Source organism: Amycolatopsis umgeniensis (genome assembly GCF_014205155.1).
In the GTDB taxonomy this organism is placed as follows: Bacteria; Actinomycetota; Actinomycetes; order Mycobacteriales; family Pseudonocardiaceae; genus Amycolatopsis; species Amycolatopsis umgeniensis.
Genome location: NZ_JACHMX010000001.1, coordinates 4,489,565 through 4,545,079, shown reverse-complemented (window position 1 = coordinate 4,545,079; position 55,515 = coordinate 4,489,565). Strand labels below are relative to the sequence as shown.

At 68.2% G+C, this 55,515-nt stretch carries 58 protein-coding genes and 1 tRNA gene (2 of these 59 only partly in view); 29 read left to right on the top strand and 30 right to left on the bottom strand.

Annotation, left to right across the window (positions count from 1 at the left end):
- Both HDA45_RS21290 and HDA45_RS21285 read left to right on the top strand, forming a co-directional pair.
- Positions 1–754, top strand: partial view of an AAA family ATPase gene (locus tag HDA45_RS21290; RefSeq protein ID WP_184897982.1) — the 3' portion only. It extends 374 nt beyond the left edge of the window; only the last 754 of its 1,128 coding nucleotides appear in the window; its start codon lies off the left edge, out of view; its stop codon occupies positions 752–754.
- The gene (locus tag HDA45_RS21285) at positions 747–1,409 is read left to right on the top strand and encodes a DUF4276 family protein (RefSeq protein ID WP_184897980.1); all 663 of its coding nucleotides are present in this window, start codon (positions 747–749) and stop codon (positions 1,407–1,409) included. The genes HDA45_RS21290 and HDA45_RS21285 overlap by 8 nt, the downstream gene beginning before the upstream one ends.
- A 72-nt stretch (positions 1,410–1,481) precedes the next feature.
- Here HDA45_RS21285 and HDA45_RS21280 read toward each other — a convergent pair whose 3' ends face one another.
- From HDA45_RS21280 to HDA45_RS21245, 8 genes are read right to left on the bottom strand one after another with little or no spacing between them, the layout of a single operon-like run.
- Positions 1,482–2,861 (bottom strand): amidase, encoded by a 1,380-nt coding sequence (locus HDA45_RS21280; RefSeq protein WP_184897978.1) that lies wholly within the window; start codon positions 2,859–2,861, stop codon positions 1,482–1,484.
- 11 nt (positions 2,862–2,872) lie between these two features.
- Positions 2,873–3,631 carry an SDR family NAD(P)-dependent oxidoreductase gene (locus tag HDA45_RS21275; RefSeq protein ID WP_184897976.1) on the bottom strand — a complete coding sequence of 253 codons (759 nt, stop codon included), beginning with the start codon at positions 3,629–3,631 and terminating at the stop codon, positions 2,873–2,875.
- Positions 3,628–5,046, bottom strand: coding sequence for an aldehyde dehydrogenase family protein (locus tag HDA45_RS21270; RefSeq protein WP_184897974.1), 1,419 nt, complete (start codon positions 5,044–5,046; stop codon positions 3,628–3,630). Before HDA45_RS21270 ends, HDA45_RS21275 begins: the two co-directional genes overlap by 4 nt.
- Positions 5,039–5,809 (bottom strand): ABC transporter ATP-binding protein, encoded by a 771-nt coding sequence (locus HDA45_RS21265; protein WP_184897972.1) that lies wholly within the window; start codon positions 5,807–5,809, stop codon positions 5,039–5,041. The genes HDA45_RS21270 and HDA45_RS21265 overlap by 8 nt, the downstream gene beginning before the upstream one ends.
- Positions 5,806–6,552, bottom strand: a complete 747-nt coding sequence (locus HDA45_RS21260; protein ID WP_184897970.1) for an ABC transporter ATP-binding protein — start codon at positions 6,550–6,552, stop codon at positions 5,806–5,808. Before HDA45_RS21260 ends, HDA45_RS21265 begins: the two co-directional genes overlap by 4 nt.
- Positions 6,549–7,361 carry an ABC transporter permease gene (locus HDA45_RS21255; RefSeq protein ID WP_184897968.1) on the bottom strand — a complete coding sequence of 271 codons (813 nt, stop codon included), beginning with the start codon at positions 7,359–7,361 and terminating at the stop codon, positions 6,549–6,551. The genes HDA45_RS21260 and HDA45_RS21255 overlap by 4 nt, the downstream gene beginning before the upstream one ends.
- A complete protein-coding gene (locus HDA45_RS21250; protein ID WP_184897966.1) occupies positions 7,361–8,305 on the bottom strand; it encodes an ABC transporter permease in 945 nt (314 codons plus the stop codon). The genes HDA45_RS21255 and HDA45_RS21250 overlap by 1 nt, the downstream gene beginning before the upstream one ends.
- Positions 8,302–9,792 carry an ABC transporter substrate-binding protein gene (locus HDA45_RS21245; RefSeq protein WP_184897963.1) on the bottom strand — a complete coding sequence of 497 codons (1,491 nt, stop codon included), beginning with the start codon at positions 9,790–9,792 and terminating at the stop codon, positions 8,302–8,304. Before HDA45_RS21245 ends, HDA45_RS21250 begins: the two co-directional genes overlap by 4 nt.
- Before the next feature lie 60 nt (positions 9,793–9,852).
- Between HDA45_RS21245 and HDA45_RS21240 the strand changes: the two genes are divergently transcribed.
- Entirely contained in the window at positions 9,853–10,596 is a 744-nt protein-coding gene (locus HDA45_RS21240) for a FadR/GntR family transcriptional regulator (RefSeq protein ID WP_184897961.1), read from the top strand.
- A gap of 54 nt (positions 10,597–10,650) precedes the next feature.
- A complete protein-coding gene (locus tag HDA45_RS21235; protein WP_184897959.1) occupies positions 10,651–11,697 on the top strand; it encodes a patatin-like phospholipase family protein in 1,047 nt (348 codons plus the stop codon).
- A 54-nt stretch (positions 11,698–11,751) separates the two neighbouring features.
- On the opposite strand, the gene HDA45_RS21230 is transcribed toward HDA45_RS21235, so the two are convergent.
- The 5 genes from HDA45_RS21230 to HDA45_RS21210 all read right to left on the bottom strand — a co-directional run bounded on the left by HDA45_RS21230 (position 11,752) and on the right by HDA45_RS21210 (position 18,128).
- A complete protein-coding gene (locus HDA45_RS21230) occupies positions 11,752–12,351 on the bottom strand; it encodes a class F sortase (protein ID WP_184897957.1) in 600 nt (199 codons plus the stop codon).
- Between the two features lie 3 nt (positions 12,352–12,354).
- Positions 12,355–13,020, bottom strand: a complete 666-nt coding sequence (locus tag HDA45_RS21225) for a hypothetical protein (protein WP_246480749.1) — start codon at positions 13,018–13,020, stop codon at positions 12,355–12,357.
- Positions 13,021–13,474: 454 nt separating this feature from the next.
- A complete protein-coding gene (locus HDA45_RS21220) occupies positions 13,475–13,807 on the bottom strand; it encodes a hypothetical protein (RefSeq protein WP_184897953.1) in 333 nt (110 codons plus the stop codon).
- A gap of 18 nt (positions 13,808–13,825) precedes the next feature.
- Positions 13,826–14,866 (bottom strand): PLP-dependent transferase, encoded by a 1,041-nt coding sequence (locus HDA45_RS21215; protein ID WP_184897951.1) that lies wholly within the window; start codon positions 14,864–14,866, stop codon positions 13,826–13,828.
- A gap of 25 nt (positions 14,867–14,891) precedes the next feature.
- Entirely contained in the window at positions 14,892–18,128 is a 3,237-nt protein-coding gene (locus tag HDA45_RS21210; RefSeq protein ID WP_246480748.1) for a penicillin acylase family protein, read from the bottom strand.
- A gap of 142 nt (positions 18,129–18,270) precedes the next feature.
- On the opposite strand from HDA45_RS21210, the gene HDA45_RS21205 reads away from it, so the two are divergent.
- Positions 18,271–18,645 (top strand): FKBP-type peptidyl-prolyl cis-trans isomerase, encoded by a 375-nt coding sequence (locus tag HDA45_RS21205; RefSeq protein WP_184897949.1) that lies wholly within the window; start codon positions 18,271–18,273, stop codon positions 18,643–18,645.
- Between the two features lie 223 nt (positions 18,646–18,868).
- Here HDA45_RS21205 and HDA45_RS21200 read toward each other — a convergent pair.
- Positions 18,869–18,951, bottom strand: a tRNA-Leu gene (locus tag HDA45_RS21200).
- A 129-nt stretch (positions 18,952–19,080) separates the two neighbouring features.
- Between HDA45_RS21200 and HDA45_RS21195 the strand changes: the two genes are divergently transcribed.
- The 7 genes from HDA45_RS21195 to pknB all read left to right on the top strand — a co-directional run bounded on the left by HDA45_RS21195 (position 19,081) and on the right by pknB (position 28,580).
- The gene (locus tag HDA45_RS21195; protein WP_184897947.1) at positions 19,081–20,349 is read left to right on the top strand and encodes an FhaA domain-containing protein; all 1,269 of its coding nucleotides are present in this window, start codon (positions 19,081–19,083) and stop codon (positions 20,347–20,349) included.
- A gap of 159 nt (positions 20,350–20,508) precedes the next feature.
- Positions 20,509–20,976 (top strand): FHA domain-containing protein FhaB/FipA, encoded by a 468-nt coding sequence (locus tag HDA45_RS21190; RefSeq protein ID WP_007030429.1) that lies wholly within the window; start codon positions 20,509–20,511, stop codon positions 20,974–20,976.
- A complete protein-coding gene (locus HDA45_RS21185) occupies positions 20,973–22,367 on the top strand; it encodes a PP2C family protein-serine/threonine phosphatase (protein WP_184897945.1) in 1,395 nt (464 codons plus the stop codon). The genes HDA45_RS21190 and HDA45_RS21185 overlap by 4 nt, the downstream gene beginning before the upstream one ends.
- Positions 22,367–23,845: an FtsW/RodA/SpoVE family cell cycle protein gene (locus HDA45_RS21180; protein WP_184897943.1), complete on the top strand. Its 1,479-nt coding sequence runs from the start codon at positions 22,367–22,369 to the stop codon at positions 23,843–23,845. The genes HDA45_RS21185 and HDA45_RS21180 overlap by 1 nt, the downstream gene beginning before the upstream one ends.
- Entirely contained in the window at positions 23,842–25,305 is a 1,464-nt protein-coding gene (locus tag HDA45_RS21175; RefSeq protein ID WP_184897941.1) for a penicillin-binding transpeptidase domain-containing protein, read from the top strand. Before HDA45_RS21180 ends, HDA45_RS21175 begins: the two co-directional genes overlap by 4 nt.
- A gap of 3 nt (positions 25,306–25,308) precedes the next feature.
- Positions 25,309–26,619, top strand: coding sequence for a protein kinase domain-containing protein (locus HDA45_RS21170; protein ID WP_184897939.1), 1,311 nt, complete (start codon positions 25,309–25,311; stop codon positions 26,617–26,619).
- Entirely contained in the window at positions 26,616–28,580 is a 1,965-nt protein-coding gene (pknB, locus tag HDA45_RS21165) for a Stk1 family PASTA domain-containing Ser/Thr kinase (RefSeq protein ID WP_184897937.1), read from the top strand. Before HDA45_RS21170 ends, pknB begins: the two co-directional genes overlap by 4 nt.
- 65 nt (positions 28,581–28,645) lie before the next feature.
- On the opposite strand, the gene HDA45_RS21160 is transcribed toward pknB, so the two are convergent.
- Positions 28,646–29,068, bottom strand: coding sequence for a hypothetical protein (locus tag HDA45_RS21160; RefSeq protein WP_184897934.1), 423 nt, complete (start codon positions 29,066–29,068; stop codon positions 28,646–28,648).
- Positions 29,069–29,167: 99 nt separating this feature from the next.
- On the opposite strand from HDA45_RS21160, the gene HDA45_RS21155 reads away from it, so the two are divergent.
- The gene (locus HDA45_RS21155) at positions 29,168–29,407 is read left to right on the top strand and encodes a hypothetical protein (RefSeq protein WP_184897932.1); all 240 of its coding nucleotides are present in this window, start codon (positions 29,168–29,170) and stop codon (positions 29,405–29,407) included.
- 7 nt (positions 29,408–29,414) lie between these two features.
- Here the strand turns inward: HDA45_RS21155 and HDA45_RS21150 are convergent, their stop codons facing one another.
- The 3 genes from HDA45_RS21150 to HDA45_RS21140 are packed head-to-tail and all read right to left on the bottom strand — an operon-like array spanning position 29,415 to position 31,494.
- Positions 29,415–30,059, bottom strand: a complete 645-nt coding sequence (locus HDA45_RS21150; RefSeq protein ID WP_184897930.1) for a hypothetical protein — start codon at positions 30,057–30,059, stop codon at positions 29,415–29,417.
- The gene (locus tag HDA45_RS21145; protein WP_184897928.1) at positions 30,047–30,853 is read right to left on the bottom strand and encodes an ATP-binding cassette domain-containing protein; all 807 of its coding nucleotides are present in this window, start codon (positions 30,851–30,853) and stop codon (positions 30,047–30,049) included. Before HDA45_RS21145 ends, HDA45_RS21150 begins: the two co-directional genes overlap by 13 nt.
- Entirely contained in the window at positions 30,850–31,494 is a 645-nt protein-coding gene (locus HDA45_RS21140) for an aminodeoxychorismate/anthranilate synthase component II (RefSeq protein ID WP_184897926.1), read from the bottom strand. Before HDA45_RS21140 ends, HDA45_RS21145 begins: the two co-directional genes overlap by 4 nt.
- Before the next feature lie 111 nt (positions 31,495–31,605).
- Between HDA45_RS21140 and HDA45_RS21135 the strand changes: the two genes are divergently transcribed.
- A complete protein-coding gene (locus tag HDA45_RS21135; RefSeq protein WP_184905871.1) occupies positions 31,606–32,925 on the top strand; it encodes an FAD-dependent oxidoreductase in 1,320 nt (439 codons plus the stop codon).
- Positions 32,926–33,253: 328 nt separating this feature from the next.
- On the opposite strand, the gene HDA45_RS21130 is transcribed toward HDA45_RS21135, so the two are convergent.
- Positions 33,254–33,907 (bottom strand): response regulator, encoded by a 654-nt coding sequence (locus HDA45_RS21130; RefSeq protein WP_184897924.1) that lies wholly within the window; start codon positions 33,905–33,907, stop codon positions 33,254–33,256.
- Positions 33,847–35,697 (bottom strand): sensor histidine kinase, encoded by a 1,851-nt coding sequence (locus HDA45_RS21125; RefSeq protein ID WP_184897922.1) that lies wholly within the window; start codon positions 35,695–35,697, stop codon positions 33,847–33,849. Before HDA45_RS21125 ends, HDA45_RS21130 begins: the two co-directional genes overlap by 61 nt.
- A 132-nt stretch (positions 35,698–35,829) precedes the next feature.
- Here HDA45_RS21125 and HDA45_RS21120 point away from each other — a divergent pair, with 132 nt between their 5' ends.
- The 3 genes from HDA45_RS21120 (at position 35,830) to HDA45_RS21110 (ending at position 37,793) form a co-directional block, all read left to right on the top strand.
- Positions 35,830–36,540 (top strand): ABC transporter ATP-binding protein, encoded by a 711-nt coding sequence (locus HDA45_RS21120; RefSeq protein WP_184897920.1) that lies wholly within the window; start codon positions 35,830–35,832, stop codon positions 36,538–36,540.
- 15 nt (positions 36,541–36,555) lie between these two features.
- Positions 36,556–37,290, top strand: coding sequence for an ABC transporter permease (locus tag HDA45_RS21115; protein WP_184897918.1), 735 nt, complete (start codon positions 36,556–36,558; stop codon positions 37,288–37,290).
- Positions 37,291–37,400: 110 nt separating this feature from the next.
- A complete protein-coding gene (locus HDA45_RS21110) occupies positions 37,401–37,793 on the top strand; it encodes an SCO5389 family protein (protein ID WP_184897916.1) in 393 nt (130 codons plus the stop codon).
- Here HDA45_RS21110 and HDA45_RS21105 read toward each other — a convergent pair.
- Genes HDA45_RS21105 through HDA45_RS21095 form a run of 3 tightly spaced genes read right to left on the bottom strand, consistent with a single transcriptional unit; the run spans position 37,790 to position 39,848 of the window.
- Positions 37,790–38,767 carry an LLM class flavin-dependent oxidoreductase gene (locus HDA45_RS21105; RefSeq protein WP_184897914.1) on the bottom strand — a complete coding sequence of 326 codons (978 nt, stop codon included), beginning with the start codon at positions 38,765–38,767 and terminating at the stop codon, positions 37,790–37,792. The genes HDA45_RS21110 and HDA45_RS21105 overlap by 4 nt on opposite strands.
- Positions 38,768–38,769: 2 nt before the next feature.
- On the bottom strand, positions 38,770–38,925 hold the full coding sequence (locus HDA45_RS21100) for a hypothetical protein (protein ID WP_184897912.1): 156 nt from the start codon (positions 38,923–38,925) through the stop codon (positions 38,770–38,772).
- Complete coding sequence (locus tag HDA45_RS21095) at positions 38,925–39,848, bottom strand: class E sortase (RefSeq protein WP_184905869.1); 924 nt, start codon at positions 39,846–39,848, stop codon at positions 38,925–38,927. Before HDA45_RS21095 ends, HDA45_RS21100 begins: the two co-directional genes overlap by 1 nt.
- Before the next feature lie 359 nt (positions 39,849–40,207).
- On the opposite strand from HDA45_RS21095, the gene crgA reads away from it, so the two are divergent.
- Together crgA and HDA45_RS21085 are read left to right on the top strand one after the other, a co-directional pair.
- A complete protein-coding gene (crgA, locus tag HDA45_RS21090; RefSeq protein WP_037308756.1) occupies positions 40,208–40,474 on the top strand; it encodes a cell division protein CrgA in 267 nt (88 codons plus the stop codon).
- Between the two features lie 118 nt (positions 40,475–40,592).
- On the top strand, positions 40,593–40,970 hold the full coding sequence (locus HDA45_RS21085; RefSeq protein WP_184897910.1) for a PH domain-containing protein: 378 nt from the start codon (positions 40,593–40,595) through the stop codon (positions 40,968–40,970).
- On the opposite strand, the gene HDA45_RS21080 is transcribed toward HDA45_RS21085, so the two are convergent.
- The 3 genes from HDA45_RS21080 to HDA45_RS21070 all read right to left on the bottom strand — a co-directional run bounded on the left by HDA45_RS21080 (position 40,955) and on the right by HDA45_RS21070 (position 43,119).
- Positions 40,955–41,443, bottom strand: coding sequence for a hypothetical protein (locus HDA45_RS21080; RefSeq protein ID WP_184897908.1), 489 nt, complete (start codon positions 41,441–41,443; stop codon positions 40,955–40,957). The genes HDA45_RS21085 and HDA45_RS21080 overlap by 16 nt on opposite strands.
- Before the next feature lie 100 nt (positions 41,444–41,543).
- Entirely contained in the window at positions 41,544–42,506 is a 963-nt protein-coding gene (locus HDA45_RS21075; RefSeq protein WP_184897906.1) for a rhomboid family intramembrane serine protease, read from the bottom strand.
- Between the two features lie 52 nt (positions 42,507–42,558).
- A complete protein-coding gene (locus HDA45_RS21070) occupies positions 42,559–43,119 on the bottom strand; it encodes a peptidylprolyl isomerase (RefSeq protein ID WP_184897904.1) in 561 nt (186 codons plus the stop codon).
- Between the two features lie 89 nt (positions 43,120–43,208).
- On the opposite strand from HDA45_RS21070, the gene HDA45_RS21065 reads away from it, so the two are divergent.
- Positions 43,209–43,922, top strand: coding sequence for a hypothetical protein (locus tag HDA45_RS21065; protein WP_184897902.1), 714 nt, complete (start codon positions 43,209–43,211; stop codon positions 43,920–43,922).
- 301 nt (positions 43,923–44,223) lie between these two features.
- On the opposite strand, the gene HDA45_RS21060 is transcribed toward HDA45_RS21065, so the two are convergent.
- Complete coding sequence (locus HDA45_RS21060; RefSeq protein ID WP_101611601.1) at positions 44,224–44,676, bottom strand: DUF6918 family protein; 453 nt, start codon at positions 44,674–44,676, stop codon at positions 44,224–44,226.
- A 167-nt stretch (positions 44,677–44,843) separates the two neighbouring features.
- A complete protein-coding gene (locus HDA45_RS21055; protein WP_184897900.1) occupies positions 44,844–45,368 on the bottom strand; it encodes a DUF2020 domain-containing protein in 525 nt (174 codons plus the stop codon).
- Positions 45,369–45,465: 97 nt separating this feature from the next.
- Here HDA45_RS21055 and HDA45_RS21050 point away from each other — a divergent pair, with 97 nt between their 5' ends.
- From HDA45_RS21050 to HDA45_RS21040, 3 genes are all read left to right on the top strand, one after another.
- The gene (locus tag HDA45_RS21050) at positions 45,466–46,158 is read left to right on the top strand and encodes a hypothetical protein (RefSeq protein ID WP_184897898.1); all 693 of its coding nucleotides are present in this window, start codon (positions 45,466–45,468) and stop codon (positions 46,156–46,158) included.
- Positions 46,159–46,161: 3 nt separating this feature from the next.
- Positions 46,162–46,803, top strand: coding sequence for a pyridoxal 5'-phosphate synthase (locus tag HDA45_RS21045; protein WP_184897896.1), 642 nt, complete (start codon positions 46,162–46,164; stop codon positions 46,801–46,803).
- Positions 46,804–46,896: 93 nt separating this feature from the next.
- Entirely contained in the window at positions 46,897–48,174 is a 1,278-nt protein-coding gene (locus tag HDA45_RS21040) for a M14 family metallopeptidase (protein WP_184897894.1), read from the top strand.
- Here the strand turns inward: HDA45_RS21040 and HDA45_RS21035 are convergent, their stop codons facing one another.
- Positions 48,175–49,359: a DNA glycosylase AlkZ-like family protein gene (locus HDA45_RS21035; protein ID WP_184897892.1), complete on the bottom strand. Its 1,185-nt coding sequence runs from the start codon at positions 49,357–49,359 to the stop codon at positions 48,175–48,177.
- 54 nt (positions 49,360–49,413) lie between these two features.
- Between HDA45_RS21035 and HDA45_RS21030 the strand changes: the two genes are divergently transcribed.
- The 6 genes from HDA45_RS21030 (at position 49,414) to HDA45_RS21005 (ending at position 54,458) form a co-directional block, all read left to right on the top strand.
- Positions 49,414–50,418, top strand: coding sequence for a helix-turn-helix domain-containing protein (locus HDA45_RS21030; protein ID WP_184897890.1), 1,005 nt, complete (start codon positions 49,414–49,416; stop codon positions 50,416–50,418).
- Positions 50,419–50,427: 9 nt separating this feature from the next.
- A complete protein-coding gene (locus HDA45_RS21025) occupies positions 50,428–51,279 on the top strand; it encodes an ADP-ribosylglycohydrolase family protein (RefSeq protein ID WP_184897888.1) in 852 nt (283 codons plus the stop codon).
- A gap of 60 nt (positions 51,280–51,339) precedes the next feature.
- Positions 51,340–52,401, top strand: a complete 1,062-nt coding sequence (locus tag HDA45_RS21020; RefSeq protein WP_184897886.1) for a histidine kinase — start codon at positions 51,340–51,342, stop codon at positions 52,399–52,401.
- Positions 52,392–53,051, top strand: coding sequence for a response regulator (locus tag HDA45_RS21015; protein ID WP_184897884.1), 660 nt, complete (start codon positions 52,392–52,394; stop codon positions 53,049–53,051). The genes HDA45_RS21020 and HDA45_RS21015 overlap by 10 nt, the downstream gene beginning before the upstream one ends.
- A 64-nt stretch (positions 53,052–53,115) precedes the next feature.
- Positions 53,116–54,054, top strand: a complete 939-nt coding sequence (locus tag HDA45_RS21010; RefSeq protein WP_184897882.1) for an alpha/beta hydrolase — start codon at positions 53,116–53,118, stop codon at positions 54,052–54,054.
- Positions 54,055–54,068: 14 nt separating this feature from the next.
- Positions 54,069–54,458: a helix-turn-helix domain-containing protein gene (locus HDA45_RS21005; protein WP_184897880.1), complete on the top strand. Its 390-nt coding sequence runs from the start codon at positions 54,069–54,071 to the stop codon at positions 54,456–54,458.
- Here the strand turns inward: HDA45_RS21005 and HDA45_RS21000 are convergent.
- A protein-coding gene (locus HDA45_RS21000) for a DHA2 family efflux MFS transporter permease subunit (protein ID WP_184897878.1) crosses the window boundary here: on the bottom strand, positions 54,382–55,515 show its 3' portion. The gene runs 318 nt beyond the window's last position; the window shows 1,134 of its 1,452 coding nt (coding positions 319–1,452); its start codon lies off the right edge, out of view; the stop codon is at positions 54,382–54,384. The genes HDA45_RS21005 and HDA45_RS21000 overlap by 77 nt on opposite strands.

Here is a 55,515-nt window from a genome sequence, read left to right as displayed (position 1 = left end):
CCGCGGGCATCGGGAGAGCCGCCTCAACGACGTGGTCGAGGATCGCGGTACGAAGTCGGTGGCTTCGCACATCACCGAATTGCTCCAAGGCTGCCGCGTCTATCACTTCCACGACACCAGCTTCGACGCGCCGGTGAAGCGGTTGACTCCGACCGCGGACGATCTCGCGCTGCGGCCGGACGCGGGGAACATCGCCGCGGTTCTGCTGCGACTGCGGGACAGCGAAAACCGGGCGGACAAGGTCGCGTACCGCCGGATCGTCGGCGCGATCCGGCTGGTCGCGCCGTTCTTCCGTGACTTCGTCCTCCAGCCGGACAGTACCGACCGCATCCTCCTCCGCTGGCAGCGGCAGAATTCCGAAACCGTCTTCTCGGCGAATCAGATGTCCGACGGCACACTGCGTTTCGTCTGCTTGGCCACGTTGTTGCTTCAGCCGGAGCTTCCCGCCCTCGTCGTCCTCGACGAGCCGGAACTCGGCCTGCACCCGGTGGCCATCGTTCAGCTGGCGGACATGCTGCGCTTGGCTTCGACCCGCAGTCAGGTCCTGATCGCGACTCAGTCGGTGACGCTGATGAACCAGTTCTCCGCAGAGGACCTGATCGTCGTCGAACAGCGAGACGGGAACTCGGTCTTCACCCGGCCGAACCAGGCAGCCCTGGAGAACTGGCTCGACGAATACTCGCTCGGCGAACTCTGGGAGAAGAACATCATCGGCGGTCAGCCGGGATCGCTGGGCAGCGTTCTCGATGCCTGATCAAAAGCGTCTGCACCTGTTGGTGGAAGGACAGACCGAGGCGACCGTCGTCCGCGACGTGCTCTCCGGCCACTTTCAGCGTCAAGGTTGGTTCCTCACCTACTCGACTGTCCGCACTCATACGTCGTCCAAGACCTATCGAGGTGGCGTCACGTCGTGGCCGAAGCTACGACGGGAGATCAAGGAACTGCTCGCCAGTGCACACCTCACCACGCTGACGACGCTGTTCGACTACTACGGCTTTCCCGTCGACGCGCCTGGGATGGACACCCGCCCGCCGGGAACCTCCACCGCCAAGGTCGAACACGTCGAAGAAGCGTTGAAAGCCGATATAGGCGACCATCGGTTCGTCCCCCATCTCGTGCAACACGAACTGGAGTCGTGGGTGTTCGCCGCCGGAGACCAGCTCGCGGACCTTCGTGACGATTCCGCCGTGGCCGAGCGGATCAAGCAGGACTGTGCTGAAGCAGGTGGGCCGGAACTCGTCAACGACGACCCGAAGAACGCGCCCTCGAAGCGCCTCGCGAGGTACTGCCCTGGTTACGTGAAGACGCTCGAAGGCCCGCTGGCGATCGCTGACCTGGGTGTTGAAGGTTTGAAGGCTCAGTGTCCGCACTTCGCCTCCTGGCTGGCCAAGGTCGGCTCCAGGGCCTGACGCATTTAGTCCTCTGGACGCGGTAGTTGCGCGTGCAAGTACCGCATCCAGAGGACTAAATGCGTGAGGGTGTCAGGGCCAGGGGCGCGGGGTGGGGCGAAGGGTTTCGTAGGCGGCAGCGGCGCGAAGGACGTCGAGGTCGGCGAAGCGGCGGCCACTGATCTGGAGGCCGATGGGCTGATCGTCGCTCGTGTGGCCGCAGTTGATCGAGACCGAGGGCTGGCCGGACATGTTGTACGGCACGGTGAACGCGATGTGCTCGAACGGGCGGCGCGGGTCGTTGGTCGGGGAAGGCCACTCCGCGGGTGGGGCCGGGACAGGGCAGGTCGGCGACAGGACGACGTCGAAACGTTCGGTCTCGCGCAGCGTCGCGACGGCGATGGCGTCGATCTGCGCGAAGCCGCGGTAGGCCTCGACACCGCTGACGTCGGCACCGCCGGCGGCCCAGTCCGCGATGTACGGCAGGACCTTCGCGCGGCGTTCGCCGGGCAGTGCCGACATGTCCGACCAGGCGCGGACGCGCCAGAAGGTGTCGAGCCCGTCGAGCATTTCACGGCGCAGGAACGGCGAAACCGGCTCCACGACCGCACCCGCGGCCTCGAACAGCCGCGCGGCTTCGGTTACGGCGCTGATCGTCTCCGGTGAGACCGGGAGGCCGACGCCCGGGTCGAGGTGCAGCCCGATCCGCAGTCCTTTGACCTCGGCCGAAAGCGCCATCCAGTCGAGTGAAGACGGCGGCAGCGAGAGGTGATCGCGACCGTCCACACCGGACAGAACGCTCATCAGCAGCGCGGTGTCGGCCACCGTGCGCGTCATCGGCCCGGCGACGCGGCCGAGGAACGGCGGATCCACCGGCACCCGGCCGAAACTCGGCTTCAGCCCGACCAGACCGCACCATCCGGCGGGCAGCCGGATAGAGCCGCCGATGTCGGTGCCGACGTGCAGCGGGCCGTAGCCGGCGGCGGCCGCCGAACCGGCGCCGGCGCTCGAACCGCCGGGCGTGCGCGTGGTGTCCCACGGATTCCGTGACGCGGTGTGGAAACTCGACAGCCCGGACGTCAGCATCCCGTAATCCGGCATGGTCGTCTTGCCCAGCAGAACCCCGCCTGACTCACGCACGCGAGCGGCCACCGGTGCGTCATCGGACGCGGGTGTCAGCGAGGTGGCGGCCGTGCCGAGCGGGACCGGCGTGCCGCGGGTCGCGATGTTCTCCTTGAGCGTCAAGGGAACGCCGTCGATTGGGCCGAGCGGTTCGCCGGCGTGCCAGCGGCTTTCGGACGCCTTCGCGTCTTCGCGCGCGCCGCTCGGGTCGTACGCGTAGAGCGCATGCAACTCGGGTTCACGCGCCTCGACACGGGCGAGGACAGCTTCGGTGACCTCGACCGGCGACAGTGTCTTCGCGCGATACTCGGCGACCAGTTCGACGGCGGTCAGATCGGGCAACTCCGGCACGGCGGGCCTCCTCACGTCGCGGGCGGTTCGAAGCGGCCGTCGACCGCGGTCCAGCCGCCGTCCACCGCCAGCACGGAGCCGGTCACGAACGACGACGCGTCCGAGGCCAGGTAGACGACGGCGCCCGCGAGTTCGTCCGGACGCGCCCAGCGGCCGAGCGCGCCCTTGGTCGCGTAGGCGTCGTACCAGTCCGGATTCGCTTTGATCTGCGCGGTGAGCGGGGTCTCGACGACGCCGGGCGCGATCGCGTTCACCCGCACCCCCGCCGGGCCGAATTCCGCCGCGGCCGTGCGGAAAAGCTGCACGAGACCGGCTTTCGTCGCCGCGTACGGGCCCTGCCCCGGCTCGACGGTGGTGCCGCGGATCGAGGAGAACCCGATGATGCTGCCCCGCCCGCGTTCGACCATTCCCGCGCCGAAAGCGCGGACGACCTCGAACGTCGCGCCGAGGTTCAGCGCGATCACCCTGTCGAATTCTTCGCGCGAGTAGTCGAGCAGCCGTTTGCGCACGTTGGTCGCGGCGGTCAGCACGACGATGTCGATCTCGCCGAGTTCGGCGGCCGCCTTCGCAGCGGCATCGGATGCGAGCAGGTCGATCTCGTACGGCTCCCCCACGCCGGTTTCCTCGGCCGCGGCGACATCGCGGTCCGCCACGATCACTTCGGCACCGTGTGCGGCCAGCGCCTTCGCGGCTTCGCGACCGATCCCGCTGCCGCCGCCCAGCACCACGGCCCGCCGTCCGTCGAGCCGGAACAGGTTGTCGTAACTCAAGGTCGCAGCACCGCCATCCTCGTCACGGTCAGTTCTTCGACCGCGAACCGCGGCCCTTCCCGCCCGATCCCGGAGTCCTTCACGCCGCCGTACGGCATGGTGTCGGACCGGAAGCCGGGCACCTCGTTGACCACCACGCCACCGACGTCGAGCTCGTCGAGCGCGCGGAACGCGGTCTTCAAGGACGTGCTGAACACGGAAGCGTGCAGGCCGTACCGCGACGCGTTGACCGCGTCGAACGCATCGTCCACTCCTGCCACACGTCGAATACAGACGACCGGGCCGAAGATCTCCTCGTCCCAGCATTCGAGGCCGTCGGGCACGTCGAGCAGCACCGCCGGCCGCACCACGGTGCCGTCGACACCGCCGCCGGCCAGCCGCGCGCCGGCCGCGGTCGCTTTGTCGACCCATTCCTGAACGCGCTTGGTCGACCCTGGGTCGATCAGCGCCGAGACCCGCGTCTTCTCGTCACGGGGATCGCCGGTGACGACCTCGCCGAGCCGGGCCAGCACGCGTTCGGTGAATTCCTCGGCCACCGCGTCGACGACCAGCACTCGCTGCACCGAGATGCACGCCTGCCCGGACGCGTAGAACCCGCCGCGCAGCACGGCGTCCGCGGCGGCGTCGAGGTCGGCGTCCTCCGCGACCACCAGCGCGGCGTTGGAACCCAGCTCCAGCAACGTCTTCGTGGGCGCGGCGTCGCGCGCGATCCGATGCCCGACCAGCGCGGACCCGGTGAACGACACCGCGCCGACGCGCCGGTCCGTGACCAGCGCCGAGCCGACGGCCGCGTCCCCGGTGACCAGCTGGACCATCGCGGGCACGTCGGTCAGCGAGCGGACGAGATGCACGAGCCACAACGTCGCGAGCGGCGTCTGCGGCGCGGGTTTCACCACCACCGGACAGCCCGCCGCGATGGCGGGCGCGATCTTGTGCGACGCCAGCAGCAGCGGATAGTTGAACCCGGCGATCCCGACCACGACACCGATCGGCTTGCGTTTCCAGAACCCGACCAGCCCGTCACCGGACGGCAGCAGGTCGAGTGGCACGGTCTCGCCGTGCAGCCGCGAGACCTCCTCGGCGGCGGCTTGCCAGGTGACGATCGTGCGGGCGACCTCGACCCGGCAGTCGACCAGCGGCTTGCCCGTTTCCAGGACGAGAAGCTGCTCGAACTCGGAGCGCCGCGCTCCCAAAGCTGCGGCGACGTCGTTCAGAAGCGTGCGCCGGGTTCGCGACGGCAGGGCCGCGACCTGCTTGAACACCGCGACGGCCTCGTCGATCGCGCGCGTGGCCAGCTCCGGCGTCCCGACCGGCGCACGGCCGATCTCGCTCCCGTCGTACGGGAACACCACCGGCTCGGCCGCGGTCGGCACCCAGCCGTCGCCGATCGGCAGGCCCTCCGGATACTCAGCCATCCTCGCCTCCCCGCAACTTCGCCAGCTCGGCGCGCAGATTCGGCGCGGCCGCCAGCAGCTCCCTGGTGTATTCGTGCTCCGGCGCGTCGTAGACCTGGCCGACGTCGCCCAGCTCGACGATCTCCCCGCGCCGCATCACCGCGACCCGGTCGCAGACGTGCCGCACCACGCCGAGATCGTGCGAGACGAAGATCAGCGTCAGCGAATAGAGCTCGACCAGCGACGCGAGCAGGTCGAGGATCTGCTTCCGCACCGAGACGTCGAGCGCGCTCACCGGCTCGTCCGCGATGAGGACGCTCGGATTCGGCGCGAGCGCCCGCGCGATCGAGATGCGCTGCCGCTGCCCTCCGGAGAACTGGTGCGGGTACCGGCCGGCGGCGTCTTCGGGCAGGCCGACCGCTTGCAGCAATTCCGAAACCCGCGCGGGATTCCGGCGGCCCAGCGGCTCGGAAATGATGTCGCGCACCCGCATGCGCGGATCCAGCGAGCCCATCGGATCCTGGAAGACGATCTGCAGTTCCGACCGCAGGAACCCGAGTTTCCGTTCGGGCAGCGTGTCGACGCGTTTGCCCTGGAACGAGACGCTGCCCGCCGTCGGCTTGTCCAACGCGGCCAGCAATCTGACCAAAGTGGACTTCCCCGAACCCGACTCGCCGACGATCCCGAAGCGCTGACCAGCCTCGACGTCGAAAGAGACACCACGCAGAGCGTGGACATCGCGGCGTGTGTAGCGACGTTCCAGGTCCCGCACGGAGATCATCATCGGCTCGCCTCCAGATCCGAAGCGGCCAAAAGCTTCTTCGTGTACTCGTGCTTCGGCGCGGTGAGGACTTCGCGTGTGGTGCCTGCCTCGACGATCTCGCCGTCCAGCATCACCAGCACCCGCTCGCACACCGACGCCACGACGGCGAGGTCGTGCGTGATGAACAGCAGCGCGCTCTCCCGTTCCCGGACGCCGTCGAGGATCATCTCGAGGATCTGCGCCTGCACGGTGACGTCCAGCGCGGTCGTGGGCTCGTCGCAGATCAGCAGCTTCGGATCATTGGCGAGCGCGATCGCGAGGACGACGCGTTGCCGCTGCCCGCCCGACAGCTGGTGTGGATACGCGCGGAAAGTGCCTGACAACCCCACGGAATCCAGCAATTCCTCGGCCGCCGCACGGCTCTTCCCGCCGTTGCGGTGGATCCGCATCGGCTCGGCCACCTGCGCGCCGACGCGCATCGCCGGGTTCAGCGCGGTCATGGGTTCCTGGAACACCATCGACAGGTCGTTGCCGCGCAGCCGCGACAGCTCTCGTTCCGGCGCGCCGAGCAACTCGCGGCCGTCGAGCTTCACCGAGCCGGACCCGGCGAGCTCTTCGGGCAGCAGTCCCATGATCGACAACGCCGTCAGCGACTTCCCGGAACCGGACTCGCCGATCAGCCCGACGCGCTCACCGCGGGCGATGCCGAACGAGACGCCGCGGACCAGGTCGCCGATCCCGAGGCCCTGGACTTCGAGGGTCATGGCCGCGCCGCCAATCGCGGGTCGAGACGATCGCGTAAGCCGTCACCGAGCAGGTTGAACCCGAGGACGGCGATGGCGATCGCGACGCCGGGCACGAGCGCGAGCCGCGGGTGCAGGGTCAGGAACACCTGGGATTCCTGCAGCATCCGGCCCCACGACGGTGTCGGCGGCCGCGTGCCGAACCCGAGGAACGACAACGCCGCTTCCGCGAGCACGGCGATCGCGAACGACACCGACGCCTGCACGATCAGCAGCCCGGAGATGTTCGGCAGCACATGCCGCGCCGCGATGTTCGGCCGCGAGCGACCGGCCGACCGCGCGGCCAGCACGAACTCGCTGCTCATCACCTGCAGCGTCCCGGAACGCGCGATCCGCGCGAACGACGGGATGGTCGCGATACCGATCGCCACCATGGCCGTGAACGTGTCCGCCCCGAACACCGCGCCGAACATGATCGCCAGCAGCAACGCGGGGAACGCGAGCACGAGATCGTTGACGCGCATGACGAACTCGCCGAGCCACCGCGACGACATCCCGGCGAGAATGCCCAGCGGCGTCCCGATCAGCGCGGCGATCCCGACCGCGACCACGCCGACGTACAGCGTGGTCCGGGCGCCGACCATGAGCTGGCTGAGTACGTCGCGGCCGAAACTGTCCGTGCCCAGCAGGTTCGAGCCGCTGAAGTCGTGCAGGCGGTTCGGCGCGTCGACGCGGACCGGGTCGAACGGCGTCCACACGAACGAGAGCACCGCGGCGACGACGATCACCGCGACCAGGACGCCGCCGATGACGAGAGTGCGATCGCGCATCAGGTACCCCGCAATCTCGGGTCGAGCACCGTGTAGAGGACGTCGACCACGAAGTTCACCAGCAGCACGCCGACCACCAAGACCAGCACGATCCCCTGCACGGACAACAGATCCCGCGACGCCACCGAGTCGAGCAGCATGCTGCCGAGACCGGGGAGGACGAACACGCGCTCGACGACGACCGCGCCGATCAGCAGCGTCGCCAGTTGCAGGCCGAGCACCGTCACCACCGGCACGGCGGCGTTGCGCAGCCCGTGACGGAACAACGCCTGGAACGGCCGGAGACCCTTGGAGCGAGCGGTGCGCAGGTAATCCTGTCCCAGCGTGTCGAGCACGGCGGACCGCACATATCGCGTGAGCACCGCGCCCTGCACGAGTCCCAGTGACAGGGCCGGCAGGACGAGACCGCGGAGGAATTCGCCGGGATCCCGCACCGGCGGTGTCCAGCCACCGGAGGGCAGCCAGCGCAACTGCACCGCGAAAATCTGCACGAGGATGATGCCCGCGAGGAAGGCGGGGATCGCGACACCGATCTGCGAGAGACCGGAAACCGCGGAGCCGTCGGCCTTCCGGTGCCGCACCGCGGCGAACGTCCCCGCCGGGACGGCGATCAGCAGCGCCACCAGCATCCCGGCCCCGACCAGCCACAACGTGACGCCGAGCCGGTCGGTCAGCGCGGGCCCGATCTCCTCGCGGGTGACGTAGGAGCGGCCGAAGTCGCCTTGCAGGACACCGCCGATCCAGTCGAAGTACTGCGTCGCCAAAGGCCGGTCGATGCCGAACTCGGCGCGGGTCTTCGCGACCAGTTCCGGGGTCGCGTTGACGCCGAGCGCGACCTGCGCCGGATCACCCGGCAGGACGGCCATGAACAGGAACACCACGATGGACGCGACCAGCACACTGGCCACCAGGATCGCCACGCGGCGCACGATCTTGAGCGTCATCGCGGCGCCAATCCCGTGAGGTCGAAGGACTCGCTGACCTGGTTGCGCACGAACCCGGTCACCTCGTCCTTCGCCACGATCACGTTGGGGAACAGGAAGAGCCAATCGGCGGCGGCGTCTTCGGACAACCGCCGCGCGACCTGCCGCATCGCGTCGACCTGCTCCTGCGGCGTTCCGGCGTCGGCCTTCGCCAGCTCCTGCTGGACGGGCTTGCCGTCGTAACCCCAGTAGTACTTCGGCCTGCCGAAGGTAACGATGTCGCGCGCCTCGACGTGCTGGATGATCGAGAGGTCGTAGTCGTGGTCGGTGAAGACCTGCTTGAGCCACACCGCGGGGAAGTCCAGCGGCTCGATCGTCACCGTGACCCCGACGTCCGCCAGCTGCGAAGCCACCACCTGCGCGGCCGAGACGGCGTACGGCAGGTTGGGAATCCTCAAGCGCAGCGGGGATTTCACCTGGCCTGCTTCGGCGAGCAGTGCTTTCGCCTTCGCGGGGTCGAACGGGTACGCGTTCGACAGGTCTTCGTACCAGGGATCCGTCGGCGGGACCATACTGCCGATGAGCGTGCCGCGACCGGCCCAAGCCGTGTCCAGCAAGGCCTTCCGGTCGATGGCGTAGGACAGCGCGCGCCGCACGCGCACGTCGTCCATCGGCGGACGGGCGTTGTTGAACGCGAGTGTGACCTCGCTGTTCGTCGTACCCTCGACCACGGTGAACCGGTCGTCGCTCTGGAACTGCGGGATCGAATCCGGCACGGTGATCGCGGAGATGACGTCGATGCCGTTGCTGAGCAAGGCGTTGTTGAGCGCCGTCGGATCCTTGATGTACTTGAGGACCACCGTGGAGTACGCCGGTTTCTTGCCCCAGTAGGCGGGATTGTGCTCGAGCACGATGGAATCGCCGCGCCTGCGCGAGGACACCGTGTACGGCCCTGTGCCGATCGGCTTGTTCGCGAGATCCGCGACGCCGCCAGTGCTGAACATCGCGCCGAGCCTGCTGGTGAGGCTGAACAGCCAGCCGTTGCTGGGTTTCGTGAGCAAGACCCGCGCGTGGTCCGGCGCGACGACGTCGACTCGTTCGACAACGTCCATTGTGGACTTGATCGACACGGTCCAATCGGTTTTCACGCGCATCAGGGAGAACTTGACGTCCTCGGCGGTGAACGGCGCGCCGTTGCTGAACTTCGCGTCCTCGCGGAGCTTGAAGTCGTAGGTCTTGCGGTCTTCCGAGACGGTCCACGATTCGGCCAGCAGCGGCACGATCTTCCCGTCCGCGTCGAGTTTCACCAGGCCCTCGTAGACGTTGTAGAGCAAGGCCTGCGGGATGGCGGCGCCGTCGGTGCGGGTGAAATCGAAGTTCGCGGGTTCGGCGGTGAAACCGACCGCGAGGGTGCCGGGGCCTTGAGCGACCGTGGCACTCGAACCGGCGGAGCAGCCGGACGTCACCAGCAGCACCACGAGCGCCGCCGCATGGATCCGGGCTTTCATCCTGCCCCCTGACCGGTAGACTGGTCTGACCAGTAAACCAGACGGGACGGCAGGGTCAAGATGGAATTCGAGCCGGTCGCCCCTGTCCGCGCGTACCAGCGCGTCGTCGAACAGATCGAGGAAGCCGTGTTCAGCGGCCGGATCAAACCCGGCGACCGGCTGCCGAGCGAACGTGAGCTGATGGTCCAGTTCGACGTCGGCCGCTCGACAGTGCGCGAGGCGCTGCGTGTCCTGCAGGCGGCGGAAATGATCCGCTCGCGGCCGGGCGATCCCCGCGGACCCGAGGTTCTCGCCGCCTCCCCCGCCGCACTGCACCGGTCCATGCACCGGCTCGCGCGGGCCGACCACCTCGGACTGTCCGAACTCCTGCAGTTCCGCATGATCCTCGACGGTTCCGCACATCTGCTCGCCGCGCAGCTCAGGACCGAGGACCATCTCACCGAGTTGGACGCGGCGCTGGAGGCGATGCGCGCGGGCGTCGCCAAGGGATTCGCCGAATTCAGCCACGCGGACGTCGCGTTCCACGAAGCCATCGCCCGCGCGACGGGGAATCCGCTGCTGGTGATCAGCGGCGAGGTCGTCCGCGGGGTGGTGCTCGAACTCATCGAGGACAAACTGGAGCACGCCGACGACCGGACCGCGTTGATGCTCAAGTGGCTGGCGCATCACGAAGAAGTGCTGGGAGCGATCCGGGACTCGGACGGCGAGCGCGCGTCTCGGCTGGCGAAGCAGGCGCTCTACGACAACTACGCCGAGTACGTCCCCGAGGAGCAGCGTCGTCTCTTAGAGCCACTGCTGTCGTAACACTCTGTCGCGCCGGGCCGACTCACTCCTACACTCGCTCAAGTGGGGGATGCCATGGAGCCTTCAACAGCCCGTAAGGGTGTCGGTCTCGCCTTGTCCGGTGGCGGTTACCGCGCGATGTTGTTCCACACCGGAGCCCTGTGGCGGCTCAACGAACTCGGCTGGCTGTCGAAGATCTCGACGTTCTCCAGCGTTTCGGGCGGCTCGATCGCGGCGGGGGTGCTCGCGCACGCGTGGTCGGATCTGAAATTCGAGAACGGCGCCGCGGACAACTTCCACGACGAGGTCGTCGCGCCGGTCCGGAACCTGGCGCGCACCCGGCTCGACATCCCGGTCACCTTGCGCGCCATGGCCATTCCGTGGCGCAGCGCCGGTCAGGAGCTGGCGCGGGTGTACGCGAAACACCTGTTCGGCGACTGCTGCCTGAGGGATCTGGACCCGGCGGGTCCGCAGTTCGTCTTCACCGCGACGAACCTCCAGGACGGCGCGCTGTGGTGGTTCTTCCGGCAGGACGGACCGCACGGGAACATCCCGCTCGCGACGGCGGTGGCCGCGTCCTCGGCGTTCCCGCCGATGCTCTCGCCGGTGGTCATCCACGATCCGCTTTCGACCCAAGCGGGCAAGAAGATCGTGCTGAGCGACGCCGGCGTCTACGACAACCTCGGCCTGGACCCCGTCGAAGGGCAGTGCGCGACGGTGCTGGTCAGCGACGCGGGCAAGCGGATGAAGGTCAAGCAGAAGGTCCCGCGTGACTGGGGACGGCAGCTGCTGCGCGTCCTCGACGTGATCGACAACCAGGTCCGCGAGCTGCGGCGCGGCGCGCTGCTGAAGTCCTATGTGGAGAAGGATTTCGCGGGCTCCTATTGGGGGACCTATGTCGATCTGGAGAACTTCGAGCTGGACGACGCGCTGCAAGCGCCGGTCCGCCTCACGCACAAACTGGCGGAAACCCCGACGCGGCTGACGAAACTGCCGGAAATGCTGCAGGAGCGGCTGATCAACTGGGGTTACGCGGCTTGCGACGCCGGGATGCGGAAGTGGGTCGAGCCCGACGCGGCCGCACCCGCCGGATTCCCGTTCCCCGCCGCGGGTGTGGGCTGACGCAAAGGGGCCCTTCACCGCATCGGATGCGGTGAAGGGCCCCTTCGGCTCACGTCAGACCAAGTTGGCGTAGACGATGATGTTGTCCTTGTAGCTGTGCTCTTCCTTGTCGAAGACACCGCCACAGGTGATCAGCCGCAGCTGCGGCTTGTCCGTGTTGCCGTAGACCGCGTCCTCGGGGAACTGGTCCTTGGGCACCTGGTCCTTCTTCTCGACCACGAACTTCAGGCTCTTGCCGTCGCTGCGGTCGACGAGGATCTCGTCGCCCGGGTTGACGTCCTTGAGCTTGAAGAAGATGCCCGGCTGCTTGTTGCCGTCGACGTGCCCGAGCAGGATCGCCGGGCCGACGTCACCGGGCACCGGCGAAAGCTGGTACCAGGCGGCCTGCATCGGCTTCTTCGCCGACGGAACGGCCATCTTGCCGTCCTTGTTGACCGCGACCGCGATCAGATTCGACTCCGCGCCGATCTTGGGGATCTTCACGTTCGTCGGTCGGGTGCCGTCGAACGGCTTCGTGACCGGGACGGTCGATTCCGCCGGCGCCTGCTGTGCGGCGGGCGCGGGTTCGTCGGAACCGCAACCGGTCAGTGCGAGGGAAAGGATCAGGGTGGCCGCGACCGCGCGGCCACCCCGCTTCAGGAACTTCGTCGACATCGATCAGGCCGCGGTGGCGCCGAAACCGGTCTCGATGCCGCCCTTGGGGGCGTACTTGACCTGCTTCTCCGGCTTGCCCGGGGTGCCCGCGCCGCCGCCGATGGGCGACTCGAACTCGATGTCACCCTTGCCCGCCTTGCCCGCGCAGGTCCAGGTGAAGGTGCTGGCGTTGCCCTTGAAGGACTTCTTGACCTTCACGATGTAGACCCAGTAGCGGCCGTCGTCTTCGGCCTGGTTGCTGTACAGGGTGTCGAAGTCCGGAGCCGAAACAGCGGCGGGCTCGCCCGAAGCGCAGGCGATGACCAGCGCGCCGACACCGTTGTCGCCGATGTAGCCCGCGCCGACGTTGTCGACGTAGGGCTCCTCCGGCGGCGTGGTCGGCCGCTCCGAGGTGGAGGTCGGCGACGGCTTGCCGGAAGTCGGCTTGCCGCTGCTGGACGGCGTCGGCTGCGACGACGGCGAACCCGAGGTGCTCGTCTCCGGCGGAGCCGTCGTCACCTTGCCGCCCGTCCACGAAGGCTCGGCCGGAGCGGAGGACGACGTCTCGGTCGGCGCCGCGGGAGGCGTGGTCGTCGTTTCGTCCTGCGCCATCGCGGCCGGCGTCACGGCCAGCGAGATGACGGCGCCGGCCAGCACCGCGCCCGCGAGGCGGCCCAACGTCTTCTTCAAAGTGATCTCCCAGTGGAAAAGCATCGCAACGCACAGTGACCCCCACCATGCGGCCACCCGGGGGAAAATCCCACTTTCGAGTGACAGCGCGATACTGCCGGAAAATCGACCGTCGACAGTAGCGAAAGGACAGTGACAAAAACCACTGTGAAAACCGGTAACGACGATGCGTTCCGCTTCGATACAAGGGCTCGGAAGTCGCCCCGCAGAGGGAAAAACCTCGCGGCGACGAAGGAATGTTAACACCCGAACGGCCGGTACGGTTGCGATGCGGAAGTATTTTTTCCTCTTCCGCGGAACGCCTCGAAAACACCGGTTTTCCTGGCCGGATCGACCTCTTTGAGTGACTCTCCGGGCCTTTGTTACCCGCCGGTTCACACGTTCGGAGTACCCGCCCGTGAAGGACTGACCATTTGGACGCGAAAGCCGGTGCTCGCCAACCCCAAGGTCACGATTAGAACACCAGGAACAGGGCCACGGCCAGGGAGAGCGCGCCGAGGAACCCCGCGCCGAGCAACCAGGGCTTCGGCGAGGCCCTCTTCCGTACCGCCCGCCCACCGCCCACGACAGCGATCAGCAGCCCGACACCGAACCCGATCCCGGGGATGAAGGTGGCGAGAGTCCGGTTCTCGGCGTCACAGGCCCAGATCTCGTCACTCGGACAGGGCGTCGCCGCGAGTGCCGCCAGCACACCCGCCGCGACGATCGCGAGGAAGCCGAGCACCAGGAGCCAGAACAGGCCCCACATCAGTTGACCCAGCCGCCGGGGCTGTTTCGTCTCCTCCACGCGCTCCAGATTAGGGCGCTAGCCGAGTGCCGACGCCAGATCCGTCCAGAGATCTTCGGGATCCTCGAGTCCGACACTGAACCGGACGAGCCCGGCGGGCACGTGGGCGTCGCCCGCCAGCCAGGCCCGCCGCTCGACGAGACTTTCCACCCCGCCGAGGCTGGTCGCGGCCCGGATCAGCCGCAGCGAACCGATGACCTTGTCCGCGGTCTCCGCGTCCGGGAGCTCGAACGCGATCATCGTGCCGGAGCCGGGATAACGCACCCGGGTGATCGCGGGATGGTCGAGCAGTCGCGCCGCCAGCAGCGCGGCCGTACGCGTCTGCTCGGCGAGGCGGACCGGAAGCGTCCGCAGGCCGCGAAGAGCGAGCCAGGCTTCGAGAGCACCCGGGGTCGCGCCCATCCGCGTACGCGCGTCTCGCAGGTCCTTCGCGACGCCTTCGTCGGCCGCGATCGTCAGGCCGAGCAGCAGATCGCTGTGACCGCCGATGAGTTTCGTCGCGCTGTGCACGACGATGTCGGCGCCGAGCTCGAGCGGCCGCTGCCCGAGCGGGGTGGCGAACGTGTTGTCCACGGCGACCAGCCCGTTCGCGGCGGCGGCGATCGTCTCGATGTCGATGACGTCGAGCGTGGGGTTCGTCGGGGATTCGAGCCAGAGCAGGTCGGCGTCCGCGGCCGCGACCCAGGCGTCCGTGTCGTCCGGCGCGAGTTCGGTGACCACCAGGCGGCCCGTCCGGTGAGCGTGCGCGAGGAGCCCGCGAGACCCGGCATAAGAGAACGTCGGGACACAGACCTTCGCGCCGACGGCCAGCGTGTCGACGACCGCGCTGAGCGTCGCGATCCCCGAGGCGAACGCGGTGGCGTGCCCGCCTTCGAGCGCGCCGATCGCGGTTTCGAGAGCCTCCCAGGTCGGGGTGCCGTTCTCCCGCGAATACGCGCGGTCGGCGCCGGCGTCGAAGGTGCTCGCCGCGACGATCGGCACGTTCAGCGGTTCGCCGGGGCCCTCCGGACGTCCGGCGGCGACGGCGAGGGTGCGGGGTGACCAGTCGTTCGTGTCCACCCCGCCACCGTAAACCGTCCTCGCTCTAGTGGGCGTACACCTCGAACTCGTAGAGGGAGTAGCCGTACTTCGTCCCGCGTTGGACACCGGCCATCCGGACATAACGGCCGTCCGTGGCTTCGAAGGCGACGTTGTCCTGCCCGCCGTCTCCGTCCACTATGGACGCCACGTCGCGCCAGTTCGTCCCGTCCGACGAGATCTGCACCTTGTACGCCTTCCCGTACGCGGATTCCCAGTGCAGGACCACGCGGGAAACACGCTGCGCCGAACCGAGGTCGACGGTGATCGACTGGTTGTCGCTCCAGTCGCTCGCCCACCGCGTCGACAGGTTGACGTCGATCGCGTTGGACGGCGGGGAGTTGTACCAGCCGGTTTCGTGGCTGCTCGCGCTGACCGACCGGCCGGTGGCGAGGTTCGCGATGTTGTCGCCGCGTTTCGCCGGGAACTCGACGACCTGCTGGAAGGTCGGCCGGTTCTGGGTGCTCATCTTGTCCTGCGTGATGCCGCCGAGCGCGCGGTGGATGATCGTGTCGGCGCACCACTGATCGCCCGCGGCGCAGTCGCCGTCACCCGGGTACACGGTGTTGGCGGGCTGCGCGGCCGCCTGCGTCAGCGAGTCGAGCAGCACCTGACGGCAGGCGTTGACGTCGCCGCCACCGCAGTACTTCACGGGCAGCGGACCCGCGACGTTCTGCCCGAGCACCGAACGGATGTCCTTGTGCACGTAGCCCCACCAGCCCGCTTGGTACGACGAACCCGCGTGCGACTGGCCGACGTGCTTGCCGGGCACCTCGTTCTGCCAGCCGGACGGCGACTCGTTGATCTTCAGCACGCCCACCATCGCGGCGTAGGCGGCGTCGCCCATGCCGGGTTTGAACTGGGCGTTGACCAGGAGCGGCCACCAGGCGTCCATGACCCGGATCGCGTCGGCGTCGGCATAGGCCTTGCTGCCGGGTGAGGTCTCCGAGCGCAGGGCGCCCGCGGCTAGCCAGGTCTTCAGCTTCGCCACCGCGTCCGCGGCCGGACCGGTCACGGGTGCCTTGTCGATCACCTTGAGCAGTTCCGGCAGCACCTTCTCCGCGCGGAGATCGGCCAACGCCGCCTCCTCCATGGCCTGCGTGAGGTTCACGCGCGTCACCTTGGTGCCGCTGGAGACCATCTTCTTGACCCGCGCGTCGATCAGATCGCCGCGGTGCACGGAACTCTTGTCCGCGCCGCTGGCCGCGTAACCATTGGTCTGCGCGTTGTTCCAGCTGATGTAGTAGTCCTGGTTGATCGACTGCGGATGCTGCGAAGACGGCGTGTAGTTCGCGAGGTTGCCGTCGGGATTCCAGCCCTGCCAGTCGAATCCTGCGTCGGCCTTCACCGGCATCGCCGGGTCGACGTTCGGATTGCGGACCGGGTTCGAGCCGGAGTTGAAGTACGCGATGTCACGGGAGTCGGCGTAGAACCAGTTGTAGGTCTGGTTGACGTCGGCCGCCGCGGCCTGGAAGTCCTGCGCCGATTTGATCGCGTCCGGATCGTTGAACTTCTGGAAGCCGATGATCGTGTCGATCTCGTGCTGGAAGGTCGACCGCAGCGACGCGTACGCGACGGGCTTGCCGCCCACGAGCGCCCGGCTCGTCACCGGTCCGTACTTCGTGCGGAAGCTCCGCAGCGTGTACGAACCCGCGGCCGTCCCGTCGGCGATGGTCGGTTTCCAGGCGTTCTTGCGCTCGACGATCTCGAACGGCAGGCACTGGCCGCGGAAGCGGTAGAAGGCGGAGTTCTTCGTCGGCGTGGAACCGTTCTGCTCGCACAGTTCGACGGCGTAGGTGTCGGTGATGTCCTGCGACGCCGAAGTCGCGCTCCACGAGTAGTCCTTGCCGCGGCCGAGCAGCACGTACATGCTGATCCCGGCGAACGAGGCGCCGCGAGCACTGATACCCGGGCCCTGGAGTTCCTGCAGCATCAGCAGTTGCGGCGCGAAGTAGCCGGCCTGCGGGCCGAAGACGGCGACGGGGTGACCGCTCGCGGTCTTGGCGCCGGAGACGACCAGCGCGTTGGACATGCCGTGTTTCTCGGAAAGCAGGTTGCCGGGCAGGACGCCGTTGTCGAAGATGCCGCGGACGGCTTTCTGGTCGTCGGGCGCGGGAACGTCCACCTTGGCGGGCGTCGCCGTCCCGGCGGAACCGGTCGGGTCGAAGACGAGCTGCTGCCCGGTGACCGAACCCTTGTCCGGGATGGCCGCGCCCTGCGGGTTCGCGGGCGCCTTGCCGTAGTCGAAGTTCTGTCCATTGTGGAGTGTCTTGACGGTCTCGGGGTCGTCCTCGGACCGGAGGCTCTTCCAGACCTTGTCGCCCTGTTCGAGACCGTACTTCTCCTGCATCGCCATCTTCGCGATGGCGTTCTGCACCTCACCGCCGCCGCCGGCGCCGAACTGCGCGCCGACCACCGCGGCGAGCACGACGAGGTCGGTCAGCTTGAACGGTTCGATGGTCCCGGCGTTGGTGATCGCGTCGACGTGTCCGGTGAGGACGTACTCGCCGGGGAAGTAGCGGCCGCTGTGCGAATCGGAGATGTACTTGTTGACGCCCTGCACGTAGGCCTCGGCGTCGGCCTTGCCCTGCGCGCCGCGCGGACCGCTGGCCGCGGCGTTGTCGATCTGCTTCTGCAGTTCCTGCTCGGTGTAGGGCGCCGAAGAGAAGAAGCTCTGCTCGAGTTCGCGGTTGCCCTGCGCGCCACCGGCGTACGAGGTCAGCTGGCCGCGGCCGACGCGGCGCATGATGTCCATCAGCCACAGGCGATCCTGCCCGGCCGCGTATCCGGCGCCGTACATCGTGCCCGGCCGCGTGGTGCCGACGATCCGGGGGACGCCGGTCGCCTTGTCGCGGGTGATCGTCACGTCCGAACGCGGTTTGATCGTGCTCTCGACCTGCCCGGACTGGACGCCGAACGAGGCGTCGTTGAAGAACTGGTTGATCTTGTCCGTGGTCAGCGTCTTGTAGCCGCCGGCGAGCGAGGCGTACTTGCCGAGCTGGTCGGCGGAATGCGCGGGCCGGGTGCCGAGCGCCTTGTGCGCCAGGATTTCGGCGAGGGTGGCGTTCCCCTTCGTGCCGGGCGGCAGGATGTCGCCGCACTGGCCGCCGCAGTAGTCGTCGAGCGCCGCCGCCACCACGGAGTTCGGTGGGGCTTCCGCCGCGTTTGCCTGGAGTGCCGGAACGGTCCCCGCCACCAGCGTCAACCCCGCCAGCGTCGTCAAGACCCGTATGCCTCGTCGCATGAAAGACCTCCGTCGTCGGAGAGTGACGAGGCGCACACTACCCACGGGTATCCAAATTTGTGAAGACTATTCGCGTTCTTGCCACCGTTCGGCGGAACACTCGCCCTGCGAACCCGGGACCAGCGGATGTAGCTTTGTCACCATGTCTTTGGAAAAGCCCCAGATCGACCGTCCGGAAGGCGCCGCGCCCGCCGACCTGGTGAAGTCCGACATCACCGTCGGCGAAGGCCAGGAGGCCAAGTCCGGCGACACCGTTTCGGTGCACTATGTCGGTGTCTCGCACTCGACCGGCGACCAGTTCGACGCGTCGTGGGACCGCGGTGAGCCGCTGCGCTTCGGCCTCGGCAAGGGGCAGGTCATCCCCGGCTGGGACCAGGGCGTCGCGGGCATGAAGGTCGGCGGGCGCCGCCAGCTCGTCATCCCGCCGCACCTCGCTTACGGCGAACGCGGCGCCGGCGGCGTCATCAAGCCGAACGAGACCCTGATCTTCGTAGTCGACCTGATCGGCGTGAACTGACCCACAGAAACCCGAAGACCCGGCCACCAGCCGGGTCTTTTCTTTGCCTTTTCTTTGTTCTCTCGGGAAGCAACCCACTCGCCAACCACCCAACCGCCAACCGCCAACCGCCGCCCTCACGCACCGTGGGGGTCCGGGGGGCTCGGCCCCCCGGGAATTGACGAGCGACGACCGAACGCGAAAGAGGCCCCGTCGCGCTAGCGAAGGGGCCTCTGACTAAGGGTGGGCGAGGAGGGAGTTGAACCCTCACGTCCTTTCGGACACACGGACCTGAACCGTGCGCGTCTGCCATTCCGCCACTCGCCCGAGTGCTTCGTTCTCTGACAGCTCGCAAAGCGTAGCAGGCTGATTTGACGGGTTTCACCGGGGGCCGTGTCCGACTGGCCGTACCCGGATAGGATCGACGGGGAAGCACACGTGTGAGGAGGTTGCCCGGTGGGCCGCGTCGAACGCTTTGATAGGCGGCTCGAGAACCTCGTGGGCAATACCTTCGCGCGCATGTTCGGTGGCAACGTCGTCACGCAGGAAGTGGCGGTGGCGCTTGAGCGCGAGAGCGAGGAGAACGTTCGTGAGCTGGCCGGTGGTCGACAGCTCGCTCCCAACCACTACATCGTGTCGTTGGGGCAGGCTGATCACGAGCGCATGGCCGGAGACGAACGTCGGGTCACGTCGGTGTTGGCGGAGGCGGTCAAGGAACACCTCGCCGAGCACGGTTGGGACACCTATGGTGACGTCGTAGTTTCGCTCGAGCGCAACGAGGCGCTGCATACTGGACAGTTCAAGACCCGTTCGTCCGTCGATCCCGACGTCAAACCACCTGGCGCCGAAGGTTCGTCACGGTCGGCACGACCCAGCAACGCAGGAGACCCAGCAATGAGCCAGCCCCCCGGCTACGGCCAATACGACCAGGGTGACCCGTACGGCCAGCAGCAGGGCCAGTACGGCTACGGACAGCAGGCTGGCCAGCAGCAGCCCGGGTACGACCAGGGTTATGGCGGCCAACAGCAGGGCGGCTACGACCAGGGTTACGGCGGCGCCCAGCAGCCCGGTTACGACCAGTACGGCGGCCAGCAGCAACAGCCCGGCTACGACCAGGGCTATGGCGGCGCCCAGCAGCCGGGCTATGACCAGTACGGCGGCCAGCAGCAGCAACCCGGTTACGACCAGGGTGGTTACGGCGGCGGCGCCCAGCAGCCCGGGTACGACCAGTACGGCGGCCAGCAGCAGCAACCCGGTTACGACCAGGGTGGTTACGGCGGCGGCGCCCAGCAGCCCGGCTATGACCAGTACGGCGGCCAGCAGCAACAGGGCGGCTACGACCAGTACGGCGGTGGCCAGCAGCAGTACGGCCAGCCCGCCGCGGACCCGTACGCGCAGGGTGGCGGCTACGGCGGTCAGCCGGCGGCAGGCCGTCAGCTCGCCGCGAGCCTCCAGCTGGACGACGGTTCGAACCGTTCGTACTCGCTGAAGCAGGGCGGGAACGTCGTGGGCCGTGGTCAGGACGCCGACTTCCGGCTGCCGGACACCGGCGTCTCGCGTCGTCATCTGGAGATCACCTGGGACGGCCAGAGCGCGACGCTCGCGGACATCGGTTCGACGAACGGCACCACCGTCAACGGCACCCCCGTGCAGACCTGGCAGCTCGCCGACGGCGACGTGATCCGCGTGGGCCACTCGTCTCTCGTGTTCCGTACGCAGGGCTGACCGGCGGCGTCTGGAGGGGGTACCGCAGAATTGCGGTGCGGGACCTGTGGTGGATCGGCACCTCGGGTCGTAGCGGAGAGCAAGGCCGTTCGGAGCCGACCATCCCGGACGGCACGGGCTCTCCGCGGCGTACAGGAGAAACGGGAGCGGACACAACAAGTGCCAGAGCTGGTCGTTCAACTCACCAGAGTGGGCTTTCTCGTGCTGCTCTGGCTCTTCGTGTTCGCCGCGTTGCGTGTCGTCCGCTCGGATCTGTACGCGGCCTCCGGGCTGCGAGTCGCCGTCCCGACGTTCGGTCGCAAGAAGAAGGAAAACAAGAAGCCGCGCGGCGGGAAGTCGCCGCAGCAGCTGCTCGTGACCCATGGCGCGCTGGCAGGCACCAGGATCGCCTTGGACGGCAGGCCGATCCTGATCGGCCGTGCCGACGACTCGACCTTGGTGCTGGACGACGACTACGCGTCGACCCGGCACGCCCGGATCGCCCTGCGCGGGGAGGATTGGTACGTGGAAGATCTGGGCTCGACGAACGGGACGTACCTCGACCGGGCTAAGGTCACGGCACCCCTCCGGGTCCCGCTCGGAGTCCCCATCCGGATCGGCAAAACGGTGATCGAGCTTCGCCCATGACTCTCGTCCTCCGCTACGCGGCTCGCAGCGACCGGGGCCTGGTGCGTTCCAGCAACCAGGACTCCGTGTACGCAGGTCCCCGCCTGCTCGCCCTCGCCGACGGCATGGGCGGTCACGCCGCCGGTGAAGTCGCCAGCAAGGTGGTCATCGCCTCACTGGCCCCGCTCGACGACGACGATCCGAGCGACGACCTCCTCGCCCAGCTGCGCGAGGCCGTCCAGAACGGCAACGCCGCCATCGCCGAACTCGTCCAGCAGGATCCGGACCTCGACGGGATGGGCACCACCCTGACCGCCGTGCTGTTCGCCGGTTCGCGGATGGGTGTCGTGCACGTCGGCGACTCGCGCGCGTATCTGATGCGCGGCGGGCAGTTCTCGCAGATCACGCGGGACGACAGCTTCGTCAACGAACTCCTCGAACAGGGCCGGATCACGCCGGAAGAGGCTGCGGTGCACCCGCAGCGGTCGCTGCTGCTGAAGGCGCTCACCGGACACGAGGTCGAGCCGAGCCTGACGGTGCGCGAGGCCCGTGCCCACGACCGCTACCTGATCTGCTCGGACGGTCTGTCCGGCATGGTCAGCGACGAGACGCTCGCCGAGGCCATCCAGATCCCGGATCCGCAGGCCTGTGCGGACCGGATGATCGAGCTGGCGCTCAAGGGCGGCGGCACCGACAACGTCACGGTGATCATCGCCGACGTCGTCGACGTCGATTTCGGCGAGGACGCGCCCATAGTGGGCGGCGCCGCCGGTGACGGCAGTGACGAATTCCACCAGGGCGACTCCCCCGCCGCCCGTGCCAGGGCGCTGACCCAGCCCGCGCCGCAGCCGCGGCCCGAGGTCCAGCCACCACAGGAGGACCCCAAGGTCAAGCGCCGGAGGCGATTTCGCTGGCTGGCGGGAGCAGTGGTCGTCCTGATCGTGCTGGCCGCGGCGGCGATAGCCACGCGGTATTTCGTGCTGAGCCAGTACTACGTCGGCGAAGGTCCCGGCGAGGAGGTCGTGATCTACCGCGGCGTCCCCGGCAGCATCCTCGGCATCGACCTGCACGCCTACGAGCAGGGCTCGTGCCCGCCGGGCGGGCTGTGCACCGACAAACTGCTGGTGCCCGCGCTCCAGGAGGACGCGCGCATCGCGGTGAAGAACGGCGTCAAGAAGGACAACCTCGACGACGCCCGCAAGTACATCGACGACTTCCTGCGGCCGCACAAGCAGCTGGCCGACTGCAAACCGAACACCAGCTCGACTTCCACGCCGCCTTCCGCTTCGGCACCGCCCGTGTCGTCGTCGGCGGCTCCCCCTTCGACCCCCGCCTCGCCGAACTCGGCGAACCAGCCAGCGGGGAGGGACTGCTCGACGCCGGCCACGGCAGCACCAGGGGGCGGTAACTGATGAGCACGCCGCTCGCCGATCCGGCTTCGGCCCAGTTCGCCACGAACCCTCCGCGCGAGCTGCCCACCCGGCGCGGGACCGAGCTCGTCCTCCTGGCGTTCGCGACGTTCATCGTCACCATCGCGCTCGTGCTGGTGGAAGCGAACCAGGAGCAGGAGCTCACCAGCTCGATCATCTGGCTGGGGCTGTCCTACCTCGGGGTGCTGACGGCGGCGCATCTGGCTGTCCGCCGCTGGGCGCCGTACGCGGACCCGGTGATCCTGCCGTGCGTCGCGCTGCTGAACGGGCTCGGCCTGGTGATGATCCACCGGATCGACCTCGCGCTCGCGGAACGCGCGATCCAGCAGGGCAAGGAGTACACGCCGGACGTCACCAAGCAGGTGCTGTTCACGGCGATCTCGCTCGTGCTGTTCGTGGTGGTGCTGGTCGTGATCAGCGACCACCGCACGCTGACCCGCTACGGCTACATCTGCGGTCTGGTCGGCATCGTGGCGCTCGCGCTGCCCGCGGTGCTGCCGTCGAGCCTTTCCGAGGTCAACGGCGCGAAGGTCTGGATCAAGCTGCCGTTCTTCTCGATCCAGCCGGGTGAGTTCGCGAAGATCCTGCTGATGATCTTCTTCGCCTCGTTCCTGGTGACGAAACGCGACCTGTTCATGGTCGCGGGCAAGAAGATCGCCGGCGTCGAGCTGCCGCGTGCCCGTGACCTCGGCCCGATCCTCATCGCGGCGGCCGCCTGCCTCGGTGTCCTGGTGTTCGAGAAGGACCTCGGGACGTCGCTGCTGTTCTTCGGCGTCACGCTGGTGATGTTGTACGTCGCCACCGAACGGATCATCTGGGTGGTGCTCGGGGTCGGCTTCTTCGCCGCGGGCGCGATCATCGCCTACAACCTGTTCACGCACGTCCAGCAGCGTGTCCGGAACTGGATCGACCCGCTCGCCACCTACGACGACGCGGGCGGCGGTTACCAGGTCGCGCAGGGGCTGTTCGGGCTCGGGACCGGCGGGGTCGGCGGTACCGGCCTCGGCGCCGGGCGGCCGGACATGGTCCCCGAGGCCAAAACGGACTTCATCACCACCGCGATCGGCGAGGAACTCGGCTTCATCGGCCTCGCCGCGATGCTGATGCTGTACCTGATCCTGGCGATGCGCGGGATGCGCAGCGCCCTCGCCGTCCGCGACACCTTCGGCAAACTCCTCGGCGGCGGCCTGTCGTTCGCCCTGGTCATGCAGATCTTCGTCGTCGTCGGCGGCGTCACGAACCTGATCCCCAACACCGGGATCACCGCCCCGTTCCTCTCCCGCGGTGGTTCTTCCTTGCTCGCGAACTACATCCTGGTGGCCCTTCTGCTCCGAATCTCCGACGCCGCCCGCAAACCCGCCGCGCGGCCGAAGCCGCAACAGCCGCAAGCGCCCCTCGCGGAAGCGCACACGGTGATGGTCCAGCGGCCGTCCGCGAACGGTGAGGGGAGCGCTTCGTGAACACCCCGCTCCGCAAGGTCGGGATCGCCATGCTCGTCATGGTGGTGCTGCTGCTGGCCAACGCCACCTACATCCAGGTGGTCAAGGCCGACGACTACCGCACGGATTCGCGCAACCTGCGCGTGCTCTACGAGGAGTACTCCCGCCAGCGCGGCCTGATCGTCACCCCCGACGGTTCCGCGCTCGCGAAGGTCGACCCGTCGAACGACAAGTACAAGTTCATCCGGACCTACGCCGACGGCCCGATGTACGCGCCGGTCACCGGCTACTACTCGATCAACTACGGCTCGGGCGGCCTGGAGCGGTCCGAGGACGACGTGCTCAACGGTTCCGACCCGCGGCTGTTCGTCCGGCGCCTGTCGGACATGGTCACCGGCCGCGATCCGCGCGGCGGGAACGTGAAGCTGACGATCAACCCCGCCGTGCAGAAGGCGGCGTACGACCTGATGACGCAGAAGGGCTACACCGGCTCGGTGGTCGCGATGGAGCCCAAGACCGGGCGCATCCTGGCCATGGTCTCGACGCCGTCGTACGACCCGAACAAGCTCGCCTCGCACGTCGGCAAGGAGCAGATCGCCGCGTGGGGGCAGTGGCGTGACGATCCGAAGAAGCCGATGCTGAACCGCGCGATCTCGGAGACCTATCCGCCGGGTTCGACCGCGAAGCTGATAGTGACCGCGGCCGCGCTCGAGGACGGCAAGACGCCGGACATGCCGGTCAACACCGCGCCCAACGTCAAACTCCCCGGCACGCAGACGACGCTGGAGAACTACGGCGGCGCGGCCTGCAAGGGCAGCACGTTGAAGGAAGCGCTGCGGTACTCGTGCAACGTGCCCTTCGCCGAACTCGCGGGTGAGCTCGGCAAGGAGAAGCTGAACGCGACGGCGAAGAACTTCGGTGTCGGCGAAGACCTGACAGTGCCGATGCGGGTCGCCGGTTCCACCCTCGGCCCGCTCGACTCGAAGGCCGCCCTGTTCCAGAGCGCCATCGGGCAGCGGGACGTACGCCTGACGCCGATCCAGGACGCCTTGCTTTCGGCGACCATCGCGAACAACGGGATGGCGATGAAGCCGCAGCTCGTGCAGTCGCTGCTGGCACCGAACCTGTCGACCATCGAGGACTACAAACCGAGCGAACTGACCGGCGACGCCGCCATGTCCAGCGCGAACGCCGCGATCCTGCGCGACATGATGCTGGCGTCGGAGGAGAACACCAAGGGCGCCGGCAAACGCGGCGACATCCAGATCGCCTCCAAGACCGGCACCGCCGAACACGGCAACGACCCGAAGAACACCCCGCCGCACGCCTGGTACACCGGGTTCGCGCCGGCGATGGACCCGAAGATCGCCGTCTCGGTGATCGTCGAGTCCGGTGGTAACCGCGGGCTCGAAGCGACCGGCGGCACCGTCGCCGCGGAGATCGGCCGCGCCGCCGTCAACGCGATGCTCGGGGGTGGATAGCGGATGCTGTCCTCGGGTCAGCTGCTGGCCGACCGGTACAAGCTGACGAACCGGATCGCCGTCGGCGGGATGGGCGAGGTCTGGCAGGCCAGCGACACGCGGCTGGACCGGACGGTCGCCGTCAAGATCCTCAAGGCGGAGCTGTCCGGCGACGCCGAGTTCCTGCATCGCTTCCGGACAGAGGCGCGGATGACGGCGTCGCTGAACCATCCCGGCATCGCCGCCGTGCACGACTACGGCGAGACGGTCGCGGACGAGCTGTCGATCGCGTACCTGGTGATGGAGCTGGTCGAAGGCGATCCGCTGGCCGCGATCATCACCCGTGAAGGACGGCTGAACGCCGAGCGCACCCTGGACATCCTCGAGCAGGCCGGGAACGCGCTGCAGGCTGCGCACGAGACCGGTCTGGTGCACCGCGACGTCAAACCGGGCAACATCATGGTCACCCCGGCCGGGCAGGTGAAGATCACCGACTTCGGCGTCGCGAAGGCCGCCGACGCCGCACCGGTGACCAGGTCCGGCATGGTCATGGGCACCGCCCACTACATCGCCCCCGAGCAGGCGCTCGGGCATAACGCCGAACCGGCGAGCGACGTCTATTCGCTGGCTGTCTGCGGCTACGAATGCCTGACCGGGCACCGGCCGTTCCTTTCGGAGAACGCGGTGACCGTCGCGATGATGCACATCCGCGACCTCCCGCCGCCGCTGCCGCCGGACGTGCCGCCGGGCGCCCGCGCGGTCATCGAAGCGACCCTGATCAAGGATCCGAGACAGCGGTACAACAGCGGTGGCGAGTTCGCGGCCGCGGTGGCCGCGGTCCGCGCCGGTCTGCCGCTGCCGACACCGTCGGGGCTGGTCAACGTCGCCTACGCCGCAGGCCAGCCGCCGGTGATGCCGCAGCAGGGGCCTCCTGGCCCGCACTCGCCGCCGAACCCCATGGTGGCCGTCGGACCGGCGTCGCATCCGGCGATGCACCCGGTCACCGGACCGCCCCCGATGGCGGTCCGCCGCCTGCCCGGCAAACGGCCACAATGGGGCTGGTGGGTGCTGCTCGCGGTGATCCTGATCGCAGTACTGGTGGCAGGAGCCTTCCTCATCGTGAGACTGGTCGGTTCGGGCAACGGACAGCAGTCGGGCGGCGTGGATACGAGTGAACAGGCACCGGCTCCGGGTAAGAAGCCTGTGGGTCCTTCGCAGACATCCGCGTACCCCGCGGTGCCGACGGAGGGCAGCACCGAGGAATCAGCCGGGCAGGCGAATCCAGGAATGATGAGCAGCAAACCTTGGACGGAATGGAACGGCACGCAGAGATGAGCACACCAAGACTGCTCAGCAACCGCTACGAGCTGGGCGACACGCTCGGCTACGGAGGCATGTCCGAGGTCCATCACGGCCACGACGTGCGCCTGGGCCGGGAGGTGGCGATCAAGATCCTGCGTGCCGACCTGGCGCGGGATCCCCAGTTCCAAGAACGTTTCCGTCGTGAGGCACAGAACGCGGCGGCACTGAACCACCCGGCGATCGTCGCCGTCTACGACACCGGCGAGACGAACACCGAGTTCGGCCCGCTGCCGTACATCGTCATGGAGTACGTCGAAGGACGGACTCTGCGGGACATCGTGAAGACCGAAGGCCCGATGTCGCAGAAGCGTGCGATGGAGGTCATGGCCGACGTCTGCGCGGCGCTGGACTTCTCGCACCGGCACGGCATCGTGCACCGCGACGTCAAACCGGCGAACGTGATGATCACGAAGAACGGCGCCGTCAAGGTGATGGACTTCGGCATCGCGCGCGCCATGCACGACGGGCAGTCCGCGATGACGCAGACCGCCGCGGTGATCGGCACGGCGCAGTACCTCTCGCCGGAGCAGGCCCGAGGTGAGTCCGTCGACGCGCGTTCCGACGTCTACGCCGCGGGTTGCGTGCTGTACGAACTCATCACCGGCGAGCCGCCCTTCACCGGCGACTCCCCGGTGGCGGTGGCGTACCAGCACGTCCGGGAGGACCCGAACCCGCCGTCGTCGGTGAACCCGGCCGTGGCGCCCGAGCTCGACGCCGTCGTGCTCAAGGCGCTCGCGAAGGGCCCGGCGAACCGCTACCAGTCGTCGGCGGAGATGCGTTCGGACCTGGTCCGCACGCTGTCCGGCCAGCGGCCCGCCGCGCCGATGGTGATGTCGGAGGACGAGCGCACCCAGGTCATGGACTCCGACCGCCGGGTGCCGCAGCGCTACGACCAGTACGAAGAAGACGACGAAGACCCGGCCGCGAAGAAGAAGCGTCGCGCCTGGCTGATCGCCGGCCTCGTCGTCTCGCTGGCGGCCGTGGTGCTGCTGATCATGTGGCTGTCCAACGCGTTCAACAGCACCGGCGCGGAGAGCAAGGCGATCCCGAGGGTCACGGGCCAGTCCGAGGCTTCGGCGAAGGACACGCTCCGGGGGGCGGGGTTCAACTCGTTCGAGCCCACCAAGAAGGTCCCCTGCACCGGTGCGCCCGCGAACGGTCTGCCCGCTTGCGACGAGAACGACATCGACAAGGTCATCGCGATCAACCCGAACGAGGGTCAGATGACGCCGACCACGGACAAGATCACGCTGACCGTCGGCACGAAGCCGAGCAAGGTCAAGGCCCCGGACCTCAAGGGCAAGTCCCAGAGCGAAGCCGAGACGGCGCTGACCGGCGCGGGTCTCGTGCTCGGGGTGACCACCGAGCAGGAGACCGACGAGCCGAACAACGCCGGCAAGGTCCTGTCGCAGAACCCGGCCGCGCAGACCGATGTCGACCAGGGCTCCAAGGTCGACATCACGGTCGGGAAGTCCAAGGAACTGAAGACGGTCCCGAACTTCAAGGGCAAGACGAAGTCGGAGGCCGACGCAGGGCTGAGGCAGGCCGGGTTCACGCCGAGTTTCAAGACCACCAGCTCCAGCGAGCCCAAGGACACCGTCGTCGACCAGACCCCGAACGGCGGCAAGCTCGCGGTCGGCGGTGTGGTCACGGTGACCGTGTCCGACGGCAGCCAGGAGACCTTCGACATGCCGAACCTGAAGGGCATGACGGAGGAGCAGGCCACCCGCCAGTTGCAGCAGCTGGGCTGGAGCGGTCAGATCAACACGCAGGCCGACAAGAACGGCGACCGGGACGACGCGGGCAAGGTCAGCAAGACCAACCCGCAGGCCGGAGCGAAGGTGGCGAAGAACGCGCCGATCACGCTGTTCATCGTCGAAGGCGATGAGACGACGACGTCGCCCACCAGGTCGGGGATCCTCCCGCCTCCGTGATCGAAAGCTGATCGAAAAGGGCCCCGCACGAAACCGTGCGGGGCCCTTTTCGTTCGGTGACACGATCAGGTGGTGTATTCCAAGGGTGCGGTCCGGATCTCCACCGCTTCCGCCGGGGGCTGGTCCTTGAGCCGGAAGGCTCCCCAGCCGTTCCACCAAGGGCCGCCGGTGCCACCCGGCCGACCGATGTCGGGCACGTAGAAGGTCTCCTGGCGGCCCGCGACCATCGGGCGTTCCGAGTTGTTGTCCCCGGCCAGTACGCATCCTTGGTTCAGCCAGTCGGCCGGGATCCCGCCGTCGATACGCACCGGGCAGCGCCACAACGAACCGAAGAACAACATGGTCGTGGCGCCGGGACAGGTGGCACGGCCCTTGAAGATGACGCCGCCGGCGCCTCCGGAGTAGTGCAGTCCGTCCAAGCCCACCTCACAGGTGGAGTTCTGACTCGCCTCCGCGGCCGCTGGTGTCGCGACCGGGACGATGAGCATCAGTGCACAGGCCAGTATCGATCGAATACGCAATGGTCCCCCCAAAGTCGTATGGTTGGAGAGCAACTTCCTATAGACAGAGAAGGTTAAGGTTCGCCAATGACCGACGCAACACCGGAGGGCTGGCAGCCGGATTTGCACACGTTGCGCTGGCTGGCCGGTCGTACCGACCTGGATCGTGTCGCTTCCACCGTGCGATCGGATCTCTCGGCACGCAGGACGGAAGCCGAGGCCAGCGAGGACGCCTACTGGCGGGTGCTGGCCGAAGCCGCGCTGGAAGCCATCATCTGGCCGGCCGCCCGAGAACTTCGAACGGCCGAGGACGAGCCCACGGGCTGAAACCGGGTCAGGCGTTGCGGCGGAGCAGGTAGCCGACGGCCGTCGCGCTCACGAACACCGTGGCGGCCGCCGTCACCACGGCCACCGTGAACGGACCGGCCAGTGGCTGTTGCGAGGTCAAGGCGCGCAGCAGCGGGTTGGCCAGCGGCAGCCACTTCACCAGGAGCACGGCGGCGAGGGCGAAGACCGCGGCCAGCACGGACCAGCCGACGCGCGGGATCAGCAGCCGTGAACAAGGCAGGCCGATCGCGATCCCGAACAGCGCGCACAACGCGTGGGCACCCGCACCGAGGGCGAAGGTGCCGATCGTGAAACCGCCGGTCCGGAGGCCGGACCACAGCACCGTCACGAGGATCAGCACGACGGCGCAGCCGAAGACGGCCAACGCGGCGCCGCCGAGGACCGAACGCCAGCGTCGTGCGTGGCTGAAGGTCACCAGACGCTGGACCGGATCCTCGACGTCGAGCATCGCGATCGTCAGCCAGCACGAGACCACCAGGAGCGAGCCCGCGCTGATCCCGTACTGCGGCAGCAGCGGCGACGCCGGATCCGTGTAGAGCACGGTGTTGACCGCGATGTAGGCGAGGATCGCGGGGAGGTAGCGCTGGGAATGGCCGAGCAGCGCGAGGTAGTAGCGCGTCATGGCGAGCACGGCGCCACCTCCTGGACCGAGAAGCCCCGGTTGAGTGCCCGCAGCAGGACGGCGTCGGTGTGCCCGGCTTCGACCGTCAGGAGGACCTTCCCGCCTTCCGTCACGACCTGGCTGACACCGGGCTCCGAAGACCAGTCGCCGCCGGGTCCGCGGAGGACGATCCTGGTCGCGGTCTTCGCCGCGGATTCGACGCGGGTCAGGAGGCCGTCGTCCATCCGGTGGACGTCGTCGGCGTGGGCGTGCACGGCGGCCGCGCGGTGGTCGGTGAAGACCACGCTCGCGCCGCGTTCCCTGGTTTCGGCGACGAGTTCGCCGAGCACGGTGTGGGCTTCGACGTCGAGGCCGGACCAGGGTTCGTCGAGGATCAGCAACTCCGGCCGGGCGAGGACGGCTTGAGCGAGACCGACCTTTTGGGCGTTGCCCTTCGACAGGGTCCGCAGAGGCGCGTCCGGCCCGCCGACCAGCGCCAACCGCTCCAGCAAAGGATCGATGGCCGACAAGTCGACATGGCCGTCGATGCGGGCCATATGCCGCAGGTAGGCCCGGGCGCTCATCCGCTGCCCCGCCGGGAAGCGGTCCGGCAGATAGCCGACCCGCGGGCTGCCCACGACGGTTCCCGAGGTCTCGCGGGAAAGTGCCGCGAGGATCCTGAGCAGCGTCGACTTCCCCGAACCGTTCGAGCCGAGGATGCCGATCACGCGGCCCGCGGGCACGTCGAGATCGACGTCGACGAGGACGGGCTCGCCGCGTCCGTAGCGCTTACCGACTCTCTCGAGCCGGATCAGCGAGGTCACGCAGCAGCGGCCTTCTGCAGCGCGCGGGTCGCCTGTTCGAGTTCTTCGACCGTGGCGTCGGGGACCGGGTGCCCGGCCGACGCCATCCAGTTCGCCAGCATCCGGTGCCCGCCCTGCGTGAGCACGGACTCGGGGTGGAACTGGACGCCTTCGAGCGGCAGCTCGCGGTGCCGCATGCCCATCACGACACCGGACTCGGTGCGGCCTGTGATCTCGAACACGGCGTCGTCGATGGTTTCGGGCAAAACGGTCAGCGAGTGGTACCGCGTGGCGGTGAATTCGGCGGGCAGTCCGGCGAGCACTCCGTCGCCCGAATGGTGGACTTGACTGGTCTTTCCGTGCAGCAGTTCGGGGGCGCGATCGACGGTGGCGCCGAAGACGACGCCCAGGGCCTGGTGGCCGAGGCAGACGCCGAGCATCGGGATGCGCTCGTCGGCGCATTTGCGGACCACGTCCATGCTCTGACCAGCACGTTCCGGGGTTCCGGGGCCGGGAGAGACGAGGACCGCGTCGAAGTCGCCGAGCTTGTCGATGTCCACCACGTCGTTACGCCAGACGGTGCAGTCGGCGCCGAGCTGGGCCAGGTACTGGACCAGGTTGTAGACAAAACTGTCGTAGTTGTCGACGACGAGCACGCGCATGCGTCCAGCTTAGCGGCTCCCAGCAGGTGGACCGTACGCCAGATCACAATGATTGTTAGGGCAACCTAACTTACCGTGGTAGGGGTGAGCCGTTCTCTTCGTGTAGCCATCGTGGGTGCCGGTCCGGCCGGCATCTACGCCGCCGACATCCTCGACAAGTCCGACGCCGACGTGACGATCGACCTGTTCGAGCGCATGCCGGCGCCGTTCGGGCTGATCCGGTATGGCGTCGCGCCCGACCACCCCCGGATCAAGGGCATCGTCACCGCCCTGCACAAGGTCCTCGACAAGCCGAACATCCGATTGCTGGGCAACGTCGACTACGGGACCGACCTGAAGCTCGACGACCTGCGCCAGTTCTACGACGCGGTGATCTTCTCGACCGGCGCCATGGCCGACAGGCAGCTGGACATCCCCGGGATCGATCTCGACGGCAGCTACGGCGCCGCCGACTTCGTTTCCTGGTACGACGGGCACCCGGACGTGCCGCGCACCTGGCCGCTGAACGCGACCTCGGTCGCCGTCCTCGGTGTCGGGAACGTGGCGCTCGACGTGGCCCGCGTCCTCGCGAAGACCGCGGACGAGCTGCTCAGCACCGACATCCCGGACAACGTCTACCAGGGCTTGAAGACCAGCCCGGTCACCGACGTGCACGTGTTCGGGCGCCGCGGCCCTGCCCAGGCGAAGTTCACGCCGCTCGAACTCCGCGAGCTGGACCACTCGCCGAACGTCGAGGTCATCGTGAACCCCGAGGACATCGAGTTCGACGAGGGCAGCATCGCCGCGCTGCGGGCGTCGAAGCAGATCGACATGGTCGTGAAGACGCTGCAGGAGTGGGCGATCCGCGACCAGGGCGACCGGCCGAAGCGGCTGCACCTGCACTTCCTGCACTCGCCGTGCGAGATCGTCGGCGAAGACGGCAAGGTGACCGGGCTGCGGACCGAGCGCACCGAACTGACCGGTGACGGGAACGTGCGCGGCACCGGCGAATTCCACGACTGGGACGTCCAGGCCGTCTACCGCGCTGTCGGCTACCTGTCCTCGCACCTGCCGGAGATCCCGTTCGACCACACCACCGGAACAGTGCCGAACCAGGCGGGCCGGGTGCTGGACATCGACGAGGACCAGGTGCCGGGCGTCTACGTGACCGGCTGGATCAAACGCGGCCCCGTCGGCCTCATCGGCCACACCAAGGGCGACGCGGCCGAAACGATCGCGAGCCTGCTGGCCGACGCCGACAACCTGGCGGCCCCCGCCGTCGACGACCCCGACGCGATCCTCGGCTTCCTCACCGAACGCGGCGTTCCCTTCACCACCTGGGAAGGCTGGGGCAAACTCGACGCCCACGAGAAATCCCTCGGCGTCCCGCACGGCCGAGAACGCGTCAAGGTCGTGGAACGCGACGAAATGACCCACATCTCGCGCTCTTAACTCACCTACGCAGCCCCCCACCCGTCCCAGGGGGCGGCCCCGAACCCAGTCTACCGACCGAAGCCGGGAAAAGGGCTGGTCAGTCGGGGTTGTCCACAGTCGGGAAGGGTTGTGGACAACTGTCGAGTAAGTCATGAAGGGCCTCACCGTTGTGGGGTCCTTCTTGGCGTTTCGGGTGGTCGTAAGGGAGCGGACCGTGTGGATTTTGGGTCATCTAACGTCCCGAAATCCACACGGTCCTGCGTGAACGGTCGAATCCGGTGGGGGTGTGTGGAAATAGGGACACTCAACGTCCCTATTTCCACACACCCCCTGGGCGCCCGCCAGGTCAGGAACCCAGGAACGCCAGGACAGCAAGTACTCGCCGGTTCGTGTCGTCCGAAGCGACGATGCCGAGTTTCGCGAAGATGTTCGCGGTGTGCTTGCCCACCGCGCCCTCGCTGAAGTGCAGCCGCCCGGCGATGGCGGCGTTGGAACAGCCTTCGGCCATCAATTCGAGCACTTCGCGTTCGCGCGGGGTCAGGGCCGCCAGCGGGTCGGAGGCGTTGCCCGCCACCAGTTTCGCGATCACCTCCGGATCCATCGCGGTCCCGCCGCCCGCCACCCGCCGCACCGCGTCGATGAACTGGTCGGCGTTGAAGACGCGGTCTTTCAACAGATAGCCGATCGCGCCGGCGCCGTCCGCCAGCAGTTCGCGCGCGTAGAGCTGCTCGACGTGTTGCGACAGCACGAGAATCGGCAAACCGGGAAGGTCGCGCCGCACCGCCAGCGCAACCTGCAGGCCCTCGTCGGTGAGCGTCGGCGGCATCCGGACGTCGACGACCGAGACATCCGGCCGGTGCGTCCGCAGCGCTCGCTCGAGCTCCGGCCCGGTCCCGACCGCCTCGACGACATCGAAGCCGTGCGCGGTCAGCAAATGCGTCAGTCCGTCTCGGAGGAGGTACTGGTCCTCGGCGACGACGCATCGGGGTCGAGCTGGCACGGGATCTCCACGGTCGCCTTCGTCGGCCCGCCGGGCGGGCTGGTCAGAGCAAAAGTACCGTCGAAGGCACCCAGCCTGCGTTCGATCCCGCGAATCCCGCTGCCCCGCGCCGCGTTCGCGCCGCCCTTGCCGTCGTCGGTGACCTCGATCCGCAGCACACCGTCGTCGTAACCGAGCTCGATCGACACCCTCCGCGCTTCACCGTGCTTCGCCGCGTTGCCCAGCAACTCGCTGACAGCGAAGTACGCACACGCCTCCGCGGGCTGTTCGAGCCGCGGAAGTACACCGTTCACCGAAGCCCGCAACGGACTGTCCAGCGCCATCGCCCGCACCGCGTCACCGAGACCGCGTTCGGACAACACCGGCGGGTGAATCCCGCGGACCAGGAGCCGCAGTTCGGTCAGCGTCTCGGACGACGTCTGCCGCAGCTCTGCGGCGAGCCGTTTCGCGGCGGCCGGATCGGTGTCGATCAGCGCTTCGACCGCACCCAGCTTCATCCCCATCGCGACCAGCCGCGACTGGACCCCGTCGTGCAGATCCCGCTCGATCCGCCGCATCTCGGCGGCCTGCGCCACCGACGCGTCCGTACGCGTCTGCTTCAGCCGTTCGACACGCTGTTCCAGCCGCGAAGATTCCGTCGGCCCCAGAAGCAGCTTCGCGAAGCGCGCCTCCTGACGCGCCAGCCACGGCGCCGGGATCAGGCCCGCCACGAACGCCGCCAGCGCGACCGGGGTCAACGCGAGCGCCTGCCAGTGAGTCGTCGCCTCGGGCAGGCCGATCGTCGAGAACCAGTGCGTGGTCGACCACGAGGTGTCCGTCCACTGGGCGATCGGCCGCCACACCCACAGCGCCAGGAAACCCAGGAACCCGAAGAGCACCAGAGTGGCCGTCGGCAACATCATCAGCAGCAGGACGACGGAGTTGACCACGGCACCCGCCAGATCACGCCAGGTCGCCCTGTCCCGCATCATCCAGCGCCAGCGGCCCAGCCGCGCGGGCCACCACGGCGTGTCGTACAGCTGCCGCCGGTACTGGTACAGCCCGTCCGCCCGCGGGACGGGGAACGGCGGCTCCGGCAGATACGGACGATCGATCCGGACGCCGGTCCAGTTCCTGGCCTCGCGGCGCAGTGTGTCGGTGACCGTCCGGCCCGCCATCACCAGCGCGGGGAACGCCGGCGCCGGTCCGATCAGCACGAGCATCGTCGGGACCGCCATCGCGAGTTGCGCGACCGAAAGCCCGAAGAGCCCCATCTGGTGCCCCAGCGCCTTCAAGCTCCTCTTGACCCAGCCGTCTCCGGCGCGAGCCGGGCGCGGTCCGAGCCACCAGCGCGTCCAGCGGCCGTAAACCCGCAGCGCGAACGGCCCGGTCAGCAGCACGGCAGGCACGAGCAGCAGACCCGCGAACGGATTCCACAGCTGCCAGCCCAGGTCGCGGCCGGTCGCCGGATCGTCGGAGATCCACTCGAACCGTTTGGTCCACTTGAGGAACCAAGACCGCTTGAACAGGCTGTTCCCTTCGCGGTACCAGCCGTCTCGCTCGCGTTCCGGCTCCGGCGGGGCCGGCCGATAGGGCGGCTCGACCTCGACACCGCACCAGCGTCCAGACAGCCGCCTGGTGAGCGCGGCGCGCGGACGCATTCCCTCCAAGGCCAGCGTGTACGCGAAGACCAGCCCCACGCAGAGCAGGCAAAAGCCCACCAGTTCGAGCAGGAGGTCAAGCCAGCTCACCAGGGCGAGAGCGGCGAGCACGAAGCCGCGGCGCACCGAGACGAGGTACTTGCGAATCATACGAGAAGTCTCGCGCACCGACGGGTCGGAACGCAGTGGCCACAGCGCCACGACCAGGGTGGGTCCAGCCCCACCCCAGTTGGGCTTCTAGACCCATCCACAAAGAAAACCTTGCGCCATAACGTTTTTCGCATGCCAATCATCGAAGTCACCAACCTCCGCAAGACGTACGGGGAGCACGTCGCGGTCGACGACGTTTCGTTCCACGTGGAACAGGGCGAGATCTTCGGGATCCTCGGGACCAACGGCGCGGGCAAGACCACCACCGTCGAATGCCTCCAGGGACTGCGGACGCCGGACTCCGGCACCATGTCGGTCCTCGGCCTCGACCCCGGCAAGGACCACAACGCGCTCCGGCAGCGCCTCGGCTCCCAGCTCCAGGAAAGCCGCCTGCCGGAAAAGCTCAAGGTCCAAGAGGCACTCGACCTCTACGCGTCCTTCTACGCGAACCCCGCCGACACCGGTGACCTGCTCGCGAAGCTGGGACTCACCGCGCAGCGGAACAAGTACTTCGGCAAGCTTTCCGGCGGGCAGAAGCAGCGCGTTTCGATCGCGCTCGCGCTGGTCGGAAGCCCCGAGGTCGCCGTCCTCGACGAGCTGACCACCGGACTCGACCCCCACGCCCGCCGCGACACCTGGAAGCTCGTCGAGGGCGTGCGCGACACCGGCGTCACCGTCCTGCTCGTCACGCACTTCATGGAAGAGGCCGAACGCCTTTGCGACCGCCTCGCGGTCTTCGACGCCGGTCGCGTGGTCGCCACCGGCACCCCCGCCGAACTCCGCGACCGCACCGGTAAATCCACTTTGGACGATGCCTTCGTGACCCTGACCGGCCGCGACTGAAACAGGAGACGAACAGTGAACACACTCGCCAAGATCACTTTCACCGAAACGAAACTCGCGCTGCGGTCACCGGCCTGGGTCCTCGCGGGGCTGCTGTCACCGGCCGTGTTGTTGCTCGGCCTCGGTGCCATCCCGGCCTTGCGGACGCAGAGCGAAACGACCGCGGGCATGCGGTTCATCGACGCCTGGGTGCCCTCGCTGGTGGTGCTCACCATCGCCCTGATGGGCCTGCAGGCGATCCCGGCCGTGATCGCGGCGTACCGCGAACAAGGCATCCTCCGCCGCTTCGCCACCACACCGGTGCATCCGGCCAAACTGCTGGTGGCCCAGCTGATCATCAACGTCACCGTCACCGTCGCCGGGGTCGGCCTGCTGATCGTGCTCGGCTCCGCCGTCTTCGACGTCCCAGGGCCACGACATCCGCTCGGCTTCCTGCTCGCGTTCGTGCTCGGAACGACGGCGATCTTCGGTTTCGGGCTGATCGCCGCGTCGGTGGCCAAGACCGGCCGCGCGGCGGGCGGGATCGCGATGGTCGCCTATATCCCGATCATGTTCCTCGGCGGCGTCTACCTGCCGCGTCCGTTGTTGCCGACGGTCATCCAGGACATCGGCGCGTACGTCCCGCCGGGTGTCAAGGCCATGGAGGACGCCTGGACCGGCACCGGTGCCCAGCCGCTGCAACTCGCCGTTCTGGCGGCTTTCGCGGTGGGCAGTTGTGTCGTGGCGGCGAAGCTTTTTCGCTGGGAGTGACGACGGCTTCCGCCAAAGTGGTGATGATGATCGTTTTCTCTTGTGGGCTGAGCCGCGGGTGAGTAGTCAGGAAGACGGCCCACGTTCACTGCGTCTCTCTCGGAGGTTCGATGTCTCTGGATGTATCGCCCGCGCTGCTTGAGAAGGCCGAGCGCGGGGAGGTCTCCGACGCCGAATTCGTCGCCTGCGTCCGGGAGTCCCTGCCGTACGCCTGGACCGTGATCACCGGTGTCATCGCGGAGGCCGAGGGCGCGTCCGACGGGTTCGCCGACAACGAGACGCCGCCGCCGAGTGAAGCCGAACGCGGTCAGCTGCTGCGGGCGCTGGCCTCGGACGCCATCCGCGGCGGGCTGGAACGGCACTTCGGCGTGAAGCTGGCGTTCCAGAACTGTCACCGGGTCGCCGTGTTCAAGAAGTCCCAGGTGGACAGTGACCGGTACCGCGCGTTCGTTTCGGTGCGCGGCCAGCTGCTGAACCAGAGCCCGGAACTCCGCGACTGCTAGCCGTTCCGCAGCGCGGGTAGTACCTCTTCCCCGATCCGCGCGATGTTCTCGAGCGTTCCCTCCGGCGTACCGGACGCTTCCACCATCATGATCACGTGGGAGACCCCGGTACGCCGGATGCTCGTTCCCAGCCTGTCGACGCAGTACTCCACGCCGCCGATCGGGTGCATCTCGCACAACCGGTCGGTGTAGGCCACCGGATCCTTCTCCAGCCCCCGCCTGCCGTCGAGGTACACGTGGCCGGCGAACCCCTCTTTCAGCGAACCCGGCAACGCGGACCGCACGACGTCCAGCGCGTCGTCCCCCACCTGGCACATCACCGTCGAGACATGCCCGGCGGCGGGATCCCCGTACGCGGCAAGGGTTTCGATCTTGCCGTCGTCGTCGGTGTGCAGGCCGAGCAGCATCGGCAGGCCACGATCGGCGGCGAGCCGGACAGCGCGCGATCCGGCGTCTCCGCAGGCCACGACCAGGCGCGGAGCGCGTTGCGGGCTCGGCACCATCGGCACCTCTCGGAACGCGAAGTAGTCGCCGTCGGCCGAGACGGTCTTCGAAGTCATCGCCGCGAGCAACAGGTCGAGGCTCTCCTCGAACCCCGTTTCGTAGCGGGACGCCCCGGTGCCGAACACCTCGAGGTCCTGCCACGGCCCGCCTCGGCCGACGCCGATCCGCAGGCGTCCGCCGGAAACCGCGTCGAGCAGCGACCACTGCTCGGCGAGCGCCACCGGATGCGCGATCGACAGCACGCTCACCGCGGTGCCGACCACGATCCGCTCGGTCCGGCCGAGCACGTGCGCGGCGAGGGTGATCGCGGACGGGCAGACGCCGTACGGCATGAAGTGGTGCTCGGCGAACCAGACGTCGTCGAAGCCCGCCCGTTCGGCGGCGACGGCGGCGTCGACCGACCTGCGCAGGACGTCGGCGTCCTCCTGCCCGGGAAACCTTCCGGAGACGAGGAAGACGCCGAACCGCACCTCTACTGGACGCTCACTTCGTTGAACCACAGCCGCGGCTCGAGCCACGGGAAGACGACGAACATCAGCAGCGCCACGATCCCCAGCGCCAGCACGACCGCCACGGTCAGCTTCGCCGCGAAGGGGCCCGGCAGCTTTCGCCAGATCCAGCCGTACATCAGCGCGCCTCCGAGATCTTGGGCAGCAGTTCGGCGTAGGTGCCCACCTGGTTCTTCGGCACCTGCTGGGCCAGCACCGCGTGGATGATGAGCCGCTCTCGCGCCGAGAACTTCGGGTGACACGTCGTCAGCGTGAGCAGCGAGACCTGTTCGGCCTTCGGCAGGATCTCCGGATCCTTGTACGGCACCGGGTTCACCGTGTCGCCCTTGGTCGGGAACACGATGCGGCGGCCGTTGGTCTCGCCGTAGGCACCGCCGTCAACGGCGTTCGGATCACGCAGCGTCCCGACGTTCTTGCACTTCGGGTCGGCGCCCTTGCCCGCGGCCCAGCCCTCGACCTCGTCCTTGTAGGGCAGCACCTTGTAGATGTAGAAGTCGGTCTGCGACTCGATGATGATCTGGTCGCACGAGGTGAGGTTGTCCAGATCGTTGAACGGCGCGCCCTTGCCGACACGGTGACCGGCGATGGCGAAGTTGCCCGGTTCGCCCGGCAGCGCCGTGCCCTTGTAGTGGCCGGGGCCGACTTCGAGCGCGGCCTCGGTGGTGCCTTCCTGGATGGTGAAGTTGAAGTCGGCGCCGAACACCGGGATGTGGATCCTGGCGAACGCCTTCCCGTCGACCAGGTCCGGATGCAGCTGCCGGTCCTTCGACCAGTCGCCGTCCAGCTCCGAACTCGCCTCCGACTGCTTGCCCGCGGAGAAGAGGTCGGTCACGTAGACCTCGTAGACCATGAACAGCAGCACCACCAGCCCGGCGGTGATGAGGAGCTCCCCGACGGTCCGGACGGCGACTCCGCCCTTGCCCAGTTCCCGGGGCGGGCGTTCCTCGGTCGCGGTGCCACCGCCGACCGGTTCGAAGATGACGGTCTCCTCGGTCGACCCCGGCGGCGGCACGGGACGACGGCGTGGCGGAGGCGCGTCCATCCGGCGTCGCGGCGGCGGCCCGTCCTGTGACCTGCCCTCTTGCGGCCTCCGGCGGGGCACCGGACGCCCCTCACCGGGTGGTCGTTCGGAGTACCGCCGACGGTCCCCACCCGGCTCTTCCCGCTCAGCCACGCAAAGCTCCTCAGTCTCGAACCAAGCCGCAGTGTCGAACCAGCACAGTGTCGAACCGGCACGAGGTCGAACCGTGTGTGACACCATTGTCACAGTGCGGGAAATCGACCGGTCCCGGACGGTGCCCAGCGGCGCTCGTTTACGTTAACGTGTGCACGTGGCGCTGGTTGCGCACCCGAAAGCGGGTCATCGCCACCAGGGAAGCCGAACAGTACGCGAGGAACACGATGCCGAAGTCCAAGGTCCGTAAGAAAACGGCGTACACCCCGCCGACCGACCGCCGCACGCCGGTGAAGGTCAAGGCCGCGGGCCCGTCGAACCTGTTCTACAAGATCGTGATGTTCGGTCTCATGTTGGTCGGCCTGTTGTGGCTGGTCGTCAACTACATCGCGGGCGACAAGATCCCCTTCATGGCGGATCTGGGCAACACGAACTTCGCGATCGGCTTCGTGCTGATGATCGCCGGGTTGCTCATGACCATGCGGTGGCGGTGAGTATTACTCCGGTTGGCGGCTTGACGCCGAATTACACCGGTGTGACTCATCCCCAGTGTGGATAACCCCTGTGGATAACTACCCCACCTCGTGGGCCCCGCGCCAGAACGTTGTGGTAGTGGCCTGGGTGATCACCCTGTTGCTGCTGGCAGGCGTGACGTGGCTGGCTTTCGCCGGTGACGTCGGCGGAACCGTGCTGACCGGGGTGGCGATGGTGTCCATCGGCGCGCTCGCGCTCCACGGCACCCTGCTCCGGCCGCGGCTGGCCGCCGGTCCCGACGGGATCCTGGCCAGGACGTTCGGCGGCGCGCACCGCTATTCCTGGACCGAAGCGCGGCTGCGGCTGCGCACGACGCGCCGTCTCGGCCGGGACGGCTTGACCCTCGAGGTCGAATCCGGCGAACACCTGCTGGTGTTCGGCCGGATCGACCTCGGCGAGGACCCCAGGGACGTCCTGGACGTCCTCACCGCCCTCAAGGGTCAGGCGTTGTCGTAGTAGTGGACATCGCCGTTCGGGCCGTGTGACCAGCCCGGTACGGCCGGGCCGACAGCGGGCGGCGCGTATTCCCCGAAGATCTCGTACGGCGACGCCGGCGAGCAGATCGGGTTGATCTTCACGACACAGGTCCGCAGCGAACCGCTGAACTTGGCTTTGACGTGCCGCGGCCGCTGGTCTTCCACCACCGCCTGACCGGCCGTGACCTCCCAGCCGCTCGCCGCGCCCGGCCCCGTCGTGCCGACGGTCTGCGTCGCCACCGACGAAGTGACGCCGGGATCGCCGAAGCAGATTTTCAACGCCGCATCGACGTAAGCGACACGCAGCGTGATCGCACTTCCCGAGCCGAGGAAATAGCGTTTGGTGTAGGTCTGGCAGGTTTCCGCGGCCTCACCGGCCTGCGCGACCGAAGGTGCCAGTGCCGAAGCCAACGCGGCGACGGCGGTGAACAGGACTGCCTTGCGAATCTTCATCTCAACCCCCACGGTGATGATGTTGACAATCAACGTGAAGGTACCCCGTCATGTTGCTTCTCCACCGGGTAATCGCATAACCCACTCGGGGGAAGCGGGACTACGCCGGGTAGCACAGGTAGCGGAGTCTGCCGCTCTCGGTGACCAGCCCGCAGACGCTGGAAGCCGTCTGCACGTCCCTCCAGATCAGGAGCCCGACCAGCGCGACGACCACGATCGCGATCCCGCCGAGCTGCCATTTGAGGCGGTTCTTCTCCGGCGCGTAGAGCAGCGCGAAGGTCGTCACCAGACCGGCGACGAAACCGCCCGCGTGCGCGAGGATCGAGATCCCCGGCACCTGGAAGGTGATGAAGACGTTGAGCCCCAGCATGACGAGCAGCCATGTCGGATTGAGCCGGAGCCTGATGACGATGACCGCGTACGCGCCGATGAGCCCGAAGATGGCACCGGAGGCACCGATCACCGCGGGTGCGTTGAGGTCCGTGAACACCAGGTTCGCGACGGAACCGCCGAGCATCGCGACGAAGTAGAGCGTGAGGAACGGGACGCGGCCGAGCGCGGTCTCCAGCGGGCGCCCCACGAACCACAGGGAGAACGCGTTGCTCGCGATGTGCAGGAGGCCGTACTGCAGGAACCCCGAGGTGAATACCCGCCACCACTCGTCGTCCACCAACGTCGCCGAATTCGACAGCTGCCCGTACTGGAAGACCTCCGAGTAGAAGTTCTCGGAGATGCTGCCGGACTGGGCGACCGTGATGATGAAGACGACGACGTTGAGCGCCAGGAGGATCGGCGTCACGATCGCCGTCCGAGGCTGCCGGGCGCCGGCGAGGGTGCGCGCGCCGTAGCCGGCGTCGCGGTACTGCTTCTGCTGGACGCGGTCTTGCTGGCGGCCGGCCTGCACGCAGTCGGTGCACTGGAAGCCCACTGAAGCTTCGCGCAGGCAATCCGGGCAGGCCGGACGGTCGCAGCGTGCACAGCTCAGCCCGGTCGGCCGGTTCGGGTGCCACCAGCAGCCGGGCATGGCGGCCTGCTGGTACTGGGGATTCGGTGGTTGGCTCACGATGCCACCAACCTACCGAAATCCCCCGTAACAGGCCGTGCGATCAGCGTTGTCAGCCTTCGCGGCTGATGCTGACCTTCTCGATGACGACGTCCTGCAGCGGACGGTCGGCCGGACCGGTCGCCGTGCGCCCGATCGCGTCGACGACCTCGCGGGACGACTGGTCCGCGACCTCGCCGAAGATCGTGTGCTTGAAGTTCAGGTGCGTCGTCGGCGCGACGGTGATGAAGAACTGCGAGCCGTTGGTGCCGGGCCCGGCGTTGGCCATGGCCAGCAGGTACGGCTTGGAGAACTGGAGCTCCGGGTGGAACTCGTCGCCGAACTTGTAGCCGGGGCCGCCGCGGCCGGTGCCGGTCGGGTCGCCGCCCTGGAGCATGAAGCCGTCGATGACGCGGTGGAAGATCGACCCGTTGTAGAACGGGCCCGAGCTGTCGCCCTGCGCGTTGGGCTGCGTGTACTCCTTGCTGCCCTCGGCGAGCCCGACGAAGTTCGCGACCGTCTTCGGCGCGTGGTCGGGGAACAGGTTCAGGGTGATGTCACCCTGGTTGGTGTGCAGAGTGGCCTTCAACGCGCCACCAATGAGGGATCCCTTGCTTTCAGTCACGAGCTTCATCGTGCCATCTGCGGCAAGATCTGGGGAAAAGGGGCACGATAGGTTACAAGCAACGAAGCAGAATCAAAACGATTGATGAGGTGAAGGCCATGACCCGGGCCGCAGATTCGGTGAGCGAGTCGGCGAAGGCCGGCGCGCTCGGCCTGCGCAAACGTGCGGTTGAGGCGGGTAAGGAAGCCACCGCCCACGCCGTCGAGGTAGCCGAGCAGAAGCTCTCCGAGAGCGCCGGTGAGATCGCTAAGACCAGCCGTCGCGCGCGCAAGAAGCTCGCGAAGAAGACGGAACTGACCCGCAAGGAGCTCAAGCGCAGCTCGAAGGCGGCTCGTAAGGAGGCGCTGGCCAGGCTTTCCGAGATGCGGAAGCCGGGCCGCAAGGCACGTAAGGCCGCCATCCTGGCCGCGAAGTCCGCCGGTGAGTCCAAGCGCCGGGGCAAGAAGGACTTCAAGGCCGCGAAGAAGGACTTCCGGGCCGCGGTCGTCGAGGCGAAGTCCGCTGCCAAGGGGACGCGCAAGCGTCGCCGCTGGCCGTGGGTCATCGGCATCGCGGTGGTCGGCGCCGGTGCCGCCTACGCGCTGCGTTCCAAGCAGGAGCCGCCGGTCGCGCCCGCGCCGCCGAAGGCTCCGCCCGCTCCCCCCGCGAAGCCCGCCGCTCCGGCGGCGGCCGCGCCGAAGCCCGCTCCCGCGAAGCCCGCCGCTTCCGGTCCCGCCGCGGGTTCGGGTGCGGCCAAGCCCGCGGCACCGAAGCCAGGCGCCCCCAAGAACGGGCACCAGGCCTCGACCAGCTCCGCCGACAAGAAGAACTGAGAACGACGCCCAACCCTCTTCTTCTGCTTGTCGCCAGGGCCGCCCAGTGACCCACAAGGCCACTGGGCGGCCCTTTCACGTCCAAGCATCGAAGATCAACGCGCCCAACAAAGTGACCGGCGGACTGTCTCGCCGATAGCGCGCCAGCGCGACGGCGAGACTTCACCGATCGCGCCCTCTTTTGGGCCGAAGGCCCACGTAAACGCGATGAAGGGGCGCCTCTCCGCCCCACGTGAGTGGGAAGCGGATCGACGCCCCTTCGGCGCGTTTACGTCAGCGCGATCGATCGCGCTCCGCGCGATTAAACAGCAGCAGCGTGCTTGTCGATCAGCTGGCCGAGGCGGGGAAGGGCCTCCTCGACGTTCTTCTTGCCGTTCGGGCGCAGCTTGCCGTAGACCTTCTTGATGCTGTCGCGGCTGCTCTTGTCGGCGCGCGCGTCGGTGACCGACAGGAGCGCGTCGGCGGCCTCGTCACCGCGGCCGACCAGGTAGGCACCGAAGTCGTTGCCACCCTTGGCCTTGTAGTCGCCGTAGAACGGCTCGAGGGCACCGGTGAAGTCGTCGAGCAGGGCGTCGACGGCGGAGGGGATGATGCCCGGCTTGATCTTCTTGACGGCCGCGAAGCCGGTCTTCACGACGGCACCGGAAACGCCGCCCTTGTCCGAAACCTCAGCGTCGACGAGACCTTCGAAGTCGCTCACGACCGCCGGGCGACGGGTGGAGTCGAGCAAGATTTCCTTGAGGGTGTCAGCCACGAAACCTGTCCTTTTGTCTTATGGGGAGAAATGATCTTTTGTGCCGCCGAGCCACACCGCAAGGCGGCCTCCGCCGGATCTGGCGTTGCGCTGGTCCCGCGAACCGTCGCGCGTGCGGCACAGGGTAGTACAAGATCAACTTCACTCTGACGTGTGGATACCACTACCTAGAGCTTCAGCTCACCGATAGCCTCCTTCGCCACCGTACGTGCCTTCACGCTCTGCTTCTGGTTGGTGGTCACGACTACCGCGTTCCCACCCTTCGCGACGGCGTAGACGGCGCCCTCGCCGGACGGCTGGTAGCCGCCTTTCCAGCCCGCCGGTTCGTCGGCGGGGTTGGACGTGTCGATGGGCGCCGCCTGGTCGACGAGTGCCTTGGCGACGGCGGGCTCTCCGACGTACACGCGCACGGTGAGCTGCAGCTTCCCGCTCAGCGCGTAGAAGAAACAGGTCGGATGCGGCTGGTCCGCCGACGTCTTGACCTTGGAGACCTTCTGCCCGTTGGCATCCGAGATCATGTCCGCGCCGAGGTACGGGCACGGGCCCTTCCCGGTGGGTTCCGGCGAAGGCGGGATCTGGGGCGCCGGGGTGGTCGACGGCGCGGTCGGGTTCGCCGCGGGCGGCGGCTGTTCCGTCGGCCCGCAGGCCGCCAGGAGCGGCACGACGAGCGGCAAGATCAGAAGACGTCGCATGATGGTCCAGTGAAGCAGATCGGATCACCGCGTCGCCGCAACCGTCCGCCCTCTTCATGCGACGATGGCGATGCGTAGCGGTCTTCAGGAGGCATCAGTGCTCACCAAGGAGCAGTACCTGGGTGCGGTGGCGGAACGTATCCAGCGCAGCGGTGGCAGGCTGAACACGGTCCAGATCGGCCCGAGCACGGCCGTCGTCGGGCTGTTCACCGAATCCGTGATGCTGTCGACGATGAACTACTGCGTGGTCGCCGCGGCGATCCCGGAGGTGACCGCCCCCGCGTTGTACGACTTCACCGGGCTGGCGACGCAGCACGCGCGCGCGAACGTGATGGGCACCGTCGGCTGGACGGCGGCGTCGGTGGTCATCGCCGGTCTGATCGGTGACCGGGTGTACCCGGACGCCGCGCAGGCCGCGTCGGCGAAATCCGGCAACCAGTTCGGCGGCGAGACGCGCATGGTGGCCGTGGACGTTTCCGCGGCGCAGATGTACGCGTTCGTCGGCGGGAAGCTGTGGGGCGCCGCGGTGCAGGGTTCGGTCAACGCGAAGCTGACGTTCTGTTTCCCGCAGCCCGCCGAGGTCTACCAGCAGGTGCAGTGGCAGCAGGCGCAAGGACACCAGCAACCGCCGGTGCCGCCGCCCGGCTGGCAGCCACAGCAGCCGCCGCCTCCCCAGTATCCGGTCGGGCCGCCGCCCGCGCAGGGTCCGCCGCCGGGTCAGCATCCCCCGCACTATCCGCCGCCCGCGCCCGGGTATCCGCAGCACGGCCAGCGGCCGCCGGGGTACTGACCGGTGGGCGATCCGTTGCGCGGCTGGCCGTCGTTCCCCGAGGAGCTGCCGGAGTTCGACCCGGGGGTCACTCCGGGCACCCCGCGCGAGCTGTTCCTGGAATGGCTCTACGAAGCCGGTGAGCACGTCCTGGCGCCGCACGCCGTCACTCTGTCCACAGTGGACGCCGATGGGGTGCCGGACGCGCGGGTCGTGATCCTCAAGGCCGTCGAAGGGGACATCTGGGCGGTCGCGACGAGTTCCGAAAGCCCGAAAGGTGTTCAACTGGCGAAGAATCCGCACGCCGCGCTGACGTTCTTCTGGCCGGGACGAGGCCGTCAGATCCGGCTGCGCGGCCCTGTCACGCTCGCCGATCCCGAGGTCTCCGAGGCCGATTTCACCGCGCGACCGCCCGCGTCGCGCGTGGAAGCGTTCATCGGCAGGCAGTCCCAGGTGCTCGAGGATCCGGCCGATCTCGACGCCGCGGCCGAGGAAGCTCGCCGGCGGGTCGAAGAGAATCCGGGTGTGGCACCGGAAACCTGGACGCGCTATCTGGTGACGCCGTCCGAAGTGGAGTTCTGGCAGGCGAGCCACGACAGGCGGCACAAACGTCTGCGGTACCGGTTCGAAACCGACATCTGGGTCAAAGAACGCCTCTGGCCGTAAACGGCAATTGGGAACGACGATCGTCGGGTTGTCGTGGATGTTTCACTTCGGCGACGGTGAACGGCACCTTGTCCCCTGCACTTCGGAGGCGAAATGTCCACACGCCGTCGCATCGGGGGCGCCTTGGCCGCCACAGGGCTCGCCCTGCTGGCCGTCACGACGCCCGTCGCGAGCGCCCAGACCGGCGACCCGGCGAGAGGGCTGTATTCGGTGGAGGGAGCGGCCACCGCCGACAAACGCACCGCCGTCGCCCGCACCGGTGTCGACGTCGCGGGCTCGCGCGGTGACGCGCTGACCGTCGTCGCCACCCCCGGGCAGGCCGCGAGCCTGCGCGCGGAGGGGTTCAGCCTGAAGCAGCTCGGGGACTTCGACAGCATGCTCAAACAGCGCAGCGGCCGGGCGGGTACGTCGGCGGTCGCCGGTGACTTCCCGCCGGGCGACGAGGCGTACCACACCTACGCCGAAACGACCGCTGAGCTGCAGAAGGCCGCGAAGGACCACAGCGACATCGCGACACTGTCCAGCGTCGGCAAGTCCTACGAAGGCCGTGAGCTGAACCTGCTGAAGATCAGCGACAACGCGGGCACGGACGAGAACGAGCCCGAGGTCCTGTTCACCTGCAACCAGCACGCTCGCGAACATCTCACCACCGAGATGTGCCTGCGGATCGTGCAGCGCTTCACCAGCGGGTACGCGACCGATCCCGCCATCAAGAAGCTGGTCGACGAGCACGAGATCTACGTGATCCCGAACGTCAACCCGGACGGCTCCGAGTACGACATCACCGGCGGCGAGTACCAGGGCTGGCGCAAGACGCGCAAACCCGTTCCGGGCAGCAGCGCCGTCGGCACCGACCCGAACCGCAACTGGGACTACAAGTGGAACTGCTGCGGCGGGTCGAGCAACAGCCCGTCCGCCGAGGACTACCACGGTCCGTCGGCGTTCTCCGAGTCCGAGACCAAGGCCGTCGCGGACTTCATGAACTCCCGGGTGGTCGGTGGCGCGCAGCAGATCAAGACGCACATCGACTTCCACACCTTCTCGGAACTGGTGCTCTGGCCGTACGGCTACACGAAGGACGAGACCGACACCGGCCTCAACGAAGAGGAAGCGAAGCGCTTCGCCGACGTCGGCAAAGCGATGGCCGCCACCAACGGTTACACGCCGGAGCAGTCCAGCGATCTGTACGTCACCGACGGCGACATCAACGACTGGGCATGGGGCAAGCACAAGATCCTCAGCTACACCTTCGAGATGTACCCGAAGGACGGCGGGATCGACGGCTTCTACCCGCCCGCTTCGGTGATCCCGGAGCAGACGGCTCGCAACGACAAGGCCGTCGACATCCTGATCAACGAGGCGAAAGCCTGATCAGTTTCTGAGATCGGCCACGCGCGACGCCCGGCTCTTCGGCGAATCCAAGCTGAAGCTCCGGGCGTCGCCCAGCCGGTCACGGACGAATTCCTGGGTCTCCGCGACAGTCTCGCGCAGCGCGGCGTCCTCGTCTCCGAACACCTTGTAGACGATCTTGTTCGACTCGGTGTCGAATTCCCACAAGCCGGCGAAACGGCCGCGGTCGACGATCAGGTGACTCGGCGGATCCGCCTGTCCGCCCAGCGTCTCCCCCGCGCGGCCACCGGGTACCGGCCGTTCGACGTCGGCGTCGTCGAGCAGCCGGAGCAGCTCGCGGTGCAAGAGGTGGATGCCGTCGATCCCGGCGAGCAGCGCGTACGACGGTTCCGACGGCACGGTGAATCCGCCGAACTCGTCCGCGAGTTCCTTGGGCATCAGCAGATCGGTGCCGTCGAGCGGTACGAGCTCGAGCGGTGCCACGGCCTTCTTGGCGTTCGCCGCGGTGAAGCCGGAGAACCAGCGGAAATGCTTGAGCGACGCCGGGGCCGCCCACGAGAAATACCGCCTGGCCAGCTCGGTCTGCGCGGTGTCCATATCGGACAGTCCGCCACGCGGGGACGGCGTCCAGCGGACGTAGCCGTAGCGCTGCTGGTCCAGCCGCCCGTTGACCGGGACCCGGCGGATGTCGCCGCGCACCTGGAGCAGGCCGAGCGCGAGCGGCAACGTCGTGGTGGTGCCGCGTTTGCGGCCCGCTTCCCCGAGGTTGCGCACCGCGGCCCCGGCGGCGTCCTTGATCGCGGCCGGGTCGAGCGGTTCGGCCGACGCTTCGAGCAGATCTGCGACGGCGACGCACAGCTGCTCGATCTCGGCCTGTGTGACGCCGAGGTACTTCTCGGCGGCCGCGAGTTCACCCGCCGGAGCCCCTGCGCCGACGGTCAGGCCGAGTTCGAAATCCGCCGAAGGCAGGACGTAGGTGCAGCCGCGGGCCGAGGGCAGTTCGTGGATGGCGAGCCGGGCGACGTCGGCGTCGACCGTCTCGCGATCGAGGCGGGCTCGCGCGAACAGCCCGAGATAGGGCGCCGAACCGCCGACAGAGCGCATCCAGCCGGTCCGCTCCAGTACGTCGGCCGCCGCCCTCCCGTGCAGCGATCCGTCGAGACCTTGCCGATGTGCCCACCACGCGCGCAGCTTGTCGGTCGCCATGACTCCCACGGTATGGGCACCCCATGGCTTCGCGCAGCCTGGCAGGATCGACAGGTGCGCAAGAGGTTCTCGGAAGGGTCCCCGATCGCGTCGACGGTGGTCACCGGCGACGACTTCGGCGAGCTCGAGCACACCTTCCAGGCGTTTCTCGCGCCGGACACGGTCAAGCTGCACACCCCCGCGCCCACCGGATCCTTCGACATTTCCCAGCTCAGCGGGCTCCGCATCCCCGGGATCGACCCCGGTGGTCTCTCGGTCTACGAGCTGACGCTGGACTCCGATGTCGTCCTTCAGGGTGAAGAGACCCCGGACGCGTACACCGTGGTCGTCACGCTCAGCGGCCGGAGCCAGATCACGATCGACGACGAGGTCGTACCGGCGCGCTACGTCGTCACCGGCCCGGAGACACGGTTCCAGAGCAGGTACGACCATCCCGACATCCTGCTGCTCCGCATGGGCAGCCAACTGGTGGCGGACACGATGCGCGAACGGCTCGGCGAGGCGCCGACATCGACCTTGCGCTTCGACCCGGCGATCGTCGCGACGTCGGGTATGGACCAGTGGCTCACCCTGCTCCACACCTTCAGCGAAACCGCCGCGTCCGGGCTGTTCGACCGGTCGCCGTTGGCCGCCTCCCATTTCGAGAAGCTGCTGCTGCACGGACTGCTCGACACACAGCCGCATTCGCTGTCCGGCGAACTCGCCGAAGAACGGCCGCGGCCGAAGTCGACGGCGGTCCGCCGCGCGATGACCTACTGCGAGGAGCACGCCGCCGAACCGGTGTCGATCGGCGAACTGGCGATGGCCGCGCGGATCAGCGTGCGCGCGCTGCAGCTGGCGTTCCGGACCGAACTCGGGCTGACACCGCTGGAGTACCTGCGCCGGATCCGGCTGGACCACGTACACCAGGATCTGCTCGCGATCGCGCAAGGGCGCGCCGAAGGCACCGTCACCGATGTCGCGCTGCGGTGGGGCTTCACGCATCTCGGCCGGTTTTCCGGTCTTTACCGCGACACCTACGGCAAACTCCCTTCGGAAACGGCACGCCTCACTGCCTGAAGGAGCCTGATGCTGGTCGAACTGGCCATCGGCGACGCGTACGGCGGCTCGTTCGAGCACGCGTATCCGAGCTTCGTCGCCGAGCACAACACGCTGGCAGGCTATGTCCGCCATCCGGGCTACCTCGCCGTCCCGGCGGGCCGCTACACCGACGACACGCAGATGACGATCGCGATCGCCGAAGTGCTCGTCTCGGGTCGACGCTGGACACCGCTGCTGCTCGCCGAGCAATTCGTCCGCGCGTATCACCGTGATCCGCACGAGGGTTACGCGCCGCGGTTCCACCAGCTGTTGAGCGAGGTCCAGGACGGCGAAGAGCTGCTTCGGCGGCTCCAGCCGCAGAGCGACAAGAGCGGGGCGGCGATGCGCGCCGGGCCGATCGGGGTCCTGCCGACCGTCGACGACGTCCTCTACCACGCGAAACTGCAGGCCAGGATCACGCACGACACCCCGGCCGGGATCGCCGCGGCCCAGGCGGCGGCGCTCGCCGTCCACTACTGCCACCATCGGCTCGGTCCGGTGGCCGAGGTCGCGCGCTGGATCGACGGGATCCTTCCCGAGGACGTCGGGCACGGCGGCTGGGCGCTGCCGTGGTCGGGCAAGATCGGGCCGCAGGGCTGGATGAGCGTCCGCGCCGCGCTGACCGTGCTCACCGGCGGAGGCGGACTCGCGCGGATGCTCCACACCTGTGTCGCGTTCACCGGTGACGTCGACACCGCCGCGACCATCGCGCTGGCCGCCGCGTCCCGTTCGCTCGAGGTCGCGCAGGATCTGCCGCCGGTGTTGTGGCGCGACCTGGAGAACGGCGAGTTCGGCCGTGACTACCTCGCGAAGCTCGACGAACGACTGCTGCACATCTGACGTAGGCGAGCTCCACTCGAAGCGGACGTGCCCGCGGGCCGGTTTCGGCAGACTGGGCCGGTGAAGTGGCTGATCAGGACCGGAGCGGTGGCCGGATGGCTCGCGGTGAGTGCGTCGCTCATCGTCGGCACGGCGAACCTCGAGCCCGAACACGGGGAACGCCCGATCGACGCGGTGGGGTTCGCCGTCGTCGCGCTCGCTTGTGTCGCACTCGCCGGTGTCCGGCGGTGGCCGACGGCGACAGCGGGGGCGGAAGCGTTTGCGCTCCTGCTCTACCTCGGGTTCGGCTATCCCGACGGTCCGGTGCTCTTCGCCGGTCTCGTGCCGTTGTTCGCGCTCGGAACCCTGCGGCCGCGAAGGCTCGCGTACACAGTCGCGGGCGGCATGGCGGTGATGGTCGTCGGCGCGAACCTGGCCACCGGAGGGGCAGGCGTCATCGATCTGGTCTTCGTCGGCTGGGCGGGCGTCGCGGTCTTCGCGGCCGATGCGCTTCGAGGACGTCGCGAGCGGACGGCGGCGGCGGAGCAGGCCGAACGCGATCGCGTTCTCGGCGAGCGGCTCCGGATCGCGCGGGACCTGCACGACAGCGTCGGGCACGCGATGGCCGTCATCAATGTCCAGTCGGGCATGGCCCGGCACGTGCTCGACGAGCATCCCGAAGTGGCGAAGGAAGCGCTCGAAGTCGTCCGCACGGTCAGCGGCACGATCCTGGACGAGCTGAACGCCATGGTGCGGCTGCTGCGTGATTCCGCGCCGCTGCGGCCGTCACCGACTCTGACGGATCTTCCCGCGCTGGTCGCTTCGACGAACCAAGCGGGCCTGGTCGTCACGCTGGACCTCGACGCTCCGGAGATCGCGCAGCCGATCGGCAACGCGGTGTACCGGATCGTCCAGGAGTCGCTCACGAACGCCGCGAGACACGGGGCGTCCAGTGCCGGCGTGACGGTGAAGGCGGGCGAGGACGGTTTGAGGCTCGACGTGATCAACGAGGTCCGCACAGCAGGCCCGGACATCCCCGGTGCCGGGATCATGGGTATGGGTGAACGGGCCCAGGCGACCGGCGGCACGCTGACCGCGCGCCGTGAGGACGGGAGGTTCCGGGTGAGCGCGCGATGGCCGTGATCAGGGTGGTGCTCGCCGACGACCAGGTGCTCGTCCGGTCCGGGTTCGCGGCGTTGCTGCGGGTGGAAGCCGGGATCACCGTGGTGGGTGAGGCGGACGACGGCGACGCGGCGGTGGCCGTGGTCGCGGAGACAGTGCCGGACGTGGTGCTGATGGACGTCCGGATGCCCGGTCTCGACGGTATCGAGGCGACCCGCCGGATCGTGGCCGACGAGCGGCTGTCCGGTGTCCGCGTCCTCATGCTGACCACCTTCGACCTGGACGAATACGTTTTCGACGCCTTGCGCGCGGGCGCCAGCGGGTTCCTGCTCAAACACACCAAACCCGGCGATCTCCTCGAAGCCGTCCGGGTGGTCGCCGCGGGCGACGCGCTCCTCTCGCCGAGCGTGACACGGCGGCTGATCGCGGAATTCACCTCGCGACCGTCGCATCCGATGCCCCGGGCGGACGGTTCGGCGTTCACCGGACGGGAGCACGAGGTCGTCCAGAGGGTCGCGCGGGGGATGTCGAACGAAGAGATCGCGCGGGAGTTCGTGATCAGTGCCGCGACGGTCCGGACGCACGTCAGCCGCGCGATGGCCAAGGTGCACGCCCGCGATCGCGCGCAACTGGTGGTCTTCGCCTATCAGAGCGGAATGGTGCGCGCCTGACGTAGCCGCCGATCTCCACGGTGGCACGACGACGCGACCCCGGCCCGCGAACGACGCTTTCCCCATGAAATTCACTGCGAAAGCGGTCTTGCTGGCCGCGGCTCTTTCCCTGCTGGGCACCACGACGGCGGTCGCGACGGAACGACCGGCCCGCTGCTCCGAGCAGCGGTTTTCGGTACGGGTGAACGGCGAACGGCAGACGATCGCGGGCGAGCTCTGCGTCCGCGGCGGGTTCACCGCCCGCACCCCGCTGCAGGTGCTGCTGCACGGCGGCACCTACGACCGCGCGTACTGGGACTGGCCGTTCCAGTCACGGCGATACTCCTATGTGGACAGTGCGACGCGGGCGGGCTACGCGACGCTGAACCTCGACAGGCTCGGTTACGGCCGCAGCAGCCGCCCGGATCCGGAGACACTCGACTTCGCCACCGGCGGGGAGGCCGTCCATCAGGTCGTCCGGCAGCTGCGGCCGCGGTTCCGCACGATCGTCCTCAACGGACATTCGATGGGCGGGCTCGTCGCGGAACGGGCCGCCGAACGGGGCGGGGTCGACGCCGTGATCGTCAGCGGCATCCCGCGCGACCGGCCCGGCGCTCGGGCCGAAGCCGCTTCGCCGTTCCATCCCGCCGAACTGGACCCGAAGTTCGCCGGGAAGCCGTGGGCCCGTGGCTACTTCACGACGCGTCCAGGGGTCCGCGCGCAGACGTTCCACCATCCGGGCACTTACGACCCGGCGATCATTCCCGTCGAAGAGGCCTTGAAGGACACGTTGGCTTCGGCCGAACTCCGCTCCGTGGGACCAGGCGCCGCGAAGCGAGCGGCACCGAAGGTCCCGACGGCCTACGTTCTCGGCGAGCACGACACCCTGGTCTGCGGGGGCGGCGACTGCGGTGCCGACAAGATCGTCCGCGGCAGCGGCCACTCGATCAACACCAGCCTCGCCGCGCGGAGCTTCTACCGGTGGACCTTCGACTGGCTCGCCTCGAAAGTTAGGGTTACCTAACCTAGACTGATCACATGAAGTCCTTGACGCCGGTTCGCGAGGCCGCCGACCATTTCGGGCTGGCGATCTCGACCCTGCACTACTGGGAGCGCCGCGGCCTGATCACCGCCTTCCGCCGGTCTGGCCAGCGGTTCTACGACGACGATCAGCTGTATCGCGTCGCGCTGATCAAGCATTGGCGCCAGATCGGCGGACTCGGCCTGAGCAGGATCACCGAGCTGCTCGCCGAGCAGCACCGCTGGCGGGAGGTGGTGGCGGGTCAGCTCGCCGAGATCGAACAGGAGCGTGCGCGGCTCGACACCGCGCACGACTACCTGGTCGAACTCCTCACCTGCCGTCGTGAGGGGAGCCTTGAGGACTGTCCCTGGTTCCGCGACCGGGTCGATCTGCCCGCCGCGAGCTGACGCCCGGCATCGTGGCCGCCGCGACCACCGCGGCGGCCGCGAGGCAGGCGGCGGAAGCGAGGAACGCGGCGGTGTAGCCGTGCACCAGCGCCTCCCCCTTCGACAGGCCGGTCTGCCAGGTCGCGGTCACCGCGGCCGCGAGCGCGGTCAACGCGGCGAGGCCGATCGCGCCGCTGGTCTGCCGCACCGTGTTCAGCAAGCCGGCGGCGAGGCCGTTCTGCCGTTCCGGCACCCCGCTGGTGGCGGCCACGGTGATCGGGGTGAAGGCCGCGGCCGTCCCGAAACCGAAGACCATCCCGGGCAGCAGCACGGAAACGACGTAGGACGAGTGCGCACCGGTCAGCGCGGCGACTCCGGTGAAGCCCGCCGCGCCGATCGCGCAGTACAACGCCGCCGCGCGCCGGGGCCCCAGCCGCATCGACATCCCGCCCGCCGTCTGCGCGCCGGCGAACATCGCCACTCCCACCGGCAGGTAGGCCAGCCCCGCCTGCAGCGGCGAGTAACCGTGGACGTCCTGCAGGTACAACGAAAGCAGGATCGGGCTGGCGAGGAAACCCAGCCCCAGCAGGAAGATCACCACGTTCCCGCTGAGCACCGAACGCAGCCGGAAGATCCCGAGCGCGACCAGAGGTTCGTCCGCCCACCGATGCTGGTGCACCAGGAACACACCGAGCAGGACGAGCCCGCCGACCAGCGGAAGCACCCAGTCGTCGGCCGAAAACCGCATCACCGCGTAGACCACGGCGACGAGACCCGCCGTCGACAGCATCGCGCCGAGCACGTCCAGCCTGCCTCGGGGGCGGCTTCGATCCCGCAGCGGCAGCACCGCTCCGGCGGCGAGAACGGCCGCCACCCCGATCGGGACGCTGACGAAGAACACCCAGCGCCAGCCCGCCCACTGGGTCAGCAACCCGCCGATCACCGGACCCGCCGCGGCACCGGCCGCGCCCACCGCGCTCCAGGTGCCCAGCACTCGCGCGCGACGGGCGGGTTCGGTGAACGTCGTGGTCAGCAGGGACAACGTCACCGGCATCAGCAGCGCGCCGCCGAATCCCTG

Bases quoted from the DNA above. Each gene is read 5' to 3' on its own strand.
- HDA45_RS21285 (WP_184897980.1), top strand. From the start codon at position 747: ATGCCTGATCAAAAGCGTCTGCACCTGTTGGTGGAAGGACAGACCGAG.
- HDA45_RS21270 (WP_184897974.1), bottom strand. From the start codon at position 5,046: ATGGCTGAGTATCCGGAGGGCCTGCCGATCGGCGACGGCTGGGTGCCG.
- HDA45_RS21265 (WP_184897972.1), bottom strand. From the start codon at position 5,809: ATGATGATCTCCGTGCGGGACCTGGAACGTCGCTACACACGCCGCGAT.
- HDA45_RS21260 (WP_184897970.1), bottom strand. From the start codon at position 6,552: ATGACCCTCGAAGTCCAGGGCCTCGGGATCGGCGACCTGGTCCGCGGC.
- HDA45_RS21255 (WP_184897968.1), bottom strand. From the start codon at position 7,361: ATGCGCGATCGCACTCTCGTCATCGGCGGCGTCCTGGTCGCGGTGATC.
- HDA45_RS21250 (WP_184897966.1), bottom strand. From the start codon at position 8,305: ATGACGCTCAAGATCGTGCGCCGCGTGGCGATCCTGGTGGCCAGTGTG.
- HDA45_RS21245 (WP_184897963.1), bottom strand. From the start codon at position 9,792: ATGAAAGCCCGGATCCATGCGGCGGCGCTCGTGGTGCTGCTGGTGACG.
- HDA45_RS21240 (WP_184897961.1), top strand. From the start codon at position 9,853: ATGGAATTCGAGCCGGTCGCCCCTGTCCGCGCGTACCAGCGCGTCGTC.
- HDA45_RS21235 (WP_184897959.1), top strand. From the start codon at position 10,651: ATGGAGCCTTCAACAGCCCGTAAGGGTGTCGGTCTCGCCTTGTCCGGT.
- HDA45_RS21230 (WP_184897957.1), bottom strand. From the start codon at position 12,351: ATGTCGACGAAGTTCCTGAAGCGGGGTGGCCGCGCGGTCGCGGCCACC.
- HDA45_RS21210 (WP_246480748.1), bottom strand. From the start codon at position 18,128: ATGCGACGAGGCATACGGGTCTTGACGACGCTGGCGGGGTTGACGCTG.
- HDA45_RS21205 (WP_184897949.1), top strand. From the start codon at position 18,271: ATGTCTTTGGAAAAGCCCCAGATCGACCGTCCGGAAGGCGCCGCGCCC.
- HDA45_RS21185 (WP_184897945.1), top strand. From the start codon at position 20,973: ATGACTCTCGTCCTCCGCTACGCGGCTCGCAGCGACCGGGGCCTGGTG.
- HDA45_RS21180 (WP_184897943.1), top strand. From the start codon at position 22,367: ATGAGCACGCCGCTCGCCGATCCGGCTTCGGCCCAGTTCGCCACGAAC.
- HDA45_RS21170 (WP_184897939.1), top strand. From the start codon at position 25,309: ATGCTGTCCTCGGGTCAGCTGCTGGCCGACCGGTACAAGCTGACGAAC.
- pknB (WP_184897937.1), top strand. From the start codon at position 26,616: ATGAGCACACCAAGACTGCTCAGCAACCGCTACGAGCTGGGCGACACG.
- HDA45_RS21160 (WP_184897934.1), bottom strand. From the start codon at position 29,068: ATGCTCATCGTCCCGGTCGCGACACCAGCGGCCGCGGAGGCGAGTCAG.
- HDA45_RS21155 (WP_184897932.1), top strand. From the start codon at position 29,168: ATGACCGACGCAACACCGGAGGGCTGGCAGCCGGATTTGCACACGTTG.
- HDA45_RS21140 (WP_184897926.1), bottom strand. From the start codon at position 31,494: ATGCGCGTGCTCGTCGTCGACAACTACGACAGTTTTGTCTACAACCTG.
- HDA45_RS21125 (WP_184897922.1), bottom strand. From the start codon at position 35,697: ATGATTCGCAAGTACCTCGTCTCGGTGCGCCGCGGCTTCGTGCTCGCC.
- HDA45_RS21120 (WP_184897920.1), top strand. From the start codon at position 35,830: ATGCCAATCATCGAAGTCACCAACCTCCGCAAGACGTACGGGGAGCAC.
- HDA45_RS21110 (WP_184897916.1), top strand. From the start codon at position 37,401: ATGTCTCTGGATGTATCGCCCGCGCTGCTTGAGAAGGCCGAGCGCGGG.
- HDA45_RS21100 (WP_184897912.1), bottom strand. From the start codon at position 38,925: ATGTACGGCTGGATCTGGCGAAAGCTGCCGGGCCCCTTCGCGGCGAAG.
- HDA45_RS21095 (WP_184905869.1), bottom strand. From the start codon at position 39,848: ATGGACGCGCCTCCGCCACGCCGTCGTCCCGTGCCGCCGCCGGGGTCG.
- crgA (WP_037308756.1), top strand. From the start codon at position 40,208: ATGCCGAAGTCCAAGGTCCGTAAGAAAACGGCGTACACCCCGCCGACC.
- HDA45_RS21080 (WP_184897908.1), bottom strand. From the start codon at position 41,443: ATGAAGATTCGCAAGGCAGTCCTGTTCACCGCCGTCGCCGCGTTGGCT.
- HDA45_RS21070 (WP_184897904.1), bottom strand. From the start codon at position 43,119: ATGAAGCTCGTGACTGAAAGCAAGGGATCCCTCATTGGTGGCGCGTTG.
- HDA45_RS21065 (WP_184897902.1), top strand. From the start codon at position 43,209: ATGACCCGGGCCGCAGATTCGGTGAGCGAGTCGGCGAAGGCCGGCGCG.
- HDA45_RS21055 (WP_184897900.1), bottom strand. From the start codon at position 45,368: ATGCGACGTCTTCTGATCTTGCCGCTCGTCGTGCCGCTCCTGGCGGCC.
- HDA45_RS21040 (WP_184897894.1), top strand. From the start codon at position 46,897: ATGTCCACACGCCGTCGCATCGGGGGCGCCTTGGCCGCCACAGGGCTC.
- HDA45_RS21035 (WP_184897892.1), bottom strand. From the start codon at position 49,359: ATGGCGACCGACAAGCTGCGCGCGTGGTGGGCACATCGGCAAGGTCTC.
- HDA45_RS21025 (WP_184897888.1), top strand. From the start codon at position 50,428: ATGCTGGTCGAACTGGCCATCGGCGACGCGTACGGCGGCTCGTTCGAG.
- HDA45_RS21015 (WP_184897884.1), top strand. From the start codon at position 52,392: ATGGCCGTGATCAGGGTGGTGCTCGCCGACGACCAGGTGCTCGTCCGG.
- HDA45_RS21010 (WP_184897882.1), top strand. From the start codon at position 53,116: ATGAAATTCACTGCGAAAGCGGTCTTGCTGGCCGCGGCTCTTTCCCTG.
- HDA45_RS21005 (WP_184897880.1), top strand. From the start codon at position 54,069: ATGAAGTCCTTGACGCCGGTTCGCGAGGCCGCCGACCATTTCGGGCTG.